At 49.9% G+C, this 57,671-nt stretch carries 47 protein-coding genes and 1 riboswitch (2 of these 48 running past the window's edge); of the genes, 13 read left to right on the forward strand and 34 right to left on the reverse strand.

Translation table 11 applies throughout. From position 1 onward, the window contains the following. Positions 1-55: the final stretch of a DinB family protein gene (locus M2277_RS22235; RefSeq protein WP_280755541.1), read on the forward strand. The gene continues 497 nt to the left of window position 1, outside the view; only the last 55 of its 552 coding nucleotides appear in the window; its start codon lies beyond the left edge, outside the window; it ends in the stop codon at positions 53-55. Positions 56-164: 109 nt separating this feature from the next. Here M2277_RS22235 and M2277_RS22240 read toward each other — a convergent pair whose 3' ends face one another. Genes M2277_RS22240 through ehuB form a run of 9 tightly spaced genes read right to left on the reverse strand, consistent with a single transcriptional unit; the run spans position 165 to position 6,900 of the window. Continuing rightward, positions 165-695 (reverse strand): DUF2179 domain-containing protein, encoded by a 531-nt coding sequence (locus tag M2277_RS22240; RefSeq protein WP_006212824.1) that lies wholly within the window; start codon positions 693-695, stop codon positions 165-167. Beyond that, entirely contained in the window at positions 692-1,600 is a 909-nt protein-coding gene (gene thpD / locus M2277_RS22245; RefSeq protein ID WP_036643579.1) for an ectoine hydroxylase, read from the reverse strand. The genes M2277_RS22240 and thpD overlap by 4 nt, the downstream gene beginning before the upstream one ends. After that, positions 1,597-2,007: an ectoine synthase gene (locus tag M2277_RS22250; RefSeq protein ID WP_006212826.1), complete on the reverse strand. Its 411-nt coding sequence runs from the start codon at positions 2,005-2,007 to the stop codon at positions 1,597-1,599. Before M2277_RS22250 ends, thpD begins: the two co-directional genes overlap by 4 nt. Further along, entirely contained in the window at positions 2,004-3,296 is a 1,293-nt protein-coding gene (gene ectB / locus M2277_RS22255) for a diaminobutyrate--2-oxoglutarate transaminase (RefSeq protein WP_280755542.1), read from the reverse strand. The genes M2277_RS22250 and ectB overlap by 4 nt, the downstream gene beginning before the upstream one ends. A gap of 16 nt (positions 3,297-3,312) precedes the next feature. Beyond that, positions 3,313-3,825: a diaminobutyrate acetyltransferase gene (ectA, locus tag M2277_RS22260; RefSeq protein ID WP_006212828.1), complete on the reverse strand. Its 513-nt coding sequence runs from the start codon at positions 3,823-3,825 to the stop codon at positions 3,313-3,315. Between the two features lie 44 nt (positions 3,826-3,869). After that, positions 3,870-4,712 (reverse strand): ectoine/hydroxyectoine ABC transporter ATP-binding protein EhuA, encoded by an 843-nt coding sequence (gene ehuA / locus M2277_RS22265; protein WP_280755543.1) that lies wholly within the window; start codon positions 4,710-4,712, stop codon positions 3,870-3,872. 12 nt (positions 4,713-4,724) lie between these two features. Further along, entirely contained in the window at positions 4,725-5,387 is a 663-nt protein-coding gene (gene ehuD, locus M2277_RS22270) for an ectoine/hydroxyectoine ABC transporter permease subunit EhuD (RefSeq protein WP_036643583.1), read from the reverse strand. 3 nt (positions 5,388-5,390) lie between these two features. Next, positions 5,391-6,044: an ectoine/hydroxyectoine ABC transporter permease subunit EhuC gene (gene ehuC / locus M2277_RS22275; protein ID WP_280755544.1), complete on the reverse strand. Its 654-nt coding sequence runs from the start codon at positions 6,042-6,044 to the stop codon at positions 5,391-5,393. A gap of 1 nt (position 6,045) precedes the next feature. Beyond that, entirely contained in the window at positions 6,046-6,900 is an 855-nt protein-coding gene (gene ehuB / locus M2277_RS22280) for an ectoine/hydroxyectoine ABC transporter substrate-binding protein EhuB (RefSeq protein ID WP_006212832.1), read from the reverse strand. A gap of 347 nt (positions 6,901-7,247) precedes the next feature. Continuing rightward, positions 7,248-7,394: riboswitch (cyclic di-AMP (ydaO/yuaA leader) on the reverse strand. Positions 7,395-7,892: 498 nt separating this feature from the next. Between ehuB and M2277_RS22285 the strand changes: the two genes are divergently transcribed. Further along, a complete protein-coding gene (locus tag M2277_RS22285) occupies positions 7,893-8,840 on the forward strand; it encodes an exosporium glycoprotein BclB-related protein (RefSeq protein WP_280755545.1) in 948 nt (315 codons plus the stop codon). A 70-nt stretch (positions 8,841-8,910) separates the two neighbouring features. Here the strand turns inward: M2277_RS22285 and M2277_RS22290 are convergent, their stop codons facing one another. The 4 genes from M2277_RS22290 to M2277_RS22305 form a co-directional block, all read right to left on the reverse strand. Continuing rightward, positions 8,911-9,654, reverse strand: coding sequence for an SDR family NAD(P)-dependent oxidoreductase (locus M2277_RS22290; RefSeq protein ID WP_006212835.1), 744 nt, complete (start codon positions 9,652-9,654; stop codon positions 8,911-8,913). A 52-nt stretch (positions 9,655-9,706) separates the two neighbouring features. Beyond that, on the reverse strand, positions 9,707-10,321 hold the full coding sequence (locus M2277_RS22295) for a flavin reductase family protein (RefSeq protein WP_280755546.1): 615 nt from the start codon (positions 10,319-10,321) through the stop codon (positions 9,707-9,709). 1 nt (position 10,322) lies between these two features. Next, positions 10,323-11,270: a VOC family protein gene (locus M2277_RS22300; RefSeq protein ID WP_063477824.1), complete on the reverse strand. Its 948-nt coding sequence runs from the start codon at positions 11,268-11,270 to the stop codon at positions 10,323-10,325. A gap of 218 nt (positions 11,271-11,488) precedes the next feature. Further along, positions 11,489-12,568 (reverse strand): AI-2E family transporter, encoded by a 1,080-nt coding sequence (locus tag M2277_RS22305; RefSeq protein WP_006212838.1) that lies wholly within the window; start codon positions 12,566-12,568, stop codon positions 11,489-11,491. Positions 12,569-12,794: 226 nt separating this feature from the next. Between M2277_RS22305 and cls the strand changes: the two genes are divergently transcribed. Then, complete coding sequence (gene cls / locus M2277_RS22310; protein WP_280755547.1) at positions 12,795-14,243, forward strand: cardiolipin synthase; 1,449 nt, start codon at positions 12,795-12,797, stop codon at positions 14,241-14,243. Between the two features lie 22 nt (positions 14,244-14,265). Continuing rightward, a complete protein-coding gene (locus M2277_RS31675) occupies positions 14,266-14,421 on the forward strand; it encodes a VOC family protein (RefSeq protein ID WP_348537789.1) in 156 nt (51 codons plus the stop codon). A gap of 123 nt (positions 14,422-14,544) precedes the next feature. Here the strand turns inward: M2277_RS31675 and M2277_RS22315 are convergent, their stop codons facing one another. The 4 genes from M2277_RS22315 to M2277_RS22330 form a co-directional block, all read right to left on the reverse strand. Further along, on the reverse strand, positions 14,545-15,195 hold the full coding sequence (locus M2277_RS22315) for an FMN-dependent NADH-azoreductase (RefSeq protein ID WP_280755548.1): 651 nt from the start codon (positions 15,193-15,195) through the stop codon (positions 14,545-14,547). Between the two features lie 165 nt (positions 15,196-15,360). After that, complete coding sequence (locus tag M2277_RS22320) at positions 15,361-15,789, reverse strand: MarR family winged helix-turn-helix transcriptional regulator (RefSeq protein WP_040681070.1); 429 nt, start codon at positions 15,787-15,789, stop codon at positions 15,361-15,363. A 184-nt stretch (positions 15,790-15,973) separates the two neighbouring features. Then, positions 15,974-16,384 (reverse strand): VOC family protein, encoded by a 411-nt coding sequence (locus tag M2277_RS22325; protein ID WP_006212842.1) that lies wholly within the window; start codon positions 16,382-16,384, stop codon positions 15,974-15,976. A gap of 86 nt (positions 16,385-16,470) precedes the next feature. Beyond that, on the reverse strand, positions 16,471-17,217 hold the full coding sequence (locus tag M2277_RS22330; RefSeq protein WP_280755549.1) for a helix-turn-helix domain-containing protein: 747 nt from the start codon (positions 17,215-17,217) through the stop codon (positions 16,471-16,473). Between the two features lie 172 nt (positions 17,218-17,389). On the opposite strand from M2277_RS22330, the gene M2277_RS22335 reads away from it, so the two are divergent. Then, on the forward strand, positions 17,390-17,521 hold the full coding sequence (locus M2277_RS22335) for a hypothetical protein (protein WP_255308639.1): 132 nt from the start codon (positions 17,390-17,392) through the stop codon (positions 17,519-17,521). 88 nt (positions 17,522-17,609) lie between these two features. On the opposite strand, the gene M2277_RS22340 is transcribed toward M2277_RS22335, so the two are convergent. From M2277_RS22340 to M2277_RS22385, 10 genes are all read right to left on the reverse strand, one after another. Then, positions 17,610-21,302 carry a glycosyl hydrolase family 18 protein gene (locus M2277_RS22340; RefSeq protein WP_280755550.1) on the reverse strand — a complete coding sequence of 1,231 codons (3,693 nt, stop codon included), beginning with the start codon at positions 21,300-21,302 and terminating at the stop codon, positions 17,610-17,612. A gap of 713 nt (positions 21,303-22,015) precedes the next feature. Beyond that, positions 22,016-22,384 carry a YybH family protein gene (locus tag M2277_RS22345; protein WP_280755551.1) on the reverse strand — a complete coding sequence of 123 codons (369 nt, stop codon included), beginning with the start codon at positions 22,382-22,384 and terminating at the stop codon, positions 22,016-22,018. Positions 22,385-22,433: 49 nt separating this feature from the next. Continuing rightward, positions 22,434-22,859 (reverse strand): carbohydrate-binding protein, encoded by a 426-nt coding sequence (locus M2277_RS22350; protein WP_280755552.1) that lies wholly within the window; start codon positions 22,857-22,859, stop codon positions 22,434-22,436. Beyond that, positions 22,804-25,812 (reverse strand): GAP1-N2 domain-containing protein, encoded by a 3,009-nt coding sequence (locus tag M2277_RS22355; RefSeq protein ID WP_280755553.1) that lies wholly within the window; start codon positions 25,810-25,812, stop codon positions 22,804-22,806. The genes M2277_RS22350 and M2277_RS22355 overlap by 56 nt, the downstream gene beginning before the upstream one ends. Further along, positions 25,812-27,071, reverse strand: coding sequence for a TRAFAC clade GTPase domain-containing protein (locus tag M2277_RS22360; protein ID WP_006212852.1), 1,260 nt, complete (start codon positions 27,069-27,071; stop codon positions 25,812-25,814). The genes M2277_RS22355 and M2277_RS22360 overlap by 1 nt, the downstream gene beginning before the upstream one ends. A 76-nt stretch (positions 27,072-27,147) precedes the next feature. Then, the gene (locus tag M2277_RS22365) at positions 27,148-27,789 is read right to left on the reverse strand and encodes a hypothetical protein (protein ID WP_006212853.1); all 642 of its coding nucleotides are present in this window, start codon (positions 27,787-27,789) and stop codon (positions 27,148-27,150) included. Between the two features lie 16 nt (positions 27,790-27,805). Then, entirely contained in the window at positions 27,806-29,071 is a 1,266-nt protein-coding gene (locus tag M2277_RS22370) for a vWA domain-containing protein (protein WP_148246411.1), read from the reverse strand. 37 nt (positions 29,072-29,108) lie between these two features. After that, entirely contained in the window at positions 29,109-31,493 is a 2,385-nt protein-coding gene (locus M2277_RS22375; protein ID WP_280755554.1) for a transcription initiation factor TFIID, read from the reverse strand. A 3-nt stretch (positions 31,494-31,496) separates the two neighbouring features. Continuing rightward, on the reverse strand, positions 31,497-34,886 hold the full coding sequence (locus M2277_RS22380) for a tubulin-like doman-containing protein (protein WP_006212856.1): 3,390 nt from the start codon (positions 34,884-34,886) through the stop codon (positions 31,497-31,499). 72 nt (positions 34,887-34,958) lie between these two features. Further along, complete coding sequence (locus M2277_RS22385) at positions 34,959-36,746, reverse strand: vWA domain-containing protein (RefSeq protein ID WP_280755555.1); 1,788 nt, start codon at positions 36,744-36,746, stop codon at positions 34,959-34,961. 308 nt (positions 36,747-37,054) lie between these two features. On the opposite strand from M2277_RS22385, the gene M2277_RS22390 reads away from it, so the two are divergent. The 3 genes from M2277_RS22390 to M2277_RS22400 are packed head-to-tail and all read left to right on the forward strand — an operon-like array spanning position 37,055 to position 40,061. Continuing rightward, positions 37,055-37,207 (forward strand): hypothetical protein, encoded by a 153-nt coding sequence (locus tag M2277_RS22390; protein WP_006212858.1) that lies wholly within the window; start codon positions 37,055-37,057, stop codon positions 37,205-37,207. Then, positions 37,200-38,135 (forward strand): hypothetical protein, encoded by a 936-nt coding sequence (locus M2277_RS22395; protein WP_280755556.1) that lies wholly within the window; start codon positions 37,200-37,202, stop codon positions 38,133-38,135. The genes M2277_RS22390 and M2277_RS22395 overlap by 8 nt, the downstream gene beginning before the upstream one ends. Positions 38,136-38,150: 15 nt before the next feature. After that, a complete protein-coding gene (locus tag M2277_RS22400; protein ID WP_280755557.1) occupies positions 38,151-40,061 on the forward strand; it encodes a hypothetical protein in 1,911 nt (636 codons plus the stop codon). A 178-nt stretch (positions 40,062-40,239) separates the two neighbouring features. Here the strand turns inward: M2277_RS22400 and M2277_RS22405 are convergent, their stop codons facing one another. The 3 genes from M2277_RS22405 to dcuS all read right to left on the reverse strand — a co-directional run bounded on the left by M2277_RS22405 (position 40,240) and on the right by dcuS (position 44,442). After that, positions 40,240-41,949: an SLC13 family permease gene (locus M2277_RS22405; RefSeq protein ID WP_006212861.1), complete on the reverse strand. Its 1,710-nt coding sequence runs from the start codon at positions 41,947-41,949 to the stop codon at positions 40,240-40,242. 163 nt (positions 41,950-42,112) lie between these two features. Beyond that, a complete protein-coding gene (locus M2277_RS22410) occupies positions 42,113-42,820 on the reverse strand; it encodes a response regulator (protein WP_348537788.1) in 708 nt (235 codons plus the stop codon). An 8-nt stretch (positions 42,821-42,828) separates the two neighbouring features. Then, positions 42,829-44,442: a DcuS/MalK family sensor histidine kinase gene (gene dcuS / locus M2277_RS22415; RefSeq protein ID WP_006212863.1), complete on the reverse strand. Its 1,614-nt coding sequence runs from the start codon at positions 44,440-44,442 to the stop codon at positions 42,829-42,831. A gap of 376 nt (positions 44,443-44,818) precedes the next feature. On the opposite strand from dcuS, the gene M2277_RS22420 reads away from it, so the two are divergent. The 5 genes from M2277_RS22420 to M2277_RS22440 all read left to right on the forward strand — a co-directional run bounded on the left by M2277_RS22420 (position 44,819) and on the right by M2277_RS22440 (position 51,614). Further along, positions 44,819-45,784 (forward strand): carbohydrate ABC transporter permease, encoded by a 966-nt coding sequence (locus M2277_RS22420; RefSeq protein ID WP_036643609.1) that lies wholly within the window; start codon positions 44,819-44,821, stop codon positions 45,782-45,784. Then, positions 45,781-46,617 carry a carbohydrate ABC transporter permease gene (locus M2277_RS22425; RefSeq protein ID WP_006212866.1) on the forward strand — a complete coding sequence of 279 codons (837 nt, stop codon included), beginning with the start codon at positions 45,781-45,783 and terminating at the stop codon, positions 46,615-46,617. Before M2277_RS22420 ends, M2277_RS22425 begins: the two co-directional genes overlap by 4 nt. Before the next feature lie 163 nt (positions 46,618-46,780). Then, positions 46,781-48,568, forward strand: coding sequence for a cache domain-containing sensor histidine kinase (locus tag M2277_RS22430; RefSeq protein ID WP_006212867.1), 1,788 nt, complete (start codon positions 46,781-46,783; stop codon positions 48,566-48,568). Further along, a complete protein-coding gene (locus M2277_RS22435; protein WP_280755559.1) occupies positions 48,543-50,162 on the forward strand; it encodes a response regulator transcription factor in 1,620 nt (539 codons plus the stop codon). Before M2277_RS22430 ends, M2277_RS22435 begins: the two co-directional genes overlap by 26 nt. Before the next feature lie 162 nt (positions 50,163-50,324). Then, positions 50,325-51,614, forward strand: coding sequence for an ABC transporter substrate-binding protein (locus M2277_RS22440; RefSeq protein ID WP_280755560.1), 1,290 nt, complete (start codon positions 50,325-50,327; stop codon positions 51,612-51,614). A 455-nt stretch (positions 51,615-52,069) separates the two neighbouring features. On the opposite strand, the gene glmS is transcribed toward M2277_RS22440, so the two are convergent. The 4 genes from glmS to cdaA all read right to left on the reverse strand — a co-directional run. Next, on the reverse strand, positions 52,070-53,902 hold the full coding sequence (gene glmS / locus M2277_RS22445) for a glutamine--fructose-6-phosphate transaminase (isomerizing) (RefSeq protein ID WP_036643618.1): 1,833 nt from the start codon (positions 53,900-53,902) through the stop codon (positions 52,070-52,072). A gap of 735 nt (positions 53,903-54,637) precedes the next feature. Beyond that, entirely contained in the window at positions 54,638-55,978 is a 1,341-nt protein-coding gene (gene glmM, locus M2277_RS22450) for a phosphoglucosamine mutase (RefSeq protein ID WP_063477854.1), read from the reverse strand. 32 nt (positions 55,979-56,010) lie between these two features. Continuing rightward, a complete protein-coding gene (locus M2277_RS22455; RefSeq protein ID WP_051449335.1) occupies positions 56,011-57,471 on the reverse strand; it encodes a CdaR family protein in 1,461 nt (486 codons plus the stop codon). Continuing rightward, positions 57,464-57,671: the end of a diadenylate cyclase CdaA gene (cdaA, locus tag M2277_RS22460; protein WP_036643621.1), read on the reverse strand. The gene runs 623 nt beyond the window's last position; 208 of the gene's 831 nt are visible here — the last part of the coding sequence; the start codon falls outside the window, past its right edge — the gene reads right to left on this strand; its stop codon occupies positions 57,464-57,466. The genes M2277_RS22455 and cdaA overlap by 8 nt, the downstream gene beginning before the upstream one ends.

Below are 57,671 nucleotides of genomic sequence, written 5' to 3' on the forward strand. Positions count from 1 at the left end.
GAGTCGGAGCAGGTCCTCGAGTGAGGATTCGAAGAATCGAAGGCTCCTTTCTTGACTCGCAAGTGGCTAGCTGTTCCTACTGTACGAAACCCGACATACTGCCATATAAAAAAAGCCCGCTTCGAAAAACCAGGTTCCGAGCAGGCTATGCCTTGTCACGCGTTCTATAATTTGCGACCTTCCGTCAACCGAACCCAGAAGCCGCCTTTGAAGCTTTTCGGTTCATGAGAGATGATAAACGCCTGCGGCGACATTTTGCCCAGCGTCTCCATCAGACGGCGCTCGTTCTTCCGTTTCACGAGAACCTGCAGCACGAGCCGCTTGCCGTCCTTGCCATCCGCTTCCCATGCGGTCACGCCGTATCCCTTCTCCCGCAGGTTCATCGCCAGGTTGGTCTCTACGGAATTTACAATGACCTGTACCACGATGTACCCGAGTGCCAAATACTCCTCGATCCGGCTGCCGGCATATACCCCAAGGCCGAAGCCCAGGCAATAAGCCGCCATATTAAAGGGATTGTCCAGATTTTGCAGAACGAGATTCAGACCGAGCAAGTAAACGAATACCTCCAGCATGGCAAGAAGAGAGGCTACCCCTCTTCTGCCTTTGATCATCAGAATCAAGCGCAGCGTAAAAATGGAGACGTAGACTACGTTGATGCCGATGATCGAGCCGATAAGCGACAGCGAGATCATCGAGAATCACGGGCAGCAATGTACTCCGGCCTAGGGCTCTGACCCGAGTAGGGCTGAACGATCTTATTTTCCACGCTGTTATAGACCATGAAAATATTGCTGCGCGGCATAGGCGTGATATTGCTGTTCGAGCCGTGCATAATGTTGCAGTCAAACAGCACGATCGATCCCGCTTTGCCAACAGGTGTATCAATTCCGCCTTCCTTCACCAAGCGTGTCAGACTGTCATGGTCAGGAACGCCATATTCCTGCTTGCGCAGCGAATCCTTGAAGTGATTATCCGGTGTCTTGCCAACGCAAGCCACAAACTCCTTATGGGATCCAGGCACGACCATGAGCGGGCCATTAAAGGGATAGTTATCCTCTAGTGCGATGGAGCAGCTCAAAGCCCTCATCCGCGGCATGCCGTCCTCCACGTGCCACGTTTCGAAATCGGAGTGCCAGTAGAACTCCTTGCCCGTAAAACCCGGCTTGTAATTGATGCGCGATTGATGGATATAGGTCTCGCTTCCCAGCAGATATTCCACAATGGCCAGGAGTCTCGGATGCTGGGACAGCTCCTGGAATACCGCATGGCTGTGATGCACCGCGAACACCGAACGCACTTCGTCACCGCCTGGCTCTCGAATAACTTCATCCTTCTCCGACTCTCTCGCGGTCACCTGTAGACTGCGGGCTTCCGCCTGATAGTGCTGCAGTTCCTCCCGATCGAAGAAACCTTCCAGAAACAAATATCCGTTGCGCTCATAGAATTCGGATTGCTCCAGTGTTATAGAAGCATCCGGTGTCCAGTCCGAATACACCACAGGATCCTGTCTCTTTAAGAGTCTTGGCTCTGAATGCAATCTTGAAGGATAAACGTCCATCTCTTTTTCCTGAAACGCCGATACCTGATTATGACTCATCGCATGTCATCTCCTTTGTTCGATATGGGGGCAAGCAGCGGGTAGGTTCCTTCCTCGTCATGAACTTCAGCCCCCGTCAGCGGCGGATTGAACACGCAGACCATCCGCATCTGGGAACGAGCTCTCAAGTAATGCTTCTCATGTCCATCCAGTGCGTACATCATCCCCGGAGAGATGGGGTAAGTCTCACCCCCGACCACCTGGATCTCACCCTCTCCCTCGATGCAATAAACAGCCTCGACATGATTTTTGTACCAGATCAGCGTCTCGGTTCCGGCCTTAATGATGGTGTCGTTGAGGGAGAAGCCCATGCCGTCTTTGGTGAGCAGGAGTCTTCTCGAATTCCAAGTCTTCGCATCGATATCGTCCTTCGTATCCACAATCTCTTCCAAATGTTTAACAATCATGACAACCTCTCCTCTGCTGCTAATTGTTTCACGCTGTTTATAAATATCCCCAATCCCTGCTCCAATGTGTCCATCTCAATCGTCAGCGGCGGCATGAGTTTCGCTACTTCACTGTGCGGACCTGACGTTTCCATAATCAGTCCCTGCTCGAAGGCGATTTCAGACAATCTGCCTGCGAGCTCCGGCTTATTAAAGGCAAATCCCTGGATCAGCCCCCTGCCCCGTATTTCACCGCTGAGCTGTGGATAATCCTTAGCTATACAATCCAAGGATTCGCGAATCTGATTCTCGCGAATACCGATATCAAGCTGAAAATCTTCCGTTTCCCAATAATTCAGCGCTGCCGCTGCAGCAACGAATCCGAGATTGTTGCCCCGGAAGGTGCCGTTATGCTCGCCCGGCTCCCAAATATCGATCTCCGGCTTCATCAGCGTGAGCGCCATCGGCAAGCCGAAGCCGCCGATCGATTTCGAGAGGCATATGATGTCCGGCTCAATACCGGCATCATCAAAGCTGAAGAACGGACCCGTTCGGCCGCAGCCCATCTGGATATCATCCAGAATGAGCAGCATCCCCTTATCCTTGCAGATGCGCGCAAGCTTTTGCAGCCATTCCCCGCTCGCAGCGTTCAATCCGCCTTCACCTTGTACAGCTTCAACGATAACCGCCGCCGGAAGCGGAATACCGCTCCCCGGATCATCCAGAAGTTTCTCCATATATGCCATCGTATCCACGTCATCGCCGAAGTAACCGTCATAAGGCATAAATACCGAATGGCTCAGATCCACGCCAGCACCCTGCCGCTTGAAGGAATTGCCGGTAACAGCCAGTGAGCCGAGGGACATGCCGTGAAAGGCATTCGTGAAGCACAGAACGGTGCTGCGCCCTGTCACCTTCCGCGCGATCTTGAGCGCTGCCTCTACCGCATTCGTGCCGGTCGGACCGGGGAACATCACTTTATGATCCCAGCCTCGCGGCTTTAGAATGACTTCCTGAAAGCGGGTCAGAAAGGTCTCCTTCGCTTCGGTAGCCATATCCAGACTGTGTGTAACACCATCCAGCATCATATAATCAACCAGCTTCTGTCGAATCTTCTCATTGTTGTGTCCGTAATTTAACGCGCCGGCGCCGGCAAAAAAATCAATGTATTCATTGCCTTGCGTATCCCACAGCCTTGCATTCCGAGCCTTGTCAAAGACCGTCTGGAAGCTGCGGCAATAACTTCTTACTTCCGATTCCAGATTGTTAAACACCGTAAGCTTCGGTTTCTCCATGACTTGATTGTCCATAATTCCCTCCATTGGTCTATATGTCATTGAAAAAGGGGCCTATCACGAATAATGGCTCATCTTCATGTGACGTTCCATCCGGGAACATCTCCGCTCCATAACCTACGGTTACGGTGCTGGGAATGGATTTCTCCTCGGCATAACCGAGAAATAACCGGCGGGATGCCATGTTGCTTGGCGATACCGTTGTTTCAATGAAGCGAACGCCATGACATGCCCTCTGGTTCATGAGTCCTGTCAGCATGGCCTTCGCAATCCCTTGCCTCCGATGCGAGCCGGCAACGGCCACCTGCCATACAAACAGCGTTTCCGGATTACGCGGTGAGCGGAATGCAGAGATAAAACCGATGATGTCTCCTTCGTGCTCGGCGATCATACAGGTATCATTGAAATAGTCTCCAAGCAGCATATAGCAATAGGGGGAATTCAGATCTAGTGATCCGGTATCTCTTACGAGCTCCCACACCCGGGCGCCATCCTGCGCTTCCGGTCTGCGATAAACGATGTCCACTCCAGTATCAACAATCATTCTATACAAGCACCTCTTTCCATGATCAGTCCCCTGCTCATTTTTCAATTAGAGCGGAATCGCTGCAGAAAGTTTTGCAGCCGCTCGCTCCGGGGATTATCGAATATCTCCTCCGGCGTCCCCTGCTCGACGATCAAGCCGTCCGCACCGAATATGACCCGGTCGGCGATTTCCTTGGCAAAATCCATTTCATGCGTAATCAGCATCATCGCCATATCGCCTTCTTCCGCGATTTCCCGGATCACCTCCAGCACCTCGCCTACCAGCTCCGGATCCAGAGCCGAGGTCACCTCGTCGAACACCATCACCTTCGGCCGCATGACCAGCGCTCGTGCGATAGCAACACGCTGCTTCTGCCCCCCGGACAGATTGGCCGGGTACATCTTCAGCTTGTCGTCCAAGCCGACTTTGCCCAGTATGGAGACGGCCCGCTCCTCCGCCTCCTCCTTGGATAAACCCAGCACTTTGCGCGGGGCCTCCGTCACATTGCGAAGCACACTCATATGCGGGAACAGATTAAAATGCTGGAAAACCATACCGACGCTGCAGCGCATTCGATGCAAATGCTTCTCGTTTGCCCGAACAAGCCTGCCCTTCTCTTGCATATGCCAGAGAAGCTCACCATCAACCTCGATGGTGCCTTCGGTCGGTTCCTCCAGTGTCATTAACATCCGCCCCATCGTCGTTTTGCCCGAGCCGCTCGGACCAATAACAGCCACCTTTTCTCCAGGCTGCATCTCCAGATCGATGCCTTTAAGCACCTGGAGATCACCAAACGACTTCGTCACGCCCTTGTATCTCACCATCGGCTTCACTTCCGCTGCCGGGTTTGGATCAGGCTGCGGCACCTCGGCTCCGGCAAACGCATCAATTACTACTGCGTTCAATAGACTCCCTCCTTATTTTCCACGCTGCAGATTCATTCGTTTCTCCAGCCTTTGCACCAGCAAAGACGCGATATAACTGATAATTAGAAACAGAATGCCAACCAGCGTATACGGCTCGAATGCACGAAACGACTGGGAAACGATATTCTTGGCTGTCAGCATCATCTCAACAAGCGTAATGGCACACAGAATCGGTGTTTCCTTAAACATGACAATCAAATAATTGCCCAGCACCGGAATAATAGGCGGCACCGCTTGCGGCAGAATAATGCTCCGCCAGGTTTGGGCTTTCGTGTAATTCAGAGCAGTTGCAGCTTCCCACTGCCCCTTGGGGACCCCTTCGATGCCAGAACGATACACTTCGGACAGATACGTGCTGTAATGCAGCCCAAGACCGATCACCCCGGCATAGAAGGCCGGAATGGAGATTCCGGTAAGGAGCGGCAGACTGTAGTACAGGAAGAAGACCTGAACCAGCAGCGGTGTATTGCGGATAAATTCGATAATACCTTTGGTCATGAGCGACACAGGCTTCCACTGGCTTCGAGCAGCAAAGGCAAGCAGCAGCCCGATTATCAAGGCCACCACAAAAGCGCAGAGCGTCACCCATACCGTCATTTTTAATGCACTCAGCAATTCCGGCAGGATATCAAACACATAATTCCAATCCCACATCCGCTATAGCCTCCCCGCCGTCCATTTACGCTCCAGCAACCGAACTGCCATCGAGACAAGCGTAGCTATGACAAAATACATAAGAAGCAGCAGCACCAGAATCTCGGATGTCCAGGAAATATAGTTGTTGCGCAGCACCATGGCCTGATACGTCAGATCCGCCATCGTGATGAAATAGACAAGTGACGTAGATTTGATGAGTTCCACCAGCTGATTTCCGAATGGCGGGAGCATTCGCAGTGAAGCTTGAGGCAATATAACATTCCACATCCTTTGCCATGGCTTCATATTAAGCGCCACCGAAGCTTCCCACTGTCCTTTTGGAACAGCCAGCACCGTGCTTCGGACAATCTCGGAGCCATATGCGCCAAAGTTGAATCCAATCGCAAGGATGGCTGCCAGCATTTTGGGAAGCTCAATGCCGATAAACGGAAGAGCAAAATACAACCAGAACAGCTGCACCAGCAAGGAGGTTCCCCGAAAGATTTCCACATACACGGCTGTAACCGTGCGGACGATCCACAGCTTCGACAGTCTGGATAAACCGGCTGCGAAGGACATGGCAATGGCCAGAACAGCTGAAAAGAAGGCGACCAAAACCGTAATCTCCGCTCCTTTCAGCAGAGTAGGAAGAAAATCGATCCATGAATTCGGCATACTATTCACCGCAAAGCGCAGCGGCTGTCATCTCGCCCGGCAGCTCTTCTTCGGTAAATCCAAACTTCTGCAAGATCTCCAGCAGCTCACCTGACTCCTTCATTTTTTCAAGCTCCGCATTATAAGCCTCCTGGAATTCGGTATCCGCTTGACGGAATGCCGTGGCCCCATAGCCCCGAACGCTTTCACCGTCGATGACCGGCTGTTCGAAATCCGCGACGCGTTCGATGTTGTCATCGCTGGCCGAATCCAGCATCGCCTGCAGGGACGGTCCCGTCATGGTAATCGCCTGCACCCGGTCTGCCTGGAGGGCACTGATGGCCGAGGCCTGATCGGGAACCTGTATGATCCGGTCCGAAGGGATGCCTGACTTCTCCATATAGCCGATTTCAACCGCGCCAGTCATGACGGCCACCTTCGCCTGATCATCCTTGGCAATATCTTCGTAACTTCCGAGTCCACTTGGATTCCCTTGCTTCACGGCAAGAGCTTCCCCTATGCTGTACTCCGGATTAGCAAACAAAACGGCGGAGCAGCGGTCCGGATTGATGAACATGCCTGCAGTGATCAGGTCAAACCGTTCCGCCTGAAGCCCGGCAACCAGGGAGCCGAACTCCGTAAGCTCACCTCTCATCTCCTTAATGCCAAGTCGCTCCAGAATGACACGGGCAATCTCAACGGCTTCGCCTGTAAGCTCCCCGCTGGCCTCTTTGTAGGCATAAGGCTTTTCATTGGCAAAACCTACGGTAATGTACCCCTGCTCTTTGGCCCGTTCCAGCGTGCTCCCCTTATCGCCGCAGGCCGCGAGCGATACCACCATAACCAATGACAACAACAGCACAACAACTTTCTTCAACACCTTCCACAACCTTTCGCAATGACTTTGTCGTTCCTAAAAACGGCATGATGAAATTATCCATGTTAACACATGTGTTAACTCGGATATGTGACATTCAGACACACTTGCACAGTCCGGGGGCTCAGGGGAGAGGTTGCATCCATTTCCCTGTGCCTTGTAAACCCAAACCGTCTGACTGATTCAATTGGCTAAACATTAGCAGGCATTGCCCTCCTCTTTTGCAGAATACAAAAAGACCACCAAACAGGGGATCTAGACATAGCTCCGCCAGCAGGGGGTCAAAAAATAGAGAAAAGGCCCCTATAGAGAATAAAGGGCCTTTGTTATGAACATCCATTATGTATACAAGACCCATCCACTGCTGACGAGGTTAGCTGACGGACTCGGGTAAGATGGTACCCTACACTCGTGAATTCAAGTGACTCGCCCCTGATGAAACTGGTTCCCCCGCTCTCCGGAAATGTATGCCGGAAACTAAGCGTGTGTTCATGATAAAGGGAAGCTCAGTAAAAGTCAAACCCCTGGAGCTGCATTTTCTGGAAATTCGGAGGTGAAATCAGCGCTCTTCCAAGGCATATTAGTAGCCATAATCTCCACAAATTCAGGGCTGTCCCCTGCCTGTCGCCTCCTTGTTCGGAGGTGTGTTTTTCGCTATACAGCAGGCATTGCGCCCATCAGATAACAGATAATTCATGCGGTAGATCATTCATGACATGAATCATGAACGATGCAGAGGGGACAAGCCCTCAACTTCGAAACAGAATTTTTTTTTTCAACACGATCCATTATAAGCTTTGTTAGCCCCCAATTTCGCTATTCCAATATCATCACGATCGCTTTTTTTCGCTATTCGTTTATAGACTGATTCCTCAGAGGCTATCGTACATTCTTAAAATAATAGGTATATATCTATCATTTATAAGCTGTTAACCCATGCGGCTAAGAGAGCATTTGCGTAGTATAAAGCAAATCTAAAGGAGGTGCTTGATTTGGATCGTTCTTCTAGAAAGAGAAAATTGTGTGCTCTTAAAAAGATAGAGAAAAAAGTACTGCACGCCAAGAAAAAAAGATGTCCTGATAACGGCAATAGTGGTAAAGGTGGACACAAGCCGATTCGTCGCCACTGTGTCAGAGGTCCCCGCGGACCGGTTGGACCGCAGGGACCTCTTGGACCAGTCGGACCTGTGGGGCCGGTTGGAGCTCTTGGACCCGTTGGACCGGTCGGGCCAGCTGGGCCAATTGGGCCTGCTGGACCTGCTGGATCGTCAACAGGCATTCCGGGTCCAACAGGACCTGCAGGACCCGTTGGACCTGTTGGACCTGTCGGTGCTGCTGGAGCTGCTGGAGCGATCGGACCCGTTGGTCCTGCTGGAGCCGTCGGCCCTACTGGGCCAACAGGGGCTACTGGGTTGCCAGGTGGAGGAGCGATCATTCCTTTCGCATCCGGCATACCTCTTGCGCTTACAACCATTGTTGGAGGTTTGGTCGGAACGGTTGGTCTCGTAGGCTTCGGTATTTCGGGTCCAACCGTTACGCTCGCTGGCGGAACGATCGACCTTACGGGTGCGGGAGGTACTGCGCTTGACTTTGCTTTCAATACGCCACGCGCAGGCACCATCACGGCAATTTCCGCAACCTTCAGCAACACCTTGGCACTCGACCTGCTTGGAACTACTGTTACGGTCACAGCCCAGCTGTACAGCGCTCCGGCTACAAGCAATATCTTCACGCCAATCCCCGGTGCCCTTGTCACATTGGCTCCTCCATATACCGGCGCAGTCACATTGGGTACGGTCAGCAACGGCTTCTTGGATGGCCTGGCTATTCCGGTTGCAGCAAATACCCGCTTGTTGATGGTATTCTCCACAACAGCAACAGGTCTGACTCTGATCACTGCAACTGCCGGTTACGGCAGTGCTGGCGTCAGCATTATATAATTTGCCCTATCCCGTATCTGTCATATATAACAAAGAAGCCCCGAGCATGCTCGGGGCTTCTTCATATGGTTTAAACCGCTGTATATCCGCCATCCACCAGCAAGGTGGTGCCAGTAATAAAGGATGCGTCTTCGCTGGCAAGAAACAGCACGGCTTTAGCTACTTCTTCAGGCTGCCCCAAGCGCCCCATCGGATGCAGGCCGACCAAGTGCTGCGTGATCGCTTCAGTTCTTCCCTGAATAAGCGGAGTATCGATATAACCCGGGCACACTGCATTGACCCGGATTCCTCTGGAGGCATAATCAGCGCCCATCGACTGCGTCAGCAGCTTAACGCCGCCTTTAGCCGAAGCATATGCGGTTACTCCTGCTTTTCCGACATGGCTATGGATCGATCCGCAGTTTACAATAGCCCCGCCCGATCCCTGGGATAACAGCTGCTGGATTACATATTTATCACAGAGAAACACGCCTGTAAGATTAATATCAATCGTTCTCTGCCAATTCTCCATCGTTAACTGATCTGCGGGAGCGTCATGCGCAATGCCTGCATTCGCAAACAAGATATCCACACGCCCATACTGCTTGACCGTCTGTTCAACCATGTTGGCAACATCCTGCTCCTTGGTTACATCGGTTTTGACAAACAGGGTGTTAAACCCCGCTGCACTTAATTCGTCTGAAACAGCTTGTCCCCGGTCAGAGAAATCCGCAATAACAACGCTGGCTCCCTCTTTAACAAAAAGCCTTACCGTTGCCTCGCCAATCCCGCTGGCGCCTCCTGTTACGATAACAACCTTCGATTGAAATCTCATCCGTTAACCACTCCTCCTATATCGTTGAATTATTTATCGTATCTCGCCTGCGTTATAATGGCCGCTCAATGGTGAACATATCTCCCAGAGCAGCATAGATGTTCCCCGCCATACGGCTCACAGGCTTCAGCTTGGCAGCGTCAATCCGGCCCTTCTCGTAGAGTTCCTCCTCCGATACGTGAAACCTTACCACGCGGACGATCAGCAGATCAGCAGCTGGCCTCTGTTCTGCGTCATTCAAGGCAACCGCCTGTTCCAGTACACATTCCATGCGAATCTTGCTTTCCTGAATGCCGGGAACGGCAACAGCCTCACTGGCCACCGGCGTCAGATTCGTTCGTTCAATCTCGCTTTCATGCGGTAGAAGATTCGCAGCCGTTTCATTCACGGCTGCCACGTTATCTTCGTCCACGATATGGATGACAAGCTCACCCTTAAGCATGGCATTCCTCGCCGTATCCTTTGCAATGCCATTCTTTCGCTGAACCGAAACGGATAGCATGGGAGGATTGCTGGACACAATCGAGAAATAGCTGAACGGCGCCGCGTTCAGCACGCCATCCGCTGATAATGTGGTAACAAAAGCGATCGGTCGAGGGACAACACTGCCAATCAAAAGCTTGTAATTGTCCCGTTCGTCTTGGACTTTTGGATCAATGGATATCATTTCACTTGCCCCTCTCCAGTGTACGAATTTGGATCGGCTCCAGTCCTTCCTCAATTCGGAGGCGTTCCGGCTCCAACCACGCAGGAAGTTTCAATCGTTCACCCAATGAACGGAGATCCTCATCCATCGTAAATCCAGGCACATCCGTGGCAATCTCAAACAATATGCCCCCTCGTTCCCTAAAATATAACGATTTAAAATAATTGCGGTTCATCATATCGGTGGATGCGTACCCGTACTTCTTCATCCATTCCTTCCATTCACTGAGTTCCATATCATCTTTTGCCCGCCAGGCAATATGATGAGCAGTTCCGGCACCTCCAGCGCCCCAAGAGATATCCCGCATCGGAAGATCAATCATATTCCCGCAGGGTCCCGCGGACGCATACCGGGCATAGTTCACATCCTCCCCAATGAATGTAAGTCCTAGTACCTGCTCAAGCGCCTCCTTCGTTTCCTTCCACTTGCTGCTGAACAGCACCGCACCGCCGAATCCTTTAATTGCTGTCTCCGAAGTAATGTCATCCACGCTCCACCCGCTCATCGATCCGCTGTCCCGCTCAACCAGTTCCAGGCGAAGCCCATCACGATCAGAGAATTGAAGATAAGGCTCATTAAACCTGAACGCTTTCATAACCGAGACGCCAAAGCCCCGCAACCGCTGCTCCCAGTAGGAAAGAGCGCCTATAGGCACTGCAAATGTGATATAACCGACCTGCCCCCCTCCATGCATGCCTCTTCGCGAAGCGGAAGACGGAAAGAACGTAATAATCGTTCCTGGCTGCCCTGACTCATCCCCGAAATACAAATGATATACCTCTGGCGCATCATAATTGACCGTCCTCTTCACCATTCTTAACCCAAGCACGCCAGTATAAAAATCAACGTTCCTCTGCGGATCCTGTGCATAAGCCGTAATATGATGAATGCCTGCCGTTTGTAACGTCATGTTTCTTCTCCCCCTTATCGAACGTTATTTGGTAGATGATCATAGTTATGTAAATACAATCTCAATTTATAATATCTTTAATTCAAGATTATACACTTTCCTATTTGTTGTCAAGCAAGATATTCTGTTCCAAGCCCCTCTCCCTTCATAAAAAAGCCGTCAAGAACGAATACCCGTTCTTAACGGCTTCACTTTTTACAATCAGCTCATTTCTGAGCTCAAGCTTTTTCCCATTTTTCCTTAAAGAACAGCTGATACACTCTGGTAACCACAATTTTAATGATCATATACACGGGCACCACGATCAGAATTCCGATAATCCCGCCAAGATCCTGTCCCACCAGAACGAGGATGATGATTGTAATCGGGTGAATGGCCAGCTGTTTACCAAAGATATACGGTCCAATCAGGTTATCCTGAACTTGCTGAGCGGCCAGAATGACAACGAGGGACCAGATCGCCGTTCCCGGGGATTGGATGAACCCGATGATAACGATCGGGATGGAGGACAGAATGGCCCCGATAAACGGAATAAAGTTTGCAAAGAACGCTACCACTGTAAGCAGCAAGGCATACGGCAGCCCAATAATGAGGAAGCCGAAGTACATCAAGACGCCCAAAGCCAAATTGACGAGCACCCGTCCCACGATAAACCCTTTGAGTGCGCTATTGATTTCATCCAGTACCGAAGCACCCACTTCCTTGAAGCGGTTCGGCATAAAGCTGACAATCATCTTCCCGAACTTCCCGCCTTCCTTCAGCATGTAGTAGAGCATGATCGGGAACGTAAACAATACAATGGCAAAGTTCGATACAATCGAGAACAGATTCATAATGTAATTCGTGAGGAACGTAAAGCCTTGATTCAAATAGTCGGTTAATTGGGTAAGTGGATTAGAATCCTCCGGAAATATCTCCTTGAACAAACCGTTATTTTCCCATTCCTGCAGCTGTTCCCCTAATGCAGCAAACAACGCAGGCGCATTGTCCACAAGCGCAATGATTTGATCACGCAGGGACGGCCACACTCCGATAATGAATCCCGTGAATATACCGGCAAATACGACATAAATGAGCAGAATCGCCAGCGAGCGATTGAGCTTTCGCTTTTCCAGAAGATCAACCAGCGGCCTGAGCAGGTAATAGAAAAATCCCGATAGCATCAAAGGCACGAGGATAATGGAGAAGAACGAAAGAATCGGTCTGAATATAAAATTCACCAGCGATCCCAAGTAAATAATGATCAGAACCAGGATCACGGCAAGACACAATTTGAAAAACTTATTCATTTTCAGCAAAACAGCATGCCCCTTCTCCTACTTTTTTCAATCATCGTATCATGACAACGAGTTGTGATACAAATAGCAACCGTGACAGCTTGTATGAAATGAAGACGCTGCCGCATCCACCGTTTAAAAACATCGGTTGCACGCCATACTGCGGATATATACTTCTCCTAACGGCTCACGTATAATATGAAGCATTGCAAGGGCAAGGCTATAGTTTAGGAGGATAATTAAAAACATGCATGTTACTTCCATTATTCTTGGTCTGATCATCGTTCTGAATATTGTGTTCTCCATGTTCGTGGTCTTTAGGGAACGGCGGGATGCCGGCTCGACTTGGGCATGGCTGTTGGTGCTGTCCTTTATACCCATTCTCGGGTTTATTCTGTACCTGCTGTTCGCTCAAAACTTAAGAAGAATCCGACTCTTTCATTGGGATGACCTGCAGAAAACCGGTATTGAGAAGGTGTTACTGTCCCAGATGGAAGGAATGAGTTCCGGTGAATACCCGTTTCGCAACCAGGCCGCCAAGGATAACAGCGATTTGATTCATATGCACATCAACGAAAATCAGGCTATTCTTACGGACGACAACGACGTCGAGATTTTCACGGATGGACGCAAGAAGTTTGAACGACTGTTTCAGGATATTGAGGAAGCCAAAGTCTACATACACATTCAATACTATATTATCCGTCGTGATGAGCTTGGCAAGAAGTTGATGACCCTGTTAACCAAAAAGGTAAAAGAAGGCGTGAAAGTCCGGGTTCTATACGATGGGCTCGGCTCACGTCAATTAACCAAGGGATTCTTCAAGGCATTTCGCGAAGCTGGTGGTGAAGCCGAAGCCTTCTTCCCTTCCAAGCTGCGCTTCATTAATCTGCGCTTAAATTACCGAAATCACCGGAAGCTGGCGATCATTGATGGCAATATCGGCTATGTCGGAGGTTTTAATGTCGGGGATGAGTATTTGGGCCTGAACTCCAAATTCGGGTATTGGCGTGATACCCATCTGCGCATCTTAGGCGAAGCCGTCTACGCGATGCAGGTTCGTTTCATTCTGGACTGGAACCAGGCTTCTCACCATAATGACATCTCCTATGAATCCAATCTGTTTCCCAAGATCAATTCACCGGGTAATGTCGGCATTCAGATTGTCACCAGCGGTCCCGATTCAAGATACGAGCACATCAAGAACGGTTATATCAAAATGATCTCGTCCGCCAAACAATCAATTTATATCCAGACGCCCTATTTTATCCCGGATGCAAGCCTGCTTGATGCGCTTCGCATTGCGGCGCTGTCCGGTGTAGAGGTCCACCTGATGATCCCGGATAAACCGGATCATCCCTTTGTGTACTGGGCAACCTTGTCCTACATCGGGGAGATGCTGCGAACGGGTGCTAACGTATATCTATACAATAACGGGTTCATTCATGCCAAAACCATCATCATTGATGAGAAAATCTCATCCGTTGGCACGGCGAACATTGATGTTCGCAGCTTCAAGCTCAATTTCGAAGTGAATGCCTTCCTGTACGATGAGCAGCTGTCGAAACGATTGACTCGAATATTCCACCATGATCTTCGTGTATCCAGCCAGCTCACCATGAAGCAGTATCTTGAACGCTCGAGATGGGTCAAGTTCAAGGAGTCGATCTCCCGTCTGCTGTCACCTATTCTGTAGGACGACCCGTACACTGCTTTAAATAGATTCGGATGCACATGAAGACTTTGACCGACTGGCAGAGGGCGGCAAGGTCATTGACCCGCTGAAGATTCAGTTCTGGGGAACGCTTTTCGGTGTGCTGGAGGACAAGTTCGGCGTATTATGGCAAGTTACAACAGAAGCTCAAATCAATTAAACGAAGAAGGCCCTTCAAGTTACCTTGGAGGGCCTTCTTCTCATATTAGCTCCGTGGTTAGAGAGCCTCGGCTGGTATAACGTTTTTATTGAAAACTCAATGGATGTGTTATTCCAACACCGGTTAACCTGCCTCTGACTCTCCACTCCACCGCTCGGCAATCTCGGCAGCCGCCAAACGGCTTGTATCCAGAATATCGTTTTTATCCAGAACAGCGTGCCCCTGCGCACGGATGATCTGGTAATCGGTAATGCCCAGAAATTCGAACATGGATTTCAAATACTTATGCGAATATTCAACCTCACTATACCAATCGTTCTCGGTATATATCCCATCACTGCCCTGAATCACCACAACGCTTCGCCCATCCGTAAGGAGTCCCTCGGAACCGCTTTCGGTGTATCTGAACGTTTCCTGCGGTATGATGATGTTGTCCAAATAATCCTTCAGCCTGGAAGGGACGTTAAAGTTATGCAGCGGCATAGCGATCACATATTTCGTAGCCCTCTTGAACTGCTGCAAGATTTCTGCCATCCGGCCCATCACCTTCTCCTCATCTTCTGTTAGAAGCTCCCTGGTTTCAAGCTTCTCCCACCCGTTCAACAAATTCACATCAATGGCAGGCACATGCTCTCGATATAAATCAATCTGTTCGAGCACGCTCTCAGGACTATGTGCGCGATACTGGCTTATGAAATGATCCAACACCTGCAAGCTTAGAGAATCTGCACTTACAACTCTAGGATGGGCATTAATGACAAGTACTCTTTCCATATGAACCATTCACTCCTTTAATATGTTGTTTGTTCCAGATAACCGATAACCCGTAATGACGAAGTGGATCCACCTCCTTGTTAGAATCAAGATTCAGTCGTGAAGCTCATTATTTTATATTAAATTTGTTTGTACATACAATTATAATTCGTGGAAATAAAGACCTCAGTCCTTATTCTCTAATTGATCGCTAACCTCATAGAGCCGCAGTGATAATTCGTCGCCTTCAGCGTTGCCTAAGATGGCACCATACCGGCTGCGCAGATGGTTCCAGCATTCGTGAATAACCTCTTCGAGCGCTTTCCCTTTATCCGTTGTGTAGATCAGCGACATCCTTCCCTCTACCCGATTATACACGAGGCCTTTGACGGCCAGCTTCTCAATCAGTCGGGTAACCGTAGAAGGCTGAAGATGGAGAATTTCGCCTAATTCCTTCTGCGAGATCCCTTCCTTCTCATATACAGCCATAAGTAGATAAGCATACGTTGGTGATAATCCACTTGCGGCAAACTCGTCTTCTGCCATCTTCGTAATCACCCGGCTAAGACGATTGGCTGTAAAGTACAGGCATTCTTTGATATACGTATTCAGCATCATGGCTACCTCTTTCGCTAAGTTCATCACGATGATCAACCATTTATTGTTTGCACATACAAATATAATGGATTTCCAAATAAAAGTAAAGCGGCAGTTTCCCCATAACACTTGGAGTCTTCCGCCGCTTCATTTTATGGTTTCTATGCTTCATTACGGTTTGTGCTTTTAATGTGAATCACTTTTATTCTACGTGACCCGGATCCATGTACATGACTTCCCACAGATGACCATCTGGATCCTGGAAGCTCCATCCATACATAAATCCATGATCCACCGGGTCATTGGAAGGCGATCCCCCTGCAGCGAGTGCATGATTCACGATTTCGTCTACCTGCTCACGACTGTCTGCCGACAATGCCAGAATAACTTCCGTTGTATTGGCCGCATTGGACAAATCTTTCTTCGTGAAAGTTTTGAAATAATCCTCGGTGAGCAGCATCGCAAAAATATTGTCGCCGATTACCAGGCAGGCTGCGTTCTTATCCGTAAATTGCGCGTTAAATTCAAAACCGATTTTCGAGAAGAATTCCTTCGTTTTCTCCAGGTCCTTTACAGGCAGGTTCACAAAAATATTATCGCATTTCAACGCCATCTCGGGATCACCTCATTTTATTTGATAGACTCATCTTAACACGGGCAGCAGTACAACATTTCTCTTCACTTGCTATGTTCAAACCATTATTCGTCGAATTCAGTGAAAAACACATCCGTCAAAATGGCCTCCGCTCTCTTCAAGCTGGGGGAATCCAGCCTGCGGAGCATGCTCAGGATCCTCTCGATCTCCTCCGTTTCACTTCCGAAAACCGATAGCGGAACCCCCTCAGTCTTGTGTTGGTCTTCGGGGAGGCACAGTTCGCCAGCTTCCCCTTGAATCAGGCTCGGCACCTCGCTGTCTTCAAAGTTAACCCAAGATGCATCGATCGTATCCTGCATACTGCGATTCAAAAATCGCAGTTCATCCTCGCTGTATCTTCGCAAGAAAAGGCTGATTCCGAGATCCATTTGCTCGTGCAGCGCACCATGCAGCTTGAAGATCTCTCTTCCGGCAGGAGTCAGCGTAAATATGATTTCCTTTTTGTTATCCGGCAGATTCTCCATATGGAGAATCTGTTTATCAACCAATCTTTTGGTTATTTTGGAGACGCTGCCCTTCGGAATCCCGAACTGTTTGGAAATCGTGATCCCGTTAACAGGCTCCAATCTGCCTACCGCATCCACCACGTGCAGCATCGTGACGGTCATTTCCCTCAGCAACTCGATTAGCTCCGGCTGATTGCAGCGTTGTATCATCCACTGTCTCTCTTCGTCATCCTCGGCCTGGAATTTCTTCTGCAGCACGGAAACCTTCTGCTTTAATTCAAGGATCCATTGATCCTTCCGAGAGGTTCGTTCCGAAGAAGAAGCAGAATTCCGGTCTATTTCCATATCCGTATCTCCTTACGCTCGGCTATCGTCCTATTTAGTATAACAAGATCCTGGAACTAATTAAAGTTTCCTTGGAAACAATATTGACTTAATGGGCATGGATATATTATATCGTTCCCTAGAAACATATTTATAATCGCGGAAACAATATTCCTGAGAAGAGAGGTCATTTATGAGAGCCGTTATTGTGTTTGATCATCCCTATGGCGGAAAGGCATCCGAAAATGTTGCCCACCGAAGAAGTTTTTCCGAAGCACGGGTTCGTTTTCTGAACCATACGCAGCAGCGTTTCAGCCGACTGTAAGCTGTACCCATGAATCGAAAAAAAGATGCCTCCAGGCAGCGTCAAACCGCCTGAAAGGCATCCATTTAATTTGATTCCGTCATGTTTATTAGTTCGATAACTCCGCTACGCGCAGCAATCTCATGACAGTTACAACCGTTTGAGCTTTCGTCACATGGGATTGCGGATCCAGCTTGGCAGCGGATACCCCCTGCATAATCTTCTGTTCCACTACGAAGGCGACGGACAACTTCGCATAGGACGACACCTTGGAGTGATCTTTGAATTTGTTTAACAGCCCTTGACCAGCCTCATTCTTCTTGCCTGCATATTCCAGTACACTGCTCAGGATAACAGCCAATTCCTCACGGGTAATCAGACTGTTTGGATCAAAGATATCGCCTGTACGCCCCTTCACCAGCCCTGCTGCCTTGGCAGCCGCAATTTCTTTGGCATAAGGGGCATTCGCGCTCACATCCTGGAAGTTAGCAAGGCCATCATCTGGAAGAATACCCAGCCCTTTCACTACAATGGATATCATTTCGGCACGGGTAATGTTTTTATTCGCACCAAACGTGCTGATGCTCTCCCCAGACACAATCAGCTTCGCAGCCGCTTGTTCCACGTCTTCCTGTGCCCAAGAAGGAATCCTATCGTTAAACCGGACATCCTGCTGAAGCAGAGCATAAATACCGCTTCCCGTCCTCCTCATCTCCACGGTAACCGTACCGTCCGCATTCACCTTATACAAGGTTGGAGAGGATCGAAGCTCATTTGTACCTGATATATAAACCACTCCGCCCGCGCGCTTTGTATCTATCTTTTTGGCATCCACGGTTACCAGCTCACTGACATAGGATTTCCCGTAATGTTTCAGCTCCGTAGTTGTTTTATCCGCGTTCAGCTGCTCGAGCTTGAACAACAGCGGAGAAGTCAGAGTTTCTTTACCCTTAAGCAGGGATGCCACGCTCGTAGCATCGGCTGCACCGGGAGCCACAATGGAGACTTTCACATGGCCGGAAACCGAGATCAGCGAAGCCGGAATCCGATATTCTGTGCCGTTTACGATAACGGACAGACTGGCCTGGGCTCCTTTTTTCGCGATGGCTGCAATCACTTCTTGTGGAATCTCAAACTCAGCCTGCTTCGCACCCGTGCCCGCATGAATCTGGAAGCTGGAAGAGTCCGAAAGGTTAATGCTGTTAACTGCTGCTGCCGTTGGCACGGTAACCACCGCCTTATCTCCCTCAAGCACAACTTTTGCTTCCAGTTCATCCTTTCCTTTAGGCGGCTGCGGCGTCGAAGGCGTAGTAGAACCGGATCCGCTTGATCCGCCGGAACCCTCAGATCCGCCTGTGCTGTTGCCAGAAGTCGTAACGCTCAGTAGATTCGAAGCGCTGGATACGCGGTTAATTTCATCCCCCGCCCGATCCACAGCAAGCACATGAATCTTGTAATTCGTTAGAGCGTTAAGGCCATTAATGATATAACCCTTCTCGGTGACTGAACCTGCCAATGCATGGTTCACATAGACTTCGTACCCCGTTGCCCCTGGCACTGCATCCCATGTGACTTGAATGGAGCTGGAGTCGGCATTGACCCGTTGAAGATTCGTTGGGGCCTGTAATGCTGAAGCATTGACTTTGCCGTTAACCGGCAGGTCATGGACTAATTGGGTGGTTAATGTTTTATTACGATCACCACTTATTTCCCAGCTCATGACGCCTGCAATATCCAACGATTTCACGATGGAAGCCGCATACTTCATGGTGTTCTTATCGTTGTAGGTGATGAACACTTTATTCTGATCATTGTACAGATAAGGCACCTTAGCCGATTCGTTCCAATATCTCTTGTACCCGTTCTTGTCGATGTAGTTGTTCTCGAGATCACTGAAATCGAAAATGGCATTTTCCCAAGACTTCAAATCAGTCCCGCCCTTATTGCAAGTCTGATACTGACCAAGTGGCCCGCAGCCATCCCAGCCCTTGCCATAGTAGGGTACTCCCACAATCAATTTATGCTGTGGTACCCCGCCATTCAGATGGCCTAACAATCCGCCAAGCACATGATTTCTTGGAGCAGAAGACTTTGAAAGAGCTTTATCATAGAACAATGGTGAATTATGATGACCAAACGGGTCATCTTTGCCACTATAGTCATAAGTCATAATATTAATGAAATCCAGATACTGGACTGAATTCGCAAAATCTGCGTTAACGGTAAAGTTATCTCCCTGACCCGAAGCAATCGTCAGCAGATAATATTTTCCATCTTCTGACCCCGCAGCATCCAATGCCTCGCGAACGGTTTTCATTAATAATGTGAAGTTTTCTTTATCCTCCGGTGCTCTGGAGTTCGACTCTTCACCTTCTTCAACAGGATATTCCCAGTCAACATCCAGACCATCAAACTTATAATCTCGTAGGAACTTCACAGCAGAATTAGCAAAAGTACGGCGTGTTTCTTCCGTCATGGCTACGTTAGAAAAATTATCAGACCAAGTCCAGCCTCCTACTGAAACCATAAGCTTCAAATGAGGGTTCGATGCCTTGATGGATTCGAAAGCTGCGAAATTCTGAAAATCAAATGTCGGATCTCCAATCACAATTTCTCCGTCATGGACGTATCGATCCTGTGCAGGAATATTAGGGTCTTCGCAGGCTCTCGGCCCGCTCCCGTATTTTTTCCAGCATATATCGGCGAAGGCATAGTTAATGTGGGTGATCTGTGATACATCCAAGTCACCAGGATGAAAATTACGCTCTTCGGTACTAGCTGACCAAGAAGTGTAGTACGTAATATTGTTATAATTGCTGCCAGGCACTACCGACACTGCTTCGCTTTCAGACGAAGTCCATAGGCTGTTATGACCCACTACCTTATACGAATAGGTCTTTCCTTCTTCCAGTCCAGCAGCTACATATCGGCTCCCGCTACTCGAGCCAACCTTTACCCCATCCTGATAAATGTCGTAACTTGTGGCCCCGGGCACCGGTGCCCAGCCCAGTGAAGCCGTAGATCGTGTAGAAGTGACTACTTGTAACCCTCGAGGTTGAGCCAGCTCCCCCCATTTAAGGGTAACAGCATTACTATTGGCGGATGCTTCCAAAGCTCCATTCACACTTCTCTGTGCACCTACTTTAAAAGTATAAGTCTCTCCTGCTTCCAAAGGTCCATAAGTAGCCGTGGTAACGGAGTTTTCCCAAGTGCCGCCTTTCCATGCTCCATTAATATAAATGTCATAGGCTTCGGCCCCGGGACTCGAACCCCAACTCAGCGTAACCGTATCTTCCGTTGCATCTTCAATCTTAAGATGACTTGGAGGAGTCAACGGTGCATCTTTATATTCAGCTTCATCTTTGGTTGTGGTGAATTCCAATACATTGCTTTTGTGTTCTTTTTTCACGTCGCCGTCCCAAGTAATATAGATTCGGTAGGTCGTTTCAGGTGTCAATCCGGTCACCGCACGAGTCCAGAAGTTTCCCCATGCCAGCCAGTTGCCTGAATCCGCGTCCCACACTTGTATATTATTTTCACCTTCGACGGGTTTGAAATCCCATTGAAATACCGCCATGTTATGAGAGACACTTTCAATACGAAGATTCTGCGGCGCCAACGGATCCTGAGATCCATAAGTTGCGCTTGTTACCGTCAACGGATCGACGCTGGAACTGACTGCCGGTATGTCTGAGGGAGGGGCACCATCTGAAGCATAGGATACAGGCGCGTTGAGAAGAGGGGTAAAGATAAGGATTAGAGCCAGAAACCATACCACCCATTTCGGGTGCTTTTTCGTCATAAATGAGTTCACCGTTTTCACCTCTGTCGATATATTTCGATTGCAAAGGATACAGCATTTCCATGAATGTCTGTTCTCTCGGTGTCATCGGGTTATATCCATGATGGCTTGCCCCATTTCGAATTTCGCCCGAAATTCAACTTATTTTGAAAGCGGTTACTATTTTTTCCAGATGGATTGTGTAACGTTTATCATATCCCCCTCTTCATTCCAGTATATCAATCTCTTATCCCAACGCTCTGCTACAGCCTCCCTTCAAAGAGCTTCATATATTTAATGCATATTCATATTTGTATCATGGAACCTAACCTCTCTATTGAGAAGGGATACATTTCCATAAACATGGGATAAAATCTTGTCATTTTATATTCTGTTAATAAATTCAATCTATATAGAATCAGCTAGTGTCCACTAAACGAATGTTTTGCATAAAAAAGAAAAGGAGTACCATCATAAAAAAAACTCAAGCAGCCGTTACATCTGCTCAAGGGGAAGCGTTCCATATTCAGCCCGTTGAATTATCCGATCCCAAAAGCAACGAAGTGCCATAATGAAGCCTTCTAGGATTCCAAGCGGGGCGGGGCGATTAAACCCACTGTACGAATGGAGCCGGTCCCAGTAATCAAAGCAGACGTATGAGCTGAAAAAGAGCCCTCCAGGGGCTCTTTTGTCTATTCACTTCCCTATGTAAGCAAACCATAATAATCTTCGATCTACTTCATCGAACTTAAATGCTCATGCTTTAATTTCCATGATCCCTCGACATCTCGAATAAACACATTGGTGGCTCTGCCGCTCCCGGACATAAATGTCCCCTGATGATAACCCTCGAAGTGGTAGGTGTAGATACACACCGCCGAATGGACATCACTCGCAATCCATTCCACATCCTCCGCCCGGTATACCTCCTCCCGAATGGCATCCCACGCCTGCTCGAAATACAACCTGATCTCATCCAAGGTCGTGCAGCTCCGGTCCGAAAACCAATAAACCGCCTCTTCATCCAGCAGCCGGGCCACTTGATCAAAGTCATGTGTGTTCGTAGCCGCAATATAAGCCTCAAGTGCGTTCTGATATGACATTTCGCTTAACCTCCCATCTCTAATCCATTATAAGGATGGCACATTTTTTTTACTGAACCTTTTTCCACACACCGGCTTGGCCAGGCGTTTCCCCTTTGGTCCACCATTTTACTTCACAAACGGCTCCATTGTAAGATACCCGTTCACCGCCAATGTAAGCCTTGGAGCTGTTCCAAGCCACGGTTGCTTTGTTAAAGTCCTGCGACTTCTCCATAAAACAGAACGTACACAGGAACCCAACGTTGAACAGGTTCTCAACACGCCGGATGAGCACGAAGATATCATTGCCCTCACCGATCGTCTGACCTCTTCCCTGACTGCGGCGATTGAAGCCGCTGAGGGAGTAGTCCGGCTGCTGCGTGGATATATAAAATGAGGAGCACACAGATGATCTGTATGCTCCTTCGCCCTCATTATATTCATTTTCCGCTGCCAGACTCATTCTCAGATGACTCATTTCTTTCAGACGTTCCATTCTCAGGCGTCTGCTCTTCAGAAAGCGCACTTTCATCGGACAGCTCATAAGATATGCCATCCACAACAACCTTGTCGATTAGGGACACATCCAGCGGTTTATCCAGCTTCACGATAACTTTGCTTGTATATGGCAGCTTCTGCTGTGAGTCATTTTCGGTTCCTGAGGACTCCGGTTCTTCTCCACCATCAACCGACTCGGAAGAATCTGAGCCTGCTCCTTCTGCGTCTCCCGCTGTTGTCCCCGAATTCGAATCTGTCTGATCCTGGCTGGAACCAGAATCTGTTCCTGTTGGATCGGTGTCCGCTCCCCCTGTTGTTTCATCCGTGCACGTCCGTGATAGTTCAGGACTTGCCGCTTCAAACAATAGGTTTGCATCCTGACCCAGGACCTGGAGATTCTCCATATTGAAATCCCGGCAAGCTGCCGACTGTTTGAAATGGAAGCTCAGTTCAGTCAAGCCCTTCTGCTCACCTTCTTCCACTACGGACGCCGTCAACAGCGGCTGCTCCGGAACCGTATCCTGCGAGACAGGAGGCACGGTAACTGGAGGCGTAACAACTGAATTCGGATCCGCAGGGTCCTTCCCGTTTTGCACCATGAGAAAGATACCGCCGGCCAAGATGAGGACAAGTGCAGCTGAAGCTATTTTTACGAACCTCGGATGGCTTCGGATAAATCTCATGAATGGCGAAGCCAGCTCGGCCCTAACCTTCGTATAGACCCCTTTAAGAACAGGGTCAGGGTTACTAAAATAAGTCTTCACGTACTCCTTATTCTTGAATGCTTCGCGGTCATGGGTCTTGAAGTACTGGACGATCGCGGCAGCATAGGCCGGCACGAGACCCCGTGGCTTAACGAATACCGGCTGCTTCGCAGACCATTGAATATACTGGTAGACCACTTCAGGACTCTTGCTGTACTTATGTACATAATCCAGCAGGCCACGGTAGTCAATAGCGCCGGAATGAATCTCCGTGCAGAAGGCCAAGGTGATGCTTTCAAAATGGGATGGCGCCACATCCTGCTGCAGCCACCTCCGCATAATATGCTGGGTGCGCTCCCGCTCCTCGGTTGAAAGATCGGCAAGCACCTCCGCTTTAACTTCGGTTCTGCTGCACCACTGGTACAGCGCCAGCATGACAGCCGCTTTGGAGCGTATTCGGGAATCAAAACGTTCTACCCACCCTTTGAATTCCTTCGGCATTTGCAGAAATCCAATGTCCAGAAGCTGCTTCCGGTTCAATTGCTCAGGCTCCAATTCTCGCAAGAGAAAGAGGTTGGCTGCATAAATCATTCGGTCTGCAAATGCGGTCCCGCCTTGGTAACGAGCGATCCCCCGCTCTTCGTGATGCTCCAGGGAATCCAATTGATCCAGCACGGCGTTGACCGCTCTTACAGGATCTGCATCATGCTGTAATTTATCGATGAGCTGGGCTTCAGCCAGCCTAACATAATTCTCCTGTTCCAGCAGAAGGGGATGGTTCCTCACCCATAGACTGATCAGATCAACCAGATCCGTTGGCGTTGCCCTCTGTTTCATACTGGCTTTCATATAAGGATCGAACATCAGCGCAGGCAGCCCCGGGCTGGTCAGTACTCTGGCATAGAAGGCACGGCTTAGAGCCGGACTGCCCTCCAGCAAGCCATAAATCGCCTGGGTCACATCCTGACGCTGCTTCGACAAGGCATTATTTAATGAGCGAATAAAATATTCCACAATCATGTCATTGTGCTGTCTAGGGTTGATGCTGTGATAGTCCTTCACGGACCCGGCAATCGCCGGATCGGGAACCTGTCCTCCCTTCACAAGCTCAAACTCATGGGCAAACAGGGCAAGGAACAGATCATCCAGCCGTTTCTTTAAACCCAGAGCCCCGGCTGGCTCCAGATAGAGCAGCAAGGCACGAAGCACAGCAAACTTATGGTCGTTATACAGATCTTCACGGCCCTCTTCGATCTGGAACAGCACGCATAAATCGTCGTAGCTATCCAGAGAAATCTGACGGGACGGCTCCATATCCGAGAGCATCTGCTCCGCGAAGGCAAAAAAACGTTCAGATCGGGCCAGATCCAGCACTGTATCCCATGCAAAATCAAGATAAGGCTGCTCGGACCATTTCAAATCCGCATTAATGACCCTTCCGGCAGCAAGCTCAAATAAATAGTCCTTCTCAATGTTGCGGTCATTCAGGCGCAGGCCGCCCTTCTCCACGAACATGAGATGAAGTCCCTTCTTGCTGTAGGGTTCCTTGGCATACGTTACGAACCCAAGCACCCGGCGCAGCGCGTAAGGCAGTCGGCCAAACAACACAAAGAGCAGCTGCTCCGCCTTCGCGGACAACTGTTCCACCGGTACATCCAGTACGATATACACCTTTTTCTTACCCGCAGCTGCGGTTATCGATGCATAGAGCAGTTGCTTGAATATCTTCTCGTCAATGCCCAGTTCCTGCAGTAAGGCCGGGGTTTGGTCAGGCGAGACGGGAACTTGCGGGCGAGCCTGAATCGGCATGGCAGATAACTCCGGCAGCTCTATCCCCTCTTCAATATCGTAATGATTGGCAAAAGAGGCCTGAAGCCAAGTCCGGTAAGCGGAATGCTCATCTTCCAGAAATCCGTCAGGAATCACATAATGGTGCGTAAAAAAAGCGCTGCGTAGTCCCGTGAAATCCGCTGGCTGAAACACACTGCGCCCCAGCACCGTCTCCCCTGTTTCCGTATGGAACAGATGAAGAGCGGCAGGATAAGCCTCGGCGTCCTTCTCGCTGCGTGCCGTAAGCTCTGCCGGAGCTTCATACTGACAAAAGGGATGCAGCACCTTTTTGATATAGGAAGGTTCCAATCCTGACGAGCGCGCAACCGTATCAAATCCTTCAGCCGAGCGAAACACGCCCCGCCGTTCCCTCGTGTACATTTGCTGCTGTATGTTTCGGGAAGGGAAATCCGGCACTAATCATCCCTCCCCTCAATATACTTCAGCTTGTACAGAAGCCAGATGAACGGTTCGTCCACCCGGATCGGGCTGACCACGCTCTGCAGCTTCTGATCCACAGGGTTGCTGCCTAAGGCAGACACGGCAAAATACGCTGTATTCGAAAAATATACATCCATTGTGCCCTTGAACGGACGGTCGACCTTCTCGATAAAGCGGCGAATCTCGCCATCGATATTTTCAAACTCGGTCATGTTCAAATGCTTGCGGTGAACCATATTGTTGAATATGTTGCTGTTCAGCTTCACATATTCGCCATCCTCATCCTTGAGCGCATGAAGCATATCGCTCTTGGTTAGGACGACAGCTGTCGGAATATCCGTTTTGCCCTTGTCCTCATAAGCAATGAAATCACCGAACATGGTGAGGACAACATCGCGAGGTTCATCGTACTGGGATACCCATTCGCCTGGCTGATCGCCGAACTTCAAACGGATTTTCTCCCGAATGGAGCGAATCTGGAGCGGATCGACCATAAACAGAATGCCCGCGGAGTTCTTGATATGCTGCCCATGAAGTCCCAGGTAGTCCTCGTCCACCATGCCTTCACCCGCCACGTCAAAAAATACAAGCGTTAACGGCGGCTTCGATTCATCCTTGAACACGAATTGAAATATAAAAGGCTCCTGCATCTTCTCCTTCTGAGTAGACGCCAGCAAATCTCCACGTTCAAACAACGGTTCCTCATATCCGGTGCGGAACTTGCGGCTGATCTCCGCATTCAGCGGCATACAGGCCGCATCGAAGTGATCCGCCGTCGTATGCTGCAATGTATGGATCAGCGAAGTCATATACACCGACTTGCCCACTTGGGATGCACCGATAATCGAGATAATGTTGCTCGGTACCTTCCCTGCGGTCACAGGCAGCTCATTATGGCATTTCGGGCATAAGCGTCTGCGTGTGACGACACCGTAGCGGTCGTTCAATCCAACCAGCACATGATCCGAATAAATGTGATGCTCCTCCGGTATGTCGCTTGGCCGGATGATAGCCTCAATATCATAGACCGAATCCAGCCCAAAGCGTTCGCGGTAACGATTCAGCTCGTCGTCTTCCCCAAGCGCATAATCCTCGTCGTCCTCACGGTCGTGGGCAGCCCGGAAGACAACCTCCTTCGGCGTGAACTTACTGAAACAGTAAGGGCACACAATATCATAAAACAGCGGCCTTGGCTCCGGCTCCGGCTTCTTCTTGAAAATATCAAAAATGCCCATCATTTGTACCTCCCTCTAAACCTCTGGATTGCATGGACGCTTTCGTTGTTGTCACTGTGTTCTATCTCTGCTCTCTCTATCTATACACCAGCTCATACCGTTGTCCATACTTCTTCCCGTCCGTAAAAAACAGGCGTACATAATCGTTCTTACCGACCTCAATGACGGGCAGTACATTCCGTCCGGCCCCAAAATCCGTAACGAACGGGTACAATATCCCGTCTTCCTTGTTCACCGGATAAGCTCCCTCTTTCTTCACATAGCAGAGAGCCTCCTTCGGTACAGGCACTTCGGCTGTAACCTGAATTTCAATCGTTTTATAGGATTGCAGCCAGCGGCTTTTTTCGCGAATGGAGTATACCAGCATGGCTTTACCGGTGCTGAACTGAATGCAGTTCGCTTCATCGGGCTGTGTGATCAAGGTGGTCTCCCCGTTTTCAGAAGAGAAGGCATACACCGTATATGAGATCTGCCCAACACCATCCACACGATCCCGATAACCATTATTCGCCTTGTATTCGTCTCTGGTATACAAGCGCAGGCTGCCAAGATGCGGATCTCCATTCGATGCGGCGAATCCGTCATCCATCACACGTTGAATGTATACCGCTTGAAGACCAGGCGGCCAGTTCCAGCGAATCGTGCAGAAACCTTCGTCCAATTGATGGCTTAATCCCTGAATAACCCAATCTCCGGGCTCCGCATTTTTATACTGCATATCGAACGCCCCCTGCTTAAAATCCTCGGCTTGTCGAATCATTCGGCCGTTGTCCACGTCCTGTTCGGCCCGGCCGCTGCGTGCCGCCAGTTAACCTGCCGTTCTCCTTGACAGGTATCACCAGCGTGAACAAGGTCATCATACCTGCGAGGATGAAGCATGCCAAGAGACGCACACTGGCATCTCTGACTTCTCCCCCGGAGAGGCCAAATTCCAGAACAACGCCCGCCAGTAAGCCCGATACCGCACCGCCTATGCTAAAGCTGCGCGCGAGATAACGGTTGTCAAACACCAGGCCGAGCGCCAGACCCATGGCAGTGCCAATGAGCAGCATCGCAGCAATTCTTCCGATCTGATAATAAACGCTGTCTTCCATAGCGCCCGTTCGCTTCGTCAACAGCGAACGGTCCCCGACATCATCATAAATTTTCTGAAAAACAAAAGACAAGTCTGCCGCATTCTGCACATCGTAATATTGCCCGCCCGTCTCGGCTGCAATCGTTTGAAGCAGATTGGCACCATCCTTATACACGAGGCTAAGGCCAATCGTATTCACCGCGATTTGCTGCTGCTTGTAGTCCGCAAGCACACGATCATGGTCGGTTTCGCTAAATCCGTCTGACAGCATAATGACCATGGCGCTTCGCCCCGCATCCTGGCTTTCCTGAATATGCGACATGGTATCCTCAAGTGCGAGACTAATGTCCGTACCGCCGTCAGTTGTTGCCAAACCGTCGATTTCCGCCATGATCTCATCCTTGATTTCCTGGTTCTTCACACGGGTGAATGGCTGCAGTAACGTTGTTGCATGATCAAACACAATCACCGATACCCTGTTATCCCGATCCATGCGGTTGATCAGATTTTTGGCTGCTGTATAGCGATCCTGATTCGGGTCGGTATCCTTCATGCTGCCGGAATTGTCTATGACCAGAACAACGTCCTTCACGGGCTTGGCGCTGCCCGGGTTCAGCTGGTACACCCACTCAAACAGCATGCCAAGCAGGAACAGTGCCACCAAAGTGGATGGAATCAGCAGCTTCCACGATGTGCCCGTGTATCGCTGTCTCCAGGAGCTCCCGCTCAAACGGGGGGAGATCAATTCTGCGATTAAGCAGGCCAAGCCGATGCAGAAGGCCAGAATCCCGAAATAAATTCCCGTAACCACAATAACGGGAAGCCCTGTTCCCCACTGGCGGAGCAGAAATTCCCCAATGGCAAATCCAATTCCCCCGCCGACCAGACTCAACAGCAGCAGGAGAGGGTTTATTTTTCGTTGCACAATACGCGCCTACTCTCTTTATCAGAATCTAAGAACGCTAGCGCAGCTCCGGGAGCAGCGCCGGTTCCATTCCATGAAATTCATAACCGTTCGCCGTATAGGTTTCGTAGTAAGCTCTGCCATTCCGGTAATACATCAGATCCTCCAGATGGAAGCCCCCCATCAGATTCAGCTTCTCGACCCCGCTGGAGCGCTTCTCATGCACGATGCCAAGCTTGTATACTCGTAATGCTTCATCCGCACGGATGGCGTAGCGAACGAATTCACTGTCGGCATCGCCGAAGAAATATTTCTCTTCATATCGATGCTCCTGCGTATAGTCCAGCAGCCTGACCAAAGTAACGGAGTTCTCCTCCAGCATCCGGTAGAGCACCTTAAACAAATCTTCCTTGGCAAGCACCTGCTTGTTATGATACTCGATGGTTACGTTCGCCCGGCGCAGCAGCTCCTCCTCGAAGGTCTGCACAAACGGCTCTGCCGTCAATAAATCCCTTAGACAGACTCGAATCATATTGGCCAGGATCGGCTCCGTACCTTCGTGAGTGAGAACGGATAAATTGCCGACATAGCGATCCTCGAAGAATACAGCCGCGCCGCGCTTACTTTCCAGCTCCAGCATCAACTCCTCGGTCACCAGGCCATAATACTCCATCAAGTTCTGACCGATATAATCGTCTGCCGTGCGGATACTGGACTGAGCTGCTTCCAGCAATTCTGCTTCCAACTGGTCCAGCATGCTCGCTTGCTGCTTGTAATGCCGGTGAATCTGCTCAAGCTCCGCCTCATATAACCTGTACAGCGCAAGTTCGGTCTCCAGAAGCAGCAGCTCATACCTGCGATGATAAACCTCGCCTACAAAAAAACGAATGAACTGGCGCACATTCTGTTTATCCCGAAAGGGCAGTTTCTTGAAGGGCTGGGTTTCCACGCTTTCTTCATAATAGCGGGTTAGTCCTTCCTGCTCCGTCTTCAGCAGGCTGCCGAGATCCCGGATTCGGGAACGGACCGCTTCGAGCAGGATCCCCGCTCCACCCTTGTCGCTTGTCCACTCCACGATTTGATAACAGCCGATATGCGGATGTGTGGACAACGAGCGGCGAAGGGCAGCGTGTACTTCTTCGGCTGTGCTCGTATCCCTCAGTCTCTTCTGGACCTCCAGCTCATAATTGCTATGGAAAAACTGCTGGCAGCCTTCTCCGAACAGTGCCTCTTCGGCCTCGCGGATATTCATCCGCTTCAGTCCGGCATAACTGACAGGATGGGACATCATGCCTTTCAGTCCGTCCAGATGTTCGACATTCGGGAGCATCCGGTTCGCTCTAGCCGTTACGGCTTCCGGGTCGAGGCCGAAGTAAGTCAGGCATTCCTGTACCTCCGGTTCAGGTCCGGTCTTCATGCGCTGGAGAAGTCCCCGGCAGAGATGATAGAGGACCGTTAAGGCAATCGGCTCGTTCGGCCTTTTTACCCGGGCAAAGCCAGCCGAGACAAAGCCTTGGCGACCGGATTCGGTCATGATGTTGCTTTTGAAGGATGTATTGTTGTAAACGCCTCTGATCCCGTCATATGCCTCGTCCTTCTGCTTCCGATTCTTAAGCAAGCCGAGATGACAGATGATATCATAGATATCCTGCATGCCGGAGTAACCGGAGATGCCCCGCTCATTCTTATCGGATAGCACGTAGACCAGATCAAACAACGGCGAAGCCGGGTGAACGACCGGGATGCTCAGTCCATCCTCCGTCATTTGAAGCGGTGCGGAGAAGCTGTAATCCCGGCTCTGCATCAACTCAAGCTCCCGTAAGAAGGCGACCCCCACGGAGCTCGCATAGCCATAGGTTTCAATCTGCTCCCTCTCATTGATTAGCGCGTACAAATCCATCTGCACCGATTTGAACGACTGATTGAAGATGGATTCTGCCAGTAATGAAATTTCCGGGATAAATACATTAAACGGGTCATCGACCCGTGTAATGATAGACAGATGGACCCGGTCAAAAGACGAATAACTGCGTCCATAATCTGAAATATGGTGGCTCAACTTCCGAATGGCTTTATTTAACCCAGACAGGGGGCCCCGTTCTTGATAGAACGCCTGATACAGCTCTTTGCGCAAGGACTTGGACGCACCGTCTGCCACCGGCAGATCCAGTTGATAACTGTGAAGACGATTGGAGGATTCGGAGCCTTTCGGCCCCGGCCTGCCGCCACGGTCTGTTCCCACATGAAAATAGATGACACTTGCGCTGTTGTCCCATTTGCGGTCATGAATCTCCATGATCGGTTCGATGGCTGCCGCCGTCATATCACCGATGAACAAGTATACCTCCGGGTAGTGGATGCTGCTCTGATCATCCTCCATCAAGGTAAGCTGCTCTTCCGACTTGGCATAACCGGCAGCATACTGGCGAAGAATTTCCCTCATCGTCTATTTCAACCTTCTTCGAATGTCGTTTAATTTGGAGGATACCTGTCGGTAGAACTGGTACCGCTCTTCGCCGTCCGCTAGCTCCACCTTCTCGTATTCCAACCGGTCGCGCGTCTCCAGGAAACGCTCAGCCAATTCCTCCAGCTTACCGAGCAGCGGCGTAATATCTTCGGAAGCGGTCAGCTCCTGATCCCGGCGGGAAGATTTGCGCAGCAGCGTGCTCCGGCTTTTCTCATCCAGCTGGCGGAAATGCTTGTAGACTTCATACTCCACGTCATTCACGCTTTTCAGCAGATTGGCAAACGGCTCCCAGGAATCCTCTTCCGGATCGCGGTCATAGACGAACAGCGCACCCTTCTTGGTAATGGTCCCGGTATACATTGCCTCGATAAATTGATCCAGCCATTTCTCCTCATTCTGATTGTCGCTGATCAAGAGCTCGAATGCCGTGATTTTGGCGGCAATGGCGGCATACTTCTTCAACTCTTCACGCACGCTGCGAATCATTTCCGGTGAACGGATCAAATTCTCTTTAGCCATATCCTCATTGATGCTGTTGAAGATATCCTTGGACCCCACCTGCTCGAGGCCTTCGTTCATCAGTCGCTTCAGCTCCGTCCAGGCCCGCTTCACTTCGCCCAGATTAGGCTTAGGCGTGTCCAGCTGAAGATCATAGGCACGAAGCAGCTCGCTGAGATCAAATGGCTTCGTGAACACAACCGCATAACGGCTGCTTGTATTCTGGTCCACATCCTTCTCCATGATAACTTTATACGTAAGTGCCTGGTTGAATTCTGCACGAACCCGGGCGTTATAATCCTGAACCCGCGGGTTGATATAAGTATCGCCCCAGGACTTCTCAGGAATCGGCGAAGGCAGGTAGGTCCAGTTGTTGCGGTCTGTCTGCACCAAATGACGCCCTACGCCTTCCTTGTCCATGATGGTGCGTTCGTAACTCTCCTCATAAACCTTAAGCGGCGTGTAAACGAACAGCGGCACACCGTTCTTTGTATTCAACCAGAATATCCGATTCTTCACTTCACTTTCCTTCACCGTGAAATGGGATTTACCCACCGAATTGTTCTGGTAATTGCGAATGCCCTTCAGAATGCTTGGCGCCTGCACAGGCACGGACACAAAGCCCCAGGATGGGAAGTACAAATTGCCTGCGCTGTTGCTCAGATGGAAGACCGGCACGGCTTCATCATCCAGCTTGCTGGCGATGTTGCGCTCGACGAACTTTTCGATGGAATCCTCCTGCCCGAATTTCATGGTCAGGAAATCCTCCATCGAGCGGGTGATCAAATCGCCGAATTTGTCCGTCAGAAACTCGGAGATGGATCTGACGATATCAATCTCCTGCTCCCGTGTCCAACGATTGGCATGGCTCAGCAGTTCCTGTGCGAAATCCCGGATGAGATCGTCCACATCTTTTTGATCCATGATTTTGTTGATCACATCGGAGATGTCGGGCACGCTGACCAAGTTCCAGTAATACGTCTTGTTCCCTTTATGATCCTGCTGTTCATCACCGTTGACAAGGATGTCCCCGTTCTTGGCAAATATGGAGTTCAGCGCGTTCAGAATTTCGGTATATACGCTATAAATCCGGTTATTCTCCTGGTTGAGCAGATCGTATAAATCCTCATAGAATTCAATCATCTGCTCGGTGCGTTCCACATCGGCTTCCAGCCAGTATTCATTGATCTTTGCTTCAATATAGATGTTCTTCTTCTTATCCTTAGAAACAAAAGCACTCTTCGCATCGCCCAGGCGTTCGATCGCCTGTTCTCTGGCCGACTCGATGTCGCGGGGAATGCGGGTCAGGTTCTCCCGGAGCGTTTCGATGTAAGACAGCAGCATCTTCAGCAGGCTGAAGCCCTTCTCCGTATAAATCAGACGGGATACATAGAACGGTCCTTGCTGCGGATGCAGGAACATCCGGCGGATTTGGTCGCTGAATTGATCCACGATCTCGCCTGGAAGCTGCTTCTTCGCTTTGATGTATTCCTCACGGGCTCTGGCGAGAAAATTCTGCTCCAGCTCCGTATCCATATTAATGACCTGATTCTTCACCACATTGGCATAGCTGAGCCGCTCGCTGTTCTGATACCCGGGCAGCGGCTCCGGTACGCGGGACTCGAAATTCTTCGTCATCGAGTCCAGGTCGATGCCCAGCTTGCTTGCAAACTTCTCAACATCCTCCTGGCTTGGCGCTTTCTCGAACATGGTTTGCATTTTGCCAAATACGCGGTATGCCAGATAGGTGGTCATCTCCTCGATAGGCAGCACGGCCGAGGATGCTCCGATAATGTTGTAATCGTAATTGGCAGGATAGGCTTTGTTCATCTGGGCAATGTTGGTTCGGATGTTGCTGATATAATCATGGATTGCAAACTCTTCGCCGGACTGCTTTTCCTCGCTGGCCATGAAGTTCGTGATATTCTCGGCGGTGACATTCATGCAGTAATCATAGGCGTTCTCCAGCAGTTTGCCCTCCGTATTGGTAGCAGAGATGAGATGGCACAGATTAAACGGAGGCAGCGGCGAATTCACGTTCAGAATGCTGCCGTACTGCTGCTTGAACCGCTCGCCTCTGGCATCCACGTTCATCCAGTAGTCAAGCTCCTTTAGCGCCGCATATCCGTTCTTCTTGATGTACTCGCGCGTGTGCTCGCTCAAGCTTTTGTTAGCCAGATTGATATCCGGCGTAAACAGATAACCGAGTGTGTTCACGCGGTCAATCCCCGCAGAGCCGTGATCGCGCTCAATAATGCCGCGGACGATATAAGCAATATCAAGGAAGCAGCCGCTGCCTGTCCCGCCGGACAATCCGGTCAACAGGAAGACCATCAGCTTTTTGTTGGTGCCAACCGATAATGTCTTAATCTTCTTATCGATCGCTTGCACCACCTGGGTGATTTTCGTAAACAGAAGCAAGCGGCCGGCCTGACGGACACCGGCTGCCCCGTTCATTCCATCGGTAATGCTTAGCTCCGGCGACAGCCAATCCGTAATGTATGGCTCCAGGATGCTGCGATTCTGAAGGAGCCCTCCAATCTCCGCATTCGAGAGAAGCACGAATTCATTGATCGGATCAAGCCCTATTCCCTTATAGCGTTTATTCTTATCCTGTTCGTTGGTCTCAAAAGCCAGAAACTCCACATTGTCCGGCTTGTCCATTCTTTTCTTGGACAAGGGATCCTCCGGCAGCTTAAACCGGCGGTTAATCTGATATTTCAGGCGCAGCAGCGCATCGATCCCCGTGCCTCCAAGTCCAATGATGAGAATCGGGTTGTCGATGGTATCCACTCGTATTTTCTCACTGACAATCCCGCCTCCGAGTGAAACGTCAAGCTGTTGTATATGTTCTCTAACTACCGGTTTCATAATTTCCCCTCCTGATAGGTCATGGCTTAAGAGGTTGTTCAAAAAGTCCACTTTTGATCATGAACACGCACTTTAAGCCAAATATTCAAATAATATGGTCTTGTCAGCCTGCTGCAGGGAAACTCTCAGCCGGTCTCCGTTCTTCAGTTCCGTCCCTTTCGTGGCATCCAGGGCACGTCCCGACTTCTCAATCACAGCCGAAGAATTATTTCTAAGCATGATGCGATCATTCTTGCCAGGCGTGAACAGAATCTTCTCCGTCTCCTTCAGCTCAGGTGCCAGCTGCAGAAGCTGGTGCAGGTTGAACTTCCCTTTGAATGAAGTCAGCTTTTTGTATTGCGGGAAGGTCTTCTCGCCGGTATTCTCATCCCTGATTTCAATCACGATCTGACCGACAAAGCCCTTGTTCGCTTTCTTAATCGCGCCTAGTATGAAATAAGCTCCAGCCCCCACAATGAGCAGAGCAGCGATGCCAATGATTACGGGCCATAATGGAAAAGGTTTCTCTTCATCGCCTGCGGTCAGCTCATTCCCACCGCTGCCGGAGCCCGCGGCGGCTGCTTTCGCACTGATCTTCACAGGCGCGCTTTCGCGGTAGAAGCTCTGCTCCTCCGCCCTTACCCGCAGCTCATAGTCATGCTTCTGCGGAATTTTGTAACTCCCTTCAAAGCTGCCGCCTTTGTTCTCCAGCTCGACCTCCGACTCGTCACCGGTGTCGAGATCCTTCACCAACAGCTTGGCCTTCATGTTGCCGTACAGCTCATTGTTTTGCAGCTTCTGTCCGTTGCTGACAAGATACGCGTTAATATCGATTGTATCCCCTGCCTTCACCTTCGATGATGACGGAGGATCCATGGTCAGCTCCAGATCGTAGTTGAACACAAGATTGATATCGATTTTGTCTTTGGATACACCCTTCACCTGCAGCTTCCAATCGCCCTGCTGCGGCTTCAGCAGCTTGAGCAGCGAGTAGGAATTGGATGTGGAGCGCATGACATTAGCCGATGGAATGCTCTGCTCAGCACCAGTGGGGTCCATCAGTTTAACGTCCACGGGACTTGAGGACATAATAGAAATATTCGCTTCCAGCACGTTTGCATTCGGTACGTTGACCGTGACCTCCTGATAGCTGCCATTGCCGGTAATCGACTGCACGGGTACAATCTTGAGCTGCTGGTGGCTGGCAAAAATCTCGCTTAGAATTTGCGGCAAATCATCCGCCGAGCTCGTGGTAAAGGATTTTCCTCCCGTTTGGTTCGCCAGCTCAGCCAAAGCCTCTTTATTCAGCTTCCCGTCGGCGTTCAGACCAATCGTATAGATCGGGATGTCGCTTCCTTTGGCCTCCTGAACCGCCTGGTTCAAATGATCTGACGCTTCTTGGCTCGTCTTGCCTGTGTTGGGGTCCAGATCATTGTTACCGTCGGCCAAAACAACGATCATGGGTGCATGAGCCGGGTCCATGCCCTGCTTCAGCACCTTCACCGCTTCATCAAGACCTACCGAAATGTCAGTGTAAGGACCGCGGTCCAGTTGGTCGATAAACTCCTTCAGCGCCGTTTTGTCCGCCTCCGATTGAATTTCCAGCAGTGCCTTCTCCCGCTGAATCCGGTCGGTATAGGAAACAACGCCGACTTTGTCGCCGGTTGTGGACAGCATGTCGATGAACATCTTCATTGCTTCGCTGCCGATTCTGTCAGGATCACTGTTTTTCATCGAGTTGCTGGCATCCATCACCAGAACGGCATCTATCTTGGAGCCTTGCGAGGCTGCCATTGCCTGAGGCAAGGTTCCCCCGCTCCAGGTCACGATCAGCAGCGCTGCTGCCATCAGACAGAGCAGCCATTTATTGTTACGTAGCATTGATTTTACTCCTTCACCCATTTAATCTAGCATTTGAGGATGCCTATGTTCGATCCTCTAATCTAACTGTAGGCATTAAGTCTTAAAAATATATGAAAAAAAGCTTAAAAACGATACATGCATTTTCATTTCCTTGGTATGTTTATATAGGAAATACCATGCAACTCACTAAAATATCCCAGTACTATGTCCATATGATATAATTATACCTGCCAAAGTTCAACATAATCAGTGTATCACCCGGACTTAGGACACAAGGCTCATTCACCATTTTCACCCCCATTACGATACCGGAAAGGAATAGGTATATGATTACATACGGATGTCTCGGGATTTTGTTTCTTTTTGTCATCATCAAGATCACGGCATACTTCAAACGTAAGAAGAACGCCCCGACACCGGAGCAGCTGCACCAAACGCTGCTAGAAGTCGCCAATTCAAAGAGGGAACGGCATGGATAAGAAAAAGCCGGTACAACTTCGTCCCTATATTAAAACGAGATATGTCTACCAAAAGTTAAGGGTTTGCAAACATTGCCACAATTTTACGATTCTGTGGGAAGACAGCTGCGCGTTCTGTAAACGTCACTCGCTGATCCACGTGATGGAGCTTGCAGAGAAAAAGGCCAAGCGTTCCATGCAGAGTGACCGGCTTCTCTTCTATATTATAGGACTCTCTGCCGTACTTCTTAGTCAGACCTTCTTGCAGATCGTGATCTCCTTTGCTTGTATGGTGGTCCTGCTCGTATGGTTATGGCTGATCCAGCGGCGAGTGTTGCAAACGGAGACCCTGCATGCTCTGGACAAGTTAATACGAAGTCATCAAAAACAGATTCTTGATGGCCTGGATCTGAACAAAGCAACGGCTGCTGCCGCCATCAAGGAAGATGCCCAACTAGGGTATGAGATCGTCAGGGAAATTTCTTCCCTGGTCCGAAATGACCGAATCCGCCTGCAGCAGATCGTTCTTCTGCAAACCTTCAGCCTGCGCAAGGATATGGAGCTTGAACTTGAACCGCTGTTGCTGAATGAGTTTGATCCGGACTTGGCCGCTTATATTGGTGAAATCGCCAAAATCAAGCGGGAACTGATTAACAGTAAAGCCATCCGTTACCTGCTTGATCATGAGGCTGACATTTTGCGGATGGAGCAAGGCAGGCAGATTATGATTGACGCTGCCGGAGCAGCGGTACGGAAGAAAAAATATATCGACACATTCCCTGATTTTATTAGCCGCTATGCGGATGGACTACCAAGATATCGCTTCCTCCGCTTGTATCAGATCGTACGCCGCAATCCCGGCTTGTCGTGGAACGGCCTGCGGGACCGGGTATCTGCCATTTATAATGAACAATACCGCTCGGACCCTGATTTTCAAAAATGGGATTAGAGGGGCTATACCGTTATGACGATAAAAAACACGCTAACCCTGCGTAATCTGTATTTTTTTCTATGTATAGTCCTTCTGTTGTTGATTGGATATAAGGGCGTTCATATCTATCAAAAAATCCAGACGATGGCGCAAGCCGAACGATTGTATGCTCAGAAGAAACTCGTTCAGGCTGAGGAGTGGTATCAGAAGGCAAGCCGAAACCACTCCCTTCTATATAAAGAAGCGTTGCTGGCCTCAAGGCTTCAGGAGCTCGCCCCCATTACGTCTATGAAGCAGAATCTCTCCTCTCTAGATCAACGGTTGAATCAAGTGGGAGAAGCAGGCGACTTTTCCGCCTTCATGAACGTATATGCCGAGTTGCTTGATGCGGAGGAGAAGCTGACGGGGCACCAGGGATCATATGCTTCGTATTACGATGAAATTGTTGCGTTCTATGGCATACCCGATGATGTGAAGCGAATTTTCCTGCAATTCATCGGTTTGTTTAACCGCCAGGCCGACGAACAGCTTGAAGAGTTGCAGTATGATGACAACAGCTTTAAATGGAACTTGCTTCGCATCCCGGACTCATTCTATGGCGGCGAGAAGCAGAAGGATGAGAAGCTGCTCAGCCTGTTCCAGCGTTACGATGAGACGGTAATGACCCGGTTGGCAGGAGCCGGACATTACGCCGAGCTGTTAAACTGGTCCCATGCCATAAGCTCCGAATATGCCAGCCGTTCAGTGAAGGCTGCTTGGGTGAGCGGCAAGACAGATGAACTTGTGCTTGCCATGCTGCAAAAGGATGCACAGCGGGAACGGCCGGCAGACTTTGTTTCACACGCCAAGGGTTACAGAGACTACTTGAATCGGAGTAATCAACAGAATTCGGATATGCTGGAGTATATTCAGAATCAGATCAACCGGTGGATCCTGGCTGCGGATGAAATGGTAGCAGAGAAGAACTACGAGGAAGCTGTAGCGCTCTATGAAGCGCTGTCCGGGTACCAGGATATGAGCAGACCATTGCAAGCTGCAAAATTGGCCTGGACTATTCACGATCCCATTCGTTTGTTCAATATGGCAGATATTCAAGGCAGCTTTAGTTATGTCAGCGGAGGTGGGAAACGTTTCGGGGGATTGGCATATGCCATTGGAGTCGATGAGGGGAATATCATCTATCTAGCGGTTTTAAACGCCGATGAAAGCGTGCAATTATTCCAAAATCATGATTTCCCGTCTGAAATCGCGATCCGCCAAGTTTCAATTGAAGAATCGCTCAGCACGGAGACAAATCCGGTCGTCCTGGTGGAAGGCGGCACAGGAACCGATCTGGTATGGTATTCAGCCTATGAAGCCAGGGCTTCCAATCTGATTCCGCTGTTCCAGTTTACCGGCGTAAGCTATCAAATCCTGCCGGATAAGTCTCTGCTGGTTACCAACTTCGAAGGAGCAAGCCCGGAAGAGATCGCCATCTTCGAGCGTCAGGGAGATCAATACGGATTCACAGGGTTTCAGCCCAATTATACCGACATCGATATTGCTGATATCGAAAGTCACCGGAACAAGAAAGTCCGCTTCACCATCAATATTCTGGCAGGGGGCTATGGTGAAGCCCTTGCTGAACGGGATGGCCACTATGTGATCTTAAGAGGAGAGCTGGATTTCCCTGCGGGGAGTGCAAGCATTATAGGAACGTTTAGCGAGTATCAGCAGATGGAGATACCAGGCAGCCAGGATCCTCCTGCCTCCGACGTGACCGAACCGGAGGATATGCCAGCTGAGGGCGATTCCACGGAGGAAACGGATATTCCAGGAGATTCCGTCCCCACCGAGGTCATCAATCCTGAGGATACCCAACCAGACAACAGTGAGAGTCGTGACAGTACTGAAACTGCTAAACTCACGCAGGTTCCTGTCATTCAGGTCGAATCGATAGAATGAGTCATAAGAATGAAGGCCTGTCACAATGAATTCATCCTATTGACAAGGATGAATTCAAGATGGAAGAGAAATTACAAGAAATATCGGCAAGACATATTAAAGCGTATAAACGATACCGAAAGAGGTCCCCACTTTCATCAAGCTATGCAGATGCAGATGTAGAAGTGGGGTGGCTTCTTTATGCCTTATTCAAGAAACTTTCAGGGACAACGGTAAGATCAAACCCAAAAACGATGGGAAGCAAATAATACACGGCAAGGATAATAATGATTGTGGCAAATATGTTAACGGAGAAACCTGCGCGAACCATGTCAATAATCTTTATTTTCCCCGTGCCGAATATGATCGCATTGGGCGGCGTGCCGACAGGCAGCATGAAGGCACAGTTGGCCGCCATGGCGCAAGGCACCATAAGAGCGAATGGATGAATACCAAGGGCGATGGCAAGGGCAGCTACGACAGGCAAGATCATCGTTGCTGTTGCCGTATTGGACGTGATCTCGGTCATCATGATGATGAGAAGTGTAGCACATGAAATAATAACAATAAGATGAGAACCATTGAGTATGGTCAACTGCTCACCCATCCAGTCAGATAAGCCGCTGGAACGGAACCCTGCCGCAATAGCCAGGCCGCCTCCAAAAAGAAGGAGTACACCCCACGGAATTTCCTTCGAATCACTCCAATTTAAAATACGAGAACTTGTTTTTGCTTTAGCTGGAATCATAAACAAAAGTGCGGTTGCCATAATTGCAATCATCCCATCCGAGATCCCGGGAATTGGGATGAGTAAACCATCTTCTACCCATAAAAACTCACGAGTGATCCACATAAATGCAGCAAATACAAACACCGCGCCAACCATACCTTCTTCAAAGGATAACTTGCCAAGTTTTCCGCGCTCGCTTTGAATCAATTCTCTTCCGCCTGGAAGTTGTTTAATGGACGTGTTGAACTTCATTTTCCCCAAATAAAACCATGTGAAGAACAGCATTACAATGACAACGGGTACGGCAAACAGCATCCACTGGGCAAAGGAAATGGTAATACCAAATAACTCATTCATTTGGGCAGCTAGAATAATATTGGGCGGAGTGCCGATTAATGTCCCGAGTCCACCGATCGTTCCTGCATAGCCAATAGCAAAAATAAGGGACTTCTCAAATTTCGGCAGATCCTTTTCTTCCGGCCTTCCCTTCAAAGCACTGGCAACCTGGGCGGTAATCGCAAGGCCCATTGGGACCATCATCATAACAGCCGCGGTATTTGACACCCACATCGATAAAAATCCAGTTGCAACCATAAAACCTAGCAAGATACGCTGTGTGCTGGTACCGATCATCGAGATGATAAATAGGGCCATTCTTTTATGCAAATTCCACTTTTCCATCGCCGTAGCAATGAAAAAACCGCCCAGAAACAGAAAAATAATATCGTTGCCGTATGATGATGCCACCTCACTGCCCTGCATCGCTCCTGTAACAGGAAGAAGTATGAGCGGCAGCAATGATGCAGCCGGTATAGGGATCGCCTCTGTAATCCACCATGTGGCAATCCATAACGTAACGGCGAGCACGGATTTCCCTTCCGTGGACAGTCCGTCAGGTTGGAAAAATAACATCGTCAATATGAACAAGGCTGGCCCCAGTATAAGCCCGATCAGCTGAGCTTTTGAGTACGGCTTATTGGAGTTTTCATTCGGTTCTTGACTCTTCATATCCTCAACAGCATTTTCTTCGTTATGTTGAATAGCTATCTTGTCTGATGCTTGTTTAGGTTCTGGCACAGCTGCTGATTGATTCCGATAAAAGAATACATTCAGTATGTTTTTTGTTCGTTTGTGCTGTGCCCACAGGCTGCGCCAAGCTGACAAAGCCAGTTGTCTCATCATTTACCCCTCCATTTTGTAAGCGCTTTCGATAATTCTCTTATATATTTGCCTTTCCGTATAGGTTTTGTAACTAATATCTGGTTTTTTGTAACTAAAAAAAGTGTGTGAACATGAAAAAACTCGTTGCAAATTTGCAAACGAGCTGCATGAACTTCATTTTTTATCTGGTTTTTTGCAGAATAGAAAGCACGTAATCATGCCCCTCCTGACTAAGCTTGTAGCGATGAAGCGGACGGCCGCTGCCTTCATAGCTGACATCATTAAGCAGTATGTTGCAGTCCTCCAGGAAGCGCAGATATTTTCTCAGCGAGACTCTTGAAATCCCTGTTACCTCAGCTAACGCAGCTGTGGAAAACCAGCCCTCCAGCCCATGAAGCTCACGTAGAACACGAATATATGTTTCTTTTGTAATCCCTTTGGGCAAGTTCTCCTCAGTTCTTTCTTTGTTCCCGTTCCCTTGATGAAATAATTCATCCAGCTCTTTTTGCTGAATTCCTTCTTTTTGCAAATGGATATATCTGAACTTGTATCGCATAAGCGCCTCTTGAAACCGCTCGAAATCAAAGGGCTTGATTAAATAGTCAACAGCCCCGTAACGAAGAGCCGTTTGTATAGAGCCCTGGTCATTCGCGGAAGAGACAACGATAACATCAACTGAATGGTTAGATTTCCGTACATCAACGAGTAAATCAAGCCCGTTCTTGTTCGCCAGATATACGTCAAGTAAAATTAAATCAACTTTTTTATTTTTTAGAATCTCCCATCCCGCTTCCACTCTATCTGCCGTTCCTGCCAATTCAAATCCTGACACCTTGTCCACGTACATTCCGTTAAACTTTGCCACCATCGGATCATCTTCAATAATCAAGACCTGAATCATGCCTGGTATGGGATGCGCACCGTCAATTTCATCCCGTCTCCTTTCCTTGATGATATATGCACAGTGCCGTCTGTGTCTGCCGCCGCTTTGTGGATTAGATGCATGCCGTAGCCCCGTCCCTCTCCTTTGGTAGAACTTCCTTTTCTGATCCATTCCCCTGGAAGCTCTTCCGATAGACCTGGGCCATTGTCACGCACCGTCCATTCAAGCCAGCCGTCCTTGGTTGAAGACAATTCAACCGTTATTTCTTTTTCTTCCTGCCCGGCCATCGCTTCATAGGCGTTGTCCAAACTGTTTCCTATTATGGTAGTAAGCGCATCCAGAACTTCTGACCGTGCAATGGAAGGCCACGCTTCTTGCCCTGTAAGTGTGACTTTGACATCATGACCCTGTAAAAAGGTGAGCTTATTAAGCAAATATCCTGCTAACACAGGGTCTTTCACATAGTTGGAGACCCAGCCTACATCTTTTTGATAGTAATTTGAAATTTGTTTTATATACTCCAGCAATTCCTTGTAAGATTCTGTATGTACCATTGCTGATATCACATGAAGCTTATTCATGAACTCATGCGTGTGAACCCGAAGGCTTTCTGCATAATTTTTGGCCCCTGATAATTGCTCCAGCATGCTTGTCAACTCCCTCTTATCACGAAACGTAGCCAGTGCTCCTACGAGTTTGCCTGCTGCCTTAACAGGAACACAGTTTACGACGATTTCCAGATTGTTAAGTTTTTGCGGCTGGTCCATCTCTGCTCTTTGATGAATGAGAACTTCCTGCAGCTTTGATTCTGGCATAATTTCTTGCACATTTTTCCCAATAGGATCGACTCCAAGACCAGCCCTCTTAAATATATCCCGCGCTGCCGGATTGGCCACCACCATGATCCCCTTTTCATCAATAGCCACTACTCCCTCACGAACGGAAGCAAGCATCGCTTCCTTTTCCTCCAGTAGTTTGCTTATTTCAGCCGGCTCCAGCCCATGCATCGTGTTCTTGACCTTTTGCGCCAGCAGGAGTGCACCAACTAAGCCTGCAGCCAAACCAATGCTCATGCCGAAAAGGATAATCTTTTGACTATGAAAAACCGCATCATTTATTTTATCCTTTGCCATCCCCACCGCCACTGCGCCAACCTGCTCTGCTCCGTCCCAAATTGGCACAAAGGCACGCATCGACTCTCCCAAAGTGCCGAGAGCGACCGATGTATAGCTTTCTCCTGCAAGGGCTGGCCCTTCGTCTCCTCCTACAAACCTTCTGCCAATCATCTCTTCGTTAGGATGAGAGAGGCGAATGCTATTCATATCCATGACCACGATGTACTCAATGTTTGTGTCCGCTTGAACATCCTTTGTATAAGTCTGGACCGCACCGCCATAACTTCCATTGCGCAGGCTTTCCAGAGTGGTGGAGGTGTGCCCCACTGCACTTGCAATCGCTTTAGCTTTATCTTCGAGATTTCTCTGGGTTGTAGTTGCATAGTCATTTGCAATAAGTATACCTGTCAAAATAAGAGACACCGCAAGCACAACGGTTACCAGTAAAATGATAAGCGTTTTTAGTTTATAAGGTCTATTCGAAAAAACAAATGTTTTGAGACCGTGTACCATCCATCTTGGTCACCTTTCTATCTTGTTTTGATAAAATGTAGTGGAGTCGGTTTTCCTTGCAGATAAATTCGACAACGATGTCACAAAACCCTTGTGAAATAAGGATTTTGTGATTCTGCAGACCTCTCCTCAGCACATTAACTCAACTGCTTGACGCCCATAGTAACCGGCATGCTTTTAATGCTTTTTACAGTCCTTTGTGCTGAACACCCATCGTCAGAAAAGATACTCTTAAAACATCCCCCTGCAATTTACCTTGAATTCACTCCTAATCATCATTCAATAATGAAAGAATTTGTGCATCTTTCGCCTACAGGCCACATTTTCATCAGGATACAATGGGAGCTATCAATAGGCGAGAGGAGATTAATCAATCATGAATCCACAAACGGTACAGTCGGCGGGTAAGGTCGAACTGGACAAGAAGATGAAAGCGATTACCAAAAGGTTCAAAGGACGCTGGAACGCTCCGTTAGCCGGCTACCTGTTCATCGCACCCTGGCTGCTGGGCTTTCTCATTTTACAGCTGTGGCCCATCATCCAATCCTTCTATTTATCCTTCACCGAGTATTCGCTGCTGGAGCCGGCCCGCTGGATCGGACTCAAGAATTACCAGGATATCTCCCAAGATCGGCTTTTCTTCAATTCGCTGAAGGTGACCTTTCTGTACGTGATCGCTTCCGTGCCGCTGAAACTGCTGGCTGCGCTGGCTGTAGCCCTGCTGCTGAACCGGAACATCCGTGGAATCTCCTTCTACCGGACCATCATCTACCTGCCTTCTCTGATCGGCGGAAGCTTGGCGGTGGCCGTGCTGTGGCGCAATATCTTCGGCCTGAACGGCTTCATTAATCATCTCGCGATTTGGGTCGGAATCGCCCCCAAAAACTGGATTGGCACCCCCTCCACCGCCCTTGCCACCCTGGTGCTGCTGACGGCATGGCAGTTCGGTTCATCGATGATTATCTTCCTTGCCGGTCTCAAACAAATCCCTGGTGAGTTATATGAGGCTGCCTCCGTGGACGGAGCATCGCCGCTCCGCAAGTTTATCCGGATTACCCTGCCCATGTTATCCCCGGTCATCCTGTTTAATCTGATCATGGGCATCATCAACGCATTCCAGATGTTCACTTCGGCTTTTGTGGTCACGAATGGAGGACCGGTCAATTCAACCGAGATGTTTGCCTTGTTCCTCTACAATAAAGCCTTCGGTTCGCTGCAGATGGGCTACGCTTCGGCCTTGGCCTGGATACTGCTCGTTATCATCGGCATTGCCACGGCGCTCAATTTTGTTGCGTCCAAATACTGGGTGTTCTACGAAACTGAAACGGAGGGTCGCAAATGACAGGGGCTCATAATAAACAAAATTGGCTGGTCCATGTGCTGATGATTGCGTTCTGTTTTGTGATGTTCTATCCCGTGCTTTGGTGGATCGGCGCTTCTTTTAAGTCTACACCAGAAATCAGTCTGCCCACCCTGTTCCCCAAGGTATGGCTGTGGCAAAATTATACGGAAGGCTGGATGGCACTGCCCAAGTATACGTTTACACGCTTCTTTATGAACAGCCTCAAGCTCAACGTGGCGACTACGATCATTCACGTTATTTCAGCCAGCCTGGTGGCTTTCGGCTTCGCTAGGCTGACCTTTCCGCTGAAGGGATTATGGTTTTCCATCCTGCTCATGACCCTGATGCTTCCGGGGCAGGTCACGCTCATCCCGCAGTATACGATGTTCCATTCCTTCGACTGGATCAACACCTATCTGCCGCTGATCATCCCGTCAGCCATGGGCGGAGCTTTCTTTATTTTCCTGATTGTCCAATTCATCCGCGGTATTCCGCGAGAGCTCGATGAGTCAGCAAAAATCGACGGCTGCACCTGGTTCGGCATTTATCTGCGCATCATCATGCCGCTGACTCTCCCGGCGCTCATTACGGTCACGATTTTCTCGTTTATTTGGGGCTGGGACGAATATTTCGGCCCGCTGATTTATCTGAATACCGTGGACAAGTATACCGTCCCGCTCGCGCTCAGGATGTTCATCGATTCCCAGTCAGCCGTTCCGTGGGGACAACTGCTTGCCGTATCCCTGCTCTCCGTGCTGCCGCCGGTTGTCATCTTCTTTCTGGCGCAAAAGCACTTCGTGGAAGGGATCGCCACAACCGGGCTGAAAGGTTAGGTTTCAGATCGGTAAACGGATCGCTGTGCCAAGTTTATTCCAGCTCTTCTTCAGGCAGCGGTTAAGCCGGACGGTCTCGTTCATTCGGCTTCCGTCAACGTTGGCTTTGAGGCAGCAGAGCGAATGCAGAGTCCTCACAGCTACCAAGAGGAGGGAAAAACGCATGAATCCGTTTCGCACGTTCCGCATCGATTACGTCTTTTTCTTCAGCTTTGCCGGTTTTGTCGCGGTCCTCATCACGATCATGATGATCGTTAGCTATCGGTTCTCGGCAGCTGAGCAGGCGGACAGCACCTCCATGTACCAGCAGGCGGTGCTGCAGCAGCTCAACAAGCAGCTTACCGACCATATGAGTGCTGTGGAGCAAACCTCGTTAGCCGTGTCCATTAACTCGCCTCTGGTCAACTATGTAACGATGAACGGAGATTATTATGCACGAAAGACAGCGAGGGACGAGCTGAACCGGGATTATTTGGCGCCGATGCTGAATAGCTCTCGCTCGATGTTCTCCTTTCAGATTTATATGAATGATCCGCTTCAGGTCGACCCCAACGCCAACATTCAGTACCTCCCTCTCGCCTCGGCCAGCCGGGAGAGCTGGTATCCGGCCGTGGATAAGTCCGACTTTGTCTGGATCGGCCAGCGTGAGGTCGGTTCCCCGCAGGGGAAGCAGCAGGTAATCAGCTTTATCCGTAAAATCACCACGCTGGACGGCGTGAACCGGGGGATTCTGATCATCAATGTCCGGGTTAAATTTTTGCAGCAAATTCTGACTGAAGACAACTCCTCGGCCAGCCGACTGCTGCTCGACTCCGGCGGCCGGATGATCATGCACACCCGGATTGCTCCGCCTCCCGGGGAAATCAACGCCATCCTGGAGCGGGTCGACGGGGACACCGGCCAAGCGCATCAGGTGCTGGCTGCCGCCGGCTCGCTGCCGGAGAAGAGCATGCTCACCGTATGGTCCCGGACGTCCCCGGGCAGCTGGATGCTGGTGGAGCTTACGCCCTGGAAGGACATCACCAGCGGAAGTGTACGTCTGGCGTGGACGATGGCTGTAGTTGGAGCCGCCGCCATTCTGCTGTCCTTGTTCTTCACAATGTTCCTATCCCGGAATTTCACGCGGCCGATCCGGAAGCTCGTTCAGCTGATGCAGGCGTTTAATCCCGAGAAGCGCGGACAGCCGCTGCCGACGGAATACCGCAACGAATTCGGCAGCCTGTTCAGCGGCTACCGCAAGCTTACCGAGCGGATCGAAACCCTGTATCAATCCCTGGAGCAGCAGTATAAAGCACAGCGCGAAGCGGAGATTAAGGCGCTGCAAGCGATGATTAACCCCCATTTTCTCTACAACACGCTGGATCAGCTGAATTGGATGGCCCTTGAAGCTGGCCAGGAGAAGATCAGCCAAGTGCTCGAGCTGATGGGACAGATGTTCCGCATCGGACTGTCAGGCGGCGAATCCATGATTACGCTTCAGGAAGAGCTTCTGCACGTGGATTGCTTTCTGAAAATCCAGCAGTTCAAGTGGGGCGAAGAATTGGAATGGCACATCGATTGCCCGGAGGAATTACGGCATCTGATGATTCCGAAGCTGACCCTGCAGCCCTTTGTAGAAAACGCCGTTATGCATGGTTTTCATGGCAGACGCCAGGGCCGGATTCATCTGATTTGCATGGAAGAGGACCGAGGCATCCGGATTTGGATTCGGGATGACGGCATCGGACTGCGTGAAGACTGGAAGACTCGTAAACGCCATCCCACGGGCGGATACGGGATCCGCAATGTAAAGGAGCGCATACAGGTTTATTTCGGCCCGCCCTTTGGCGTTTCGCTTCGCAACCGTACCGATGCGCCAGGCTCCGAAGCGGAGATCTATTGGCCGAAGGTAAATCAGCCGCGGGATCAGGAAGGGGGAGGAATACATGTGGACCATCGCTATCGTGGATGACGACCGGCAAGTGCTCAGCGGCATGTCCCGGCTGATTCCCTGGGAGCAGCTCGGAGTCCGGCCTGTCGGGGAGGCTCTAGATGGTGAAGAAGGACTTCGGCTGATTGAAGCGACTCAGCCCGATATTGTCATTACGGATATTTATATGCCGGTGATGAACGGTCTCGATATGATTGAACAGCTCCGTAAGCAGCAGTACGCTGGCAAAATCATCATTTTGAGCGGGTACTCGGATTTTGACTACGCTCGTAAAGCGCTTCGGCTTCAGGTTGATGATTATTTACCGAAGCCGGCCTCACCGACCACGATCCGCGAGGTGCTGCAGCGCGTCACCCGCGAGCTTGCGGAACGCCGAGCGCTGGAACACAGAGAGCAGGAGATTCAAACCCAGCTTATGCAGTATGAGCCTTATCTGGAAAGGGAATGGGTCAAGTCCGCCCTCACCGGAGGAACACCCTCCCCGCTGACAGATCCCTCCCGAATGCTGGAACGGCTCGGCTGGAAGAATGCCCAATTCATGATGCTGGCCTTAGAAATCAAGCGGCAAGGACGTATGGAGGGAATCTCCGTCCGTGACTGGCACCTGTTCCGTTTCGCCGTGGGCAACACGGTCGAGGAGCTAGCCGGCCAGGATGGGCTGCGCAGCTATTTCCTGGAGCTGCATAGTCACCATATGGCACTGCTGCTGTATAAGCCCCTCTCCTGGCCGACAGAGGCGTTCCGCTCGGAAGTTCTGGCACTGGCAGGGCGAATCAATTCATCTGTGCATCGATTCCTCAAGGTCAAGCTGCACATCGGGGCAGGTCTTCGCAAGGATGACTGGCTTGCCATCCCCGATTCTACCGAAGAAGCATTTCAGGCACTCGCCGAGCGGCGCGAACCGGATGTCGCCTTTCCCTGTGTCTACGTTTATAACGAAGGCGGTTTCCGGCATTCAGCAGCACGGAGCGTACGGCCGGTGCGATTTTTCCAGGAGATGACCGACGCTGTTCGAACCTTCGATGAGCCCCGGGCGCTGCTGGCGCTGGATGATTTCTTCCGCAGGGATAACGGCGCGGCCCGGCTCCAACCCGAAGAGCTTACCGCCATCGGAACGCAGCTGTTCGCCATCCTCTCCTTCACCCTGTATGAGTCCGGCATCCGGCTCGACGATGAACTGCCTCTCACGGACTTGACCAAAGAGCTGGACCAAATGGAAGATGCGTTGCAGTGGAAAGCATGGGTAGCGGAGAAAGTGAAACGAATCTGCTCGCGTTACACGCCTAACGAGAACCTCAAGCATAAGGAAACGGTCGATTATATCATCCAATACATTCATGAGCATTATGCCGAGAACATCCACCTTCAGGATTTGGCCGACCAGGTCTATATCTCCAAAAACTATCTCAGCACGTTATTCCGCCAGTTTACAGGCGAAACCTTTGGCGATTATCTAACCAGGGTCCGAATGGAAAAAGCCAAGCGCATGGTTCTCGAGAAAAAACTGCTGATCGCCGAAATCGCCGAGCGGGTCGGTTATCGGAATGTTCCGTACTTCACCACCCTGTTCAAAAAGCATACCGGGCGCAGTCCTACTGAGTTCCACAGAGCCTGAACGAAGAGTTCCCGGTTATTCCTGGCGTTAAGCATCTGGCCCCCTTCACTCGATAATCGTAAAATACTGAAACGATTTGTTGATTTGTCCACTACGAGGGAGACTCTGGACTTGGTACGTTAAGTGAAGAAGTAGATCAGTTACTTAAGGGAGGTTCATCCGATGAGAAAATCATGGCATCGTCTCGCCGCTGGCGCTGCGGCAGTGCTTTCACTGTCACTCATTCTCTCCGCTTGCAGCGGGGTCAAGAAGGAAGAAGGCGGATCCGCGGATTCGGGAAACGGCAAGTCCATCACACTCCGGATCATGTGGTGGGGCTCTCAAGCCCGGCATGACGCAACTTTGAAAGCGCTTGATTTATACTCTGGAAAGCATCCGGGCATCACTTTCGAACCAGAGTACCAGTCGTTCGACGGGTACCAGGACAAGCTGTCTACCCAGTCCGCGGGGAAAAATACACCGGATATCTTCCAAATGGATGCCGCCTGGTTCAACGATTGGGCATCCAGCGGACGGCTGGAGGATCTCTCCTCCATTCCGACGGACAAGATCGATAAGGTGCTGCTTGAGACTGGCACCTATCAGAGCAAATTGTACGCGATGCCGCTGGGCAACAATGCCTGGGGCATGGTGTACAACAAAACGATGATGGACAGTCTCGGCATTCAACCGCCAAAGACATGGGACGAGTTTTTTGCCATGGCGCGCGACCTGAAACCGAGACTGGCCAAAGACCAATACCTCACGCGGGACCTGACCGCGGATGGCGCGTCTTATATGTCCTATCAGCTGAGCATGGGCAAAGGCTTCTCCATGAGCAAGGACGGAAAATTCCATTATGACGAGGCTACCTGGAAGGATTGGATGAACCAATGGGCTGAGCTTCGCAAAGAACAACTTGTGACGCCGCCTGACGTGACCGTGTCGGATAAAGGGCAGGACGCACAAATGGACCTGCTCATTCAGGAAAAGATTCTGCTTCGGGGCGCACATGCGGCGGAATTCGGCGGAACGGATGCCTTAAAACCCGGCGTGATGGCACTAACAACTCAGCCGAGGGCTACGCAGGCGAGCGGCTGGCTGAAAGCCTCCATGTACTGGAGTGTCAGCCCCAACAGCCAATATAAAGAGGAAGCGAAGGAGTTTATCGACTGGTTCGTCAACAGCGAAGAAGCCGGAGAAATCTTGGGTACTTCGCGGGGGATTCCCGTCAATAAAAGCGTAGCCGATGCGCTCCAGCCTAAATTTACGGACGTCGATAAAAGCTCCCTCGGTCTGATCAACGAGGTATCCAAGGACGGCGCCGCATTTGACCCCGGCCCGGGGAATAAGGGCGGCTGGGCCAACTTCACGAAGGAGTACGACAACATCACGCAGTCGATTATGTTCGGTAAAATCAGCATCGACGAGGGCTGGAATCAGATTGTCAAATTAAGCCAAAGCTTGGAGTAAGCCATGTTCCATAAGGGCTGGATTACGTTTGCATAAAATGCCGTACGCGGCAGCGGCAGCAGTAGCAGTAGCACACCAAAAAGCACCTGATACTATCAGGTGCTTTTTGGTGTTTGCTTTTCAGTTCTGAGCGGCATCTTGTAAGTCAGCTTTACCGCAACAATATAGGGAGCACCGACTGTGTCCTGGGTCGGCACAACTCCATCGAATCACAGCCAGCCACGACCGCTTTGAAATTTCGATGAAATAAACAGGTTCAAACAGCTTCTTTAAACCAGCATATATCAGATTCTACACGAAATAATGTTCATTGAAATAAAAAGAGGGCAGCCTGGGATGACTCCCTTAGACTGCCCACTATATACGATATCTTATATGTGGTTTCCACACATTTTACTCTTCTACACTTTGTGCCACTAGGAAGCTTATATTTTCCTTGCTCCCACCCTCTTTCCTTACTCCACCGTCACGCTCTTCGCCAGGTTACGCGGCTTATCTACGTCGTTGCCACGGGCAAGAGATGCATAGTAAGCAAGGAGCTGCAGTGGAACTACAGACACGGCAGCCGTCAAGATCGGCAAGGTCTTCGGAATGGCAAAGGCTTGATCCACGGATTTCAGCAGGCCAGCCACATGCTCTTCATACGTAATTGCCATTACTTCAGCACCACGTGCTTTCACTTCCTTGATGTTACTTACGGTTTTCTCCAACACCGCTTCCTGGGTTGCCAGGGCAATGACTGGTATTCCCTCTTCAATAAGGGCAAGCGTACCATGCTTCAGCTCGCCGGCAGCATATGCCTCGGAATGAATGTAAGAGATCTCCTTGAGTTTCAGGGAGCCTTCCTGTGCCACGGCGTAGTCCTGACCACGGCCGATGAAGAACAGGTTCTCATGCTCCGCAATTTGCTCGGCATATCCCTTAATGGATTCCGCGTTGGTCAGCATGGATTCCACCTGTTCAGGCAGTGCTTCCATCGCTGCAATGACTTCAGCAACAGCGTCCTCAGTCATTGTACCGCGTACTTGAGCCAGGTACAGACCAAACAGATAGAAGGCAATCAACTGTGAGGTATAAGCTTTAGTGGATGCTACAGCAATCTCTGGACCAGCCAGCGTGCCGAGTACATCATTCGCTTCACGGGCAATCGAGCTGCCTACTACGTTCGTGATGGCCAGGACATGAGCACCGTGGCTCTGGGCTTCACGAAGCGCAGCCAATGTGTCAGCCGTCTCACCGGATTGGCTCACCACGATGACAAGGGTCTCTGGTGTAACGATTGGCGAACGGTAACGATACTCGGAAGCCACATCATTTTCTACCGGAATGCGTACCATTTCTTCAATCACGCTGCGTCCAACAAGACCGGCATGATAAGCCGTACCGCAGGCAACGATCTGCACATTGCGAATGTTCTTAATCTGTTCCTGGGTCAGCTTCAGTTCAGGCAGAACCACTTTGCGTCCGCTCTCATCCACGCGGCCCAGCATCGTATCACGGTATGCTTTTGGCTGCTCATGGATTTCCTTCAGCATGAAGTGATCGAATCCGCCTTTTTCCGCTGTAACAGCATCCCAATCGACACGAATCATTTCCCGAGAAATAAAGTTCCCCTCAATGGTCATTAATTCGACAGCATCTGCTGTCAAGAGAGCCATCTCTCCATCGTTAAGAATATATACGTTCCGTGTATATTTCAAAATCGCCGGAATATCAGAACCGATGAAATTCTCTCCTTCGCCAAGACCGATAATAAGCGGGCTTGCTTGACGCACAGCCACCAGACGATCCGGCTCATACTCGGTTAAGACTCCAAGGGCAAATGCACCTCTCATGTAAGAGATCGCCTTCTGCACGGCCTTAACGATATCACCGTCATACTCACGGGCAATGAGGTGGGAAATAACTTCTGTATCGGTCTCCGAAACAAAGTGATGTCCTTGACTGATCAGCTCTTCCTTCAGCTCCAAATAGTTCTCAACGATACCGTTATGAACAACGGAGAACTTCTGGCTTTCGTCTGTATGCGGATGAGAGTTCACGTCCGATGGACGGCCATGCGTAGCCCAGCGGGTATGACCGATACCTGCGGTTCCTACGAGGGGAGCAGACTCCAGTCTCTCCTCCAAGTTGGCAAGACGTCCTTGTGCCTTCGCAACGCGCAGACCTTCATTCGTGAAGACCGCGATCCCAGCAGAATCGTATCCACGATACTCAAGCTTTCTCAATCCTTCGATCAACACCGTTTGCGTTTTCTGATTTCCAATATATCCGACAATACCACACATAGTATGATTCCTCCGTTCGATTTCCCTATAATAGTTAGGCGGAAATAGAACACGGCAGCATCTGTGCGGTATGAGGAAAGAAGAATGATCTATTCAATTATCAACGTTCAAGAAACCCAGCAATACGTAGGCTGATTTTAGTTGAACAGACATGAATGCACTCTTCTTCCACCGCGCTGTCGCATTCTAGATCGCACATTCATGTTTTGGTATAAAAGTTATTGTGCAGCACCTGCAAATACGTTGTCAGAACGGTCGCCCATTCCTTTTCCGTGATCCGCTTACGGTTGGTGCATCACCGAGAGGTCCCCGCCGAATAATCCGAACACCTCTACCTCGTCAACTTGCGTTCTGCCGTTTGGTCATTCCATCAAGCAATAACCAATCCCCGCGCAGGTACAAGCTCTGGCGCTTATGAAGCTTATAGTAACCTCACGGCCCTCACTTTCTATTCTTGAATAACATCCTTTATTATATTCACACATCATCACTTTGGCAACTCGGCCGTTTCCTTGCCTGACTGGACTCTACACGCTATAACCCACACTAATGACATCGAATGACCTATGTTCACAGGCGATGACTTACACAGCTATGTTCGCAGACAGGACAGGGTGTGTTGCGCTTTCATACACTCGGCATAGTGGAAAAGCTGTGGGCCAGTGAACCGAACAACATAGTTCACTGGCCCTGACAGAAATTAGTCTGCTTTCCTTGAAAAACACACCCTTAGACTTACGCCAATTCCCGCTTCACTACATCCGCAATCTGCGTAACATAACGATCGAGCTCTTCTTTGTCCGGGCCTTCCGCCATGACTCGAATAAGGGATTCCGTACCCGATGGGCGAACCAAGACACGGCCGTTATCGCCCAGAATGCCCTCAACCTCAGCAATCGCGGACTCGATAACCGCATTTCCTTGATATTTGCTCTTATCACCCACACGTACATTAACCAGCACTTGCGGGTACTTGCGCATGCTGCTCTTCAGCTCATGCAGAGGCTTCCCGGAGGCTACCAATGTATCCACCAGTTGAATCCCCGTCAAAATGCCATCACCGGTTGTGTTGTGATCCAGGAAAATGACATGTCCGGATTGTTCTCCGCCCAGGTTATACCCGCCGCGGCGCATTTCTTCCATGACATAACGGTCGCCGACTGCGGTTTTTGCTGTTTTCAGCTTCAAGCTCTCACATGCTTTATAAAAGCCGATGTTACTCATGACGGTCGAAACGATTGTGCCTTCCTTAAGCTTGCCCGCACGGTTCATAGCGTCACCGCAAATGCATAGGATGAAGTCGCCATCCACTTCCTCGCCTTTACCGTCAATCGCAATCAGACGATCCGCATCACCGTCAAAAGCAAGACCGAGATCAGCCCCATGAGCAAGCACAGCCTCAACGAGTTTCTCTGGGTGTGTAGATCCACAGTGATCATTAATATTCAGGCCATTCGGCTCAGCGCCAATGGTGATTACGTCAGCACCCAACTCACGGAAAAGTTTCGGAGCCAGCTCATAAGCAGCACCATTTGCACAGTCGAGCACGATTTTCAAGCCGTCAAACCGGTTGTTAACCGTGGTTTTCAGATAATCCAGGTATTTATATTTCGATTCATCATCAACGAGAAGCTCACCTAAATCAGCTCCGATCGGACGCGGCAGATTATCCGTTTCGGCATCCATTAGCTCTTCAATCTTGAGTTCTGTTTCATCCGACAGCTTGAAGCCGTCTCCGCCGAAGAATTTGATGCCGTTGTCCTGCACCGGATTGTGCGATGCCGAGATCATGACACCTGCATCAGCTTTCAACAGTCTTGTAATATAAGCCACCGCGGGAGTGCTTACAACACCCAAACGAATGACGTGTGCACCGATGGACAGCAGGCCTGCAACCAAAGCCGACTCCAGCATAGCCCCGGATACCCGGGTATCCATACCGATGATTACGGTTGGCTTCTCTTTATCACCTGTCAACACATAGCCGCCGCAGCGACCGATGCTATAAGCCATTTCCGCTGTCAGTTCTTGATTCGCAACTCCTCTTACTCCATCTGTACCAAAATATTTCCCCATGTTTTATATACTCCTTTATCTACTCTTCGATATTATCCATCTTGTGATGATTCTGACCCCGTTGTTCCATCGTTCGATCCGTCTCCCGGCGGATGGGATGGACTTTCTCCTGATCCGGAGTTATCCGTGCCCTCGTTCGTGGGAGGCGCAGGCGGATTCTCCACTTGATCATTACCTGATCCCGTTCCCGGTGAATCAGGCTTGTCTTTGTCGGTTCCCTCGTTGTTAGAGCTGCTTGGATCCGTTGTAACTGGCTTGGAATTGTCCTTCAGCTCCACTTTAATGACAAGTCGATTCCGGTCCGCTCGGTTGATGAAACTTGGCAATGTGATCTGCAGCGGAATTTCGTGCACCCCCGCCTTCAAGCCGGCCGCATTCGCTTCAACCCCGATGTCTGATGGCTCCAGACTATTCAGCAAATCCGGCGCACCGGTAAGCGTCAAGGATATCGTCTGCGTTTTCGGATCGGTTATTACAGCATCCAGGCCTGAGGAGACCCCTTTTAACGTAATGGGAATGCCATTAACAACCCGTTCACCATGCGATACGGCCGTAACATCCACTGTTATAGAGCTCGGCTCGATTTTCTCAAAACCTTCGGGCGGCGTCAAGTCGGCCGTAAGCACTGTTGTTCCGGAGTTCCTAACTTCTCCCAAGTTGATCGCGGCTTCGATATAGGTCCCAGCTCCTGCGAGTGCCTCCTTGCTGCCGAACAGCTTCACTTCTTTTACCTTTTGGTCTACCTTGGATAAAACGAATCCTTCCGGCAGTCTTCCCGTATATTCAAGCTCCAGAGGAAGAGTCACGAACGCAGGTTCAATCGGTACTTCAGCCGCTACCGCAGCAGGTTCAATGACCGCATCCTCCATCTCGACGCCTTGCTTATCATATGCTGTAAGCTTGACTCGCTTCTCCGTAATTTTCTCCTTGGCTCCATCCAGATCCACGTTACCTTTGACCTGTCCCAAATTCGCCATCGACGATTCTGGCAGGGTTACGGTGACCTGTCGTGGGTCAATCAGCACGGGTGTTCCGGCCCGGTAATCTTTTGCCGGTTCCCCCTTCGTGCCAATACTTACCGTAACGGATTCCGATACTCTTGTCTCTACCGTTACGGTTACAGCGGAAGGTTCCATCGATACCAGCTCAACTCCGCTTGGAATCGAGTAAGTTAGCGGAAGTGTGTGTGTACCCGGTTCTCTGACAGTACTCAGATCAAGTTTCACTTTATATTCATCCGTCAAGAGCGCAATGTTGGACTTCTTCCCTCGTACTTCGAGATTCACGCGATCTTTATCAATGCCGGTTAATGCATATTCACTATCATCAAATCCATAAGTCTGGATCTTAACGCCTTCAATGATCTTGGTATCATAAAATGTAGTTGGCGGGGCAGGCGCCCCACTGTCCATATGAACCATTGCCCATAACAGGATACTGACCGCCAAAGCAATCAATTTGCTTGCCGTGTTGTTCTTGATCCATTTATCCATTATGGCCATCCCCCTTCCGTTTCCAGAAGAACGAGCGTTTCTCCTTTATGGATGCGGCAGGACGAAGCTCCTCATACAGCTTGGAGATCAGAGACTCTTCCTTGATATCCCGAACCACTTGTCCATTCAAAGCCAGCGATACTTGTCCAGTCTCCTCGGATACAACAACAGAAATGGCATCCCCCACCTCACTGATACCG

The organism is Paenibacillus sp. LBL, from assembly GCF_029893715.1.
GTDB lineage: Bacteria > Bacillota > Bacilli > Paenibacillales > Paenibacillaceae > Paenibacillus_AQ > Paenibacillus_AQ glucanolyticus.

Bases quoted from the DNA above. Each gene is read 5' to 3' on its own strand.
- M2277_RS22240 (WP_006212824.1), bottom strand. From the start codon at position 695: ATGATCTCGCTGTCGCTTATCGGCTCGATCATCGGCATCAACGTAGTC.
- thpD (WP_036643579.1), bottom strand. From the start codon at position 1,600: ATGAGTCATAATCAGGTATCGGCGTTTCAGGAAAAAGAGATGGACGTT.
- M2277_RS22250 (WP_006212826.1), bottom strand. From the start codon at position 2,007: ATGATTGTTAAACATTTGGAAGAGATTGTGGATACGAAGGACGATATC.
- ectB (WP_280755542.1), bottom strand. From the start codon at position 3,296: ATGGACAATCAAGTCATGGAGAAACCGAAGCTTACGGTGTTTAACAAT.
- ectA (WP_006212828.1), bottom strand. From the start codon at position 3,825: ATGATTGTTGATACTGGAGTGGACATCGTTTATCGCAGACCGGAAGCG.
- ehuD (WP_036643583.1), bottom strand. From the start codon at position 5,387: ATGTGGGATTGGAATTATGTGTTTGATATCCTGCCGGAATTGCTGAGT.
- ehuC (WP_280755544.1), bottom strand. From the start codon at position 6,044: ATGCCGAATTCATGGATCGATTTTCTTCCTACTCTGCTGAAAGGAGCG.
- M2277_RS22290 (WP_006212835.1), bottom strand. From the start codon at position 9,654: ATGAGATTTCAATCGAAGGTTGTTATCGTAACAGGAGGCGCCAGCGGG.
- M2277_RS22295 (WP_280755546.1), bottom strand. From the start codon at position 10,321: ATGATATCCATTGATCCAAAAGTCCAAGACGAACGGGACAATTACAAG.
- M2277_RS22300 (WP_063477824.1), bottom strand. From the start codon at position 11,270: ATGACGTTACAAACGGCAGGCATTCATCATATTACGGCTTATGCACAG.
- cls (WP_280755547.1), top strand. From the start codon at position 12,795: ATGCATGTTACTTCCATTATTCTTGGTCTGATCATCGTTCTGAATATT.
- M2277_RS22315 (WP_280755548.1), bottom strand. From the start codon at position 15,195: ATGGAAAGAGTACTTGTCATTAATGCCCATCCTAGAGTTGTAAGTGCA.
- M2277_RS22320 (WP_040681070.1), bottom strand. From the start codon at position 15,789: ATGCTGAATACGTATATCAAAGAATGCCTGTACTTTACAGCCAATCGT.
- M2277_RS22325 (WP_006212842.1), bottom strand. From the start codon at position 16,384: ATGGCGTTGAAATGCGATAATATTTTTGTGAACCTGCCTGTAAAGGAC.
- M2277_RS22330 (WP_280755549.1), bottom strand. From the start codon at position 17,217: ATGGAAATAGACCGGAATTCTGCTTCTTCTTCGGAACGAACCTCTCGG.
- M2277_RS22335 (WP_255308639.1), top strand. From the start codon at position 17,390: ATGAGAGCCGTTATTGTGTTTGATCATCCCTATGGCGGAAAGGCATCC.
- M2277_RS22340 (WP_280755550.1), bottom strand. From the start codon at position 21,302: ATGACGAAAAAGCACCCGAAATGGGTGGTATGGTTTCTGGCTCTAATC.
- M2277_RS22345 (WP_280755551.1), bottom strand. From the start codon at position 22,384: ATGTCATATCAGAACGCACTTGAGGCTTATATTGCGGCTACGAACACA.
- M2277_RS22350 (WP_280755552.1), bottom strand. From the start codon at position 22,859: ATGGAACGTCTGAAAGAAATGAGTCATCTGAGAATGAGTCTGGCAGCG.
- M2277_RS22360 (WP_006212852.1), bottom strand. From the start codon at position 27,071: ATGGGCATTTTTGATATTTTCAAGAAGAAGCCGGAGCCGGAGCCAAGG.
- M2277_RS22365 (WP_006212853.1), bottom strand. From the start codon at position 27,789: ATGCAGTATAAAAATGCGGAGCCCGGAGATTGGGTTATTCAGGGATTA.
- M2277_RS22375 (WP_280755554.1), bottom strand. From the start codon at position 31,493: ATGAGGGAAATTCTTCGCCAGTATGCTGCCGGTTATGCCAAGTCGGAA.
- M2277_RS22380 (WP_006212856.1), bottom strand. From the start codon at position 34,886: ATGAAACCGGTAGTTAGAGAACATATACAACAGCTTGACGTTTCACTC.
- M2277_RS22385 (WP_280755555.1), bottom strand. From the start codon at position 36,746: ATGCTACGTAACAATAAATGGCTGCTCTGTCTGATGGCAGCAGCGCTG.
- M2277_RS22390 (WP_006212858.1), top strand. From the start codon at position 37,055: ATGATTACATACGGATGTCTCGGGATTTTGTTTCTTTTTGTCATCATC.
- M2277_RS22395 (WP_280755556.1), top strand. From the start codon at position 37,200: ATGGATAAGAAAAAGCCGGTACAACTTCGTCCCTATATTAAAACGAGA.
- M2277_RS22400 (WP_280755557.1), top strand. From the start codon at position 38,151: ATGACGATAAAAAACACGCTAACCCTGCGTAATCTGTATTTTTTTCTA.
- M2277_RS22405 (WP_006212861.1), bottom strand. From the start codon at position 41,949: ATGAGACAACTGGCTTTGTCAGCTTGGCGCAGCCTGTGGGCACAGCAC.
- dcuS (WP_006212863.1), bottom strand. From the start codon at position 44,442: ATGGTACACGGTCTCAAAACATTTGTTTTTTCGAATAGACCTTATAAA.
- M2277_RS22420 (WP_036643609.1), top strand. From the start codon at position 44,819: ATGAATCCACAAACGGTACAGTCGGCGGGTAAGGTCGAACTGGACAAG.
- M2277_RS22425 (WP_006212866.1), top strand. From the start codon at position 45,781: ATGACAGGGGCTCATAATAAACAAAATTGGCTGGTCCATGTGCTGATG.
- M2277_RS22430 (WP_006212867.1), top strand. From the start codon at position 46,781: ATGAATCCGTTTCGCACGTTCCGCATCGATTACGTCTTTTTCTTCAGC.
- M2277_RS22435 (WP_280755559.1), top strand. From the start codon at position 48,543: ATGTGGACCATCGCTATCGTGGATGACGACCGGCAAGTGCTCAGCGGC.
- M2277_RS22440 (WP_280755560.1), top strand. From the start codon at position 50,325: ATGAGAAAATCATGGCATCGTCTCGCCGCTGGCGCTGCGGCAGTGCTT.
- glmS (WP_036643618.1), bottom strand. From the start codon at position 53,902: ATGTGTGGTATTGTCGGATATATTGGAAATCAGAAAACGCAAACGGTG.
- glmM (WP_063477854.1), bottom strand. From the start codon at position 55,978: ATGGGGAAATATTTTGGTACAGATGGAGTAAGAGGAGTTGCGAATCAA.
- M2277_RS22455 (WP_051449335.1), bottom strand. From the start codon at position 57,471: ATGGATAAATGGATCAAGAACAACACGGCAAGCAAATTGATTGCTTTG.